The organism is Streptomyces sp. TOM-9 (genome assembly GCF_056858595.1).
This window is the reverse complement of the sequence record NZ_JBXEQB010000001.1, coordinates 5175001-5230749: the sequence shown is the minus strand read 5'-3', so window position 1 is coordinate 5230749 and position 55749 is coordinate 5175001. Positions and strand designations below refer to the sequence as shown.

Here is a 55749-nt window from a genome sequence, read left to right as displayed (position 1 = left end):
GCCCTGGCCCTGCAGGTTCTCCAGATTCTTGATGGCCTCGACGTGGATCCCCGACAGGGCACTGAGCCGCTGCATCGGCCGAAGATCTTCGGGGTCCGCGACGTTCCGAGGGATCGCCAGTCGTACGTCGGTGCGCGGCAGCAGCAGGCGCAGGTGGATCGAGGACGGCCGGATTTCACCGCGGATGATCCGTTTGACCTGCTGCACGATGGCCGCGTTGAGCGACTCAGCGGTCAGGCAGTACGCGTCGATCGTGACGTGCTCCGCCTCGAAAGCCTCCGCGATGGCGTCGTCCAGCTCGATGCTGCCGGCTTCCACCGTCGCCGTGGCGGTCCCGTTGACATGGGCAGCGACGGCGGACTTACGCCAGTCGCGCGCGAAGACCCCCTTGCCCTGGGCCGACTCCACGTAGCCCTTGCCCTCCAGCGCCTTGATCGCCTTCTGGACGGTGGCACGGGAGACGTCAAAACGGTCCACCAGCTCGGCATGGGTGGGCAGTTGGGCACCGGCAGCGATGTCGCCGCCCTCGATTTCGTGACGCAACGCATCGGCCACGCGCTCGTACTCGCGCCTGGGCCCACCGGCGGTGCGGTCGTTGCTCACGTGACCCACACTACAGCTTCACGCCAGGCAAGTGGAGTTGACTGCATGGAGTTTAGTGATCTGCAGTCAGCGGCAACATGACCGTAGAGGAATGCAGTCAACTGGTCTTGCAGCCAGTCAAGTTGGACCAGTTGACGCCACCGGGGGCCGCAGCCTCTCCGTCCCGACGACGCGCCGGGGATGACCGCGGCTGAGAGTGCAGCGCCACGACGCTTCGCACGCATCAGCAGCACCACGCTTCCGCTCAGCCACATGCCGACCCACGGGTCAAATCTGCCCCCTCCGCGCTCTACGCGCGGAGGGATCGATCCCACGCGCCTCGAAGGAGTGAATCGCTATGCCCGCTATCGCTCTGTGTGCCTTCGCGTTCGAGCAGCTCGTCCAGTGGCGGTACGGCGCGGCCGGCGCCTTCGCCGTCGGACTGTTCACGGTGGGCCACAAGGCCCGGAACACGACGTTCACGTGCGTCGGACTCGCGGTGATCGCGCTGCTCCTGGCCCAGTAGGGCCAGGACGGCAGCGGGCCCGCGCCTTGCGGTCGGCCACCTGGGAAGGGGGTGGGTCATGCTGTGGAGCCATGTGACGGCGGCACTGCTGGAGCAGTACCTGGCGTGGCAGTACGGGCCGTTGATGGGGCTGGGCGTACTGCTGGTGGGTGCCGGGTTCAAGGCCCGTTCCAGCTATGCGATGTGCGTCGGTGGGGTACTCGTCCTCCTGGTGCTGGTGTCCTACGGACACCGCTGACGACGACTGACAACGGTTAGAACGTGTCGATCGGCCACGGCCTGCGCGCGGTGCGGAACAGCGCGTCGAGGCGGGCCACGCCGCCCGGGCGGGATTCCGCGGCGCCGCCGGTGACGGTCAGGCGGGCCGCGGACTCGTCGCCGAGGTAGAGGGAGGCGAGGGCGGCGGCGGTGAGGGAGACGTCCGGGGCGGCGGAGGGGGCCGCCTCGGCGGTGGCGGTGCCGTCGGCGGCGGCTTCGAGGCGGAAGCGGCCGGCGGCGTGGCCGTCGGGGTCGGCGACGTCGAGGACGACGGAGCCCGGGGCCGCGTAGGTGCGGGCGGACAGGGCGCGGGGGACGTCGAGCAGGCGCAGCCACAGGAAGTCGCTGGTGGAGTGGACGTGGGCGGCACGCGGGTCGTCGAGCAGCAGCGGCAGGACGTCGTCCGGGCCGCGGAAGCCGGTGCGTACGGTGGCGACCCAGTCGATGGCGAGCAGGTAGCGCCACAGGGCGCGTTCGGCCTCGGGGGTGGCGGCGAGCAACTCCCGCACGGTGAGCGGGACCTTGGGGAACATCCCGTGCCAGGTGTCCTCGGCCGTGTACGCGGCCAGGCCGTCGACGCGTCCGGAGGCGTCGCGGTAGAGGACGAAGATCGGTTCCTTCCAGGGGAAGGCGGGGTTGACCACCGTCCCCGTGGTGTACTCCCAGAAGCGCTCGGTGCGGTTGATCGCGCCGGGATGGCGCAGCCGCACCCGGTCGTGGAGCTGGGGGCCGAGCTTGAGGACCTCGGACGGGTCCGCCAGGTCGATGCGGCCGCTGTCGGACGGCGCTCCCTGGGGGCGGCCCGCGCGGGCGGTGTCGACCTCCCACTCGGTGACCCCCGCGGCGGGGCCGAAGCCGAAGCGGCCGTAGATCCGGTACTCGGCGGCGACGAGGATCGCGACCGGCTCGCCGCGGCGCACGCAGGCGTCGAGTTCCGCGGCCATCATGCGGGAGGCGAGGCCGCGGCGGCGGTGCGTGGCGGTGACGGAGACGTTGGTGATCGCCGAGGCGGGCAGCACCGCGCCGCCGGGCACGGTGAGTTCACGGGGCATGCTGCGGAAGGTGGCCACGCAGCGGCCCTCGTCGAACGCGCCTTGGGTGCGGTCCAGGTCCGTCTGGGAGCGGCGGAGGGCGATCTCCTCCTCGGTCACCGTCGGCGGCCGGTGGAAGCCGGTGTTGACGGCGCGCAGCCAGCCGGGGAAGTCGGACTCGCCGATCGTACGGACCTCAAGGCTCATGCCCCGCACGGTAGGCGGACCCGCGGCCCGGCCGCATCCCGTTTTCGCCGCGTCGCCGTCAGTCGCCCGCCAGCAGGTCGTCGACCCGGGCCTCGCCCTCGCGGTAGCGGCGGGCGATCTCGGTGCTGCAGCCGTCGACCGTCCGCTGCAGGGACTGCCGGCAGCGCGAGACCTGCTGCTCGTGCCGGACCAGCCGGCCCATCGCGTCGTGGAGTTCCTGGTCGGTGCGGGCCTCGAGGTCGGAGAGCTGGACCTCGGCGAGCATCTCCTCGGCGAGCTGCCGGTAGCGCTCGCTGTGCGGGGTGCCCAGGGTGACGTGGCGGGCGGAGGTGCGGTGCCGGGACGGGGTGTCGGTGAGGATCTCGGAGAGCCGGTCGAGCACGGGCGCGTCCGGGGCGGTGCGCCGGGCGAGTTCGGCGCGGAGGATGTCGATCCGGCCCTGGAGGAGCCGCCGCAGGTAGGAGAGGTCGGCCTCCTCCAGCTGGGCCTCGCGGCGCGCGGTGCGCAGCCCTTCGAGGGTGAGGTCGGCGAAGTCGGGCTGGGGGGTGCCGGCGGTGAGGGGGGAGCGCGGGCCCGGTGCCTTGAGCATGCGATCGCCTTCCGCCGTGCCGGTCGTGATGCTGTGCTTCATCGCTGTCCGTCCCCTCGTCCCCCACGTCGGGCAGATCTCGATCGTGCCACCGAGTAACTGCGTCGCGCAGGCACCTGCACCCGAACGGCGGCTCCGGACAGTTGTGCGTGAGTCCAAGCGGGCGTACGGCCCGGGTGCCGCGCGCCCCCACCGACCCGGGACAATGGCGGCATGCGTGCGGTGGCCCAGCGGGTGAGCGAAGCGAGTGTCGTGGTGGACGGCGAGACGGTCGGCGAGATCGCCGGTCCCGGCCTGTGCGTGCTGGTGGGGGTGACGCACGACGACACCGCGGAGAAGGCGGCCCAGCTGGCGCGGAAGTTGTGGGGGCTGCGCATCCTGCCCGGTGAGGAGTCCTGCTCCGACATCGCCGCGCCGCTGCTCGTGATCTCCCAGTTCACCCTCTACGGTGACGCCCGCAAGGGGCGCCGCCCCACCTGGAACGCGGCGGCGCCCGGCCCGGTCGCCGAGCCGCTGGTGGACGAGGTGGTGGCACAACTGCGGGCGCTGGGCGCGCACGTGGAGACGGGCCGCTTCGGAGCGGAGATGAAGGTCTCGCTCACGAACGACGGCCCGTTCACGGTCGTGCTGGAGATGTGAGGCGCGCCCCTCAGGGCTCGACGACCGTCTCCTGGTTCGCCGCCGTCCCGTCCGCGAGCAGCAGCGCGTCCACCGGGGTGTTGCGCTTGATCACGGCGAGGGCGATCGGGCCGAGTTCCCAGTGCCGGGCGGAGGAGGTGACGGTGCCGACCGGGCGGCCGTCCGGTCCATCCGCGGCGAGCCGTACGGGCGCGCCGTGGCCGGGCAGCTTGACCTCGCTGCCGTCGAGGTGGAGGAAGACCAGGCGGCGCGGCGGCCGGCCGAGGTTGTGCACCCGGGCGACGGTCTCCTGGCCGCGGTAGCAGCCCTTGTCGAGGTGGACGGCGGTGTCCAGCCAGCCCAGCTCGTGCGGGATGGTGCGGTGGTCGGTCTCCAGACCGAGCCGCGGCCGGTGCCCTTCGATCCGCAGGGCCTCCAGGGCCAGCACGCCGACGGGGGTGCCGACCTCGGAGAAGAAGCGCGCGGAGCTCTCTGAAAGGGTGGTGGCGGGCGACGGGTGGGCGAGGGCCTCCAGTTCGCCGCGCGGCACGAACACGTCGCGGCCGTAGGGGACCTCGCGCACCGGCCAGTCCGCGGGGACGGCGGCGATGCTGCCCGCCGGCAGGTGCACGACGGCGTACTCGCCGGTCCGGTCCGAGACGTCGACCTGGTAGAAGAACTTCATGCTCTCCAGGTACGCGATCAGCTCGGCCTGCGTGCCGGGCTCGACGTGCATCCAGGTGGCCGTGCCGTCGTCGACGAGGTAGAGGGCGTGCTCGATGTGGCCGTGGGCGGAGAGGACCAGCGCCTCGGTGGCCCGGCCGGGCGGGAGGTCGCTGACGTGCTGGGTGAGCAGCAGGTGGAGCCACGCGAGGCGGTCCTGGCCGGTGACGGCGACGACGCCACGGTGGGAGAGGTCGACGAATCCGTTGCCGTCCGCCAGGGCGCGCTGCTCGCGGAAGAGGTCTCCGTAGTGCGCGGCGACTCCCTCGTCGGGGCCTTCCGCGGGAACGGCGCCGGGGAGCGACAGCAGGGGACTGGTCGTTGTTTGTCGCTGCATGCCCACCAGCCTACGTCCGGTTACTTGAACCCTCAGGCGTTCGGGGCTTCCCCGCGCAGTCCGCGCACCGGCCGAAGATCGCGAAGTGCTTCATGTCGGTCTCGAAGCCGTACGTCTCGCGCAGCCGCGCGGTCAGCGGCTCGGCGACGGAGACGTCGGCCTCGATGACCGACTCGCAGTCCCGGCAGACCAGGTGCATGTGGTGGTGCCGGTCGGCGAGGTGGTAGGTGGGGGCGCCGTGCCCGAGGTGGGCGTGGCTGACCAGGCCCAGTTCCTCCAGGAGCTCCAGGGTGCGGTAGACCGTGGAGATGTTGACGCCCGAGGCGGTCCTGCGCACCTCGGTCAGGATGTCGTCCGGCGTCGCGTGCTCCAGCGTGTCGACCGCCTCCAGGACAAGCTGCCGCTGCGGCGTCAGCCGGTAGCCGCGCTGCCTCAGGTCGCTCTTCCAGTCCGTGGTGACCACGAGGACAGTCTAGGCAAGGGAAAGGGGGATCACGGAGTCGTGATCCCCCTCGGGGGTCGCGCGGGGCCCGTGGGGCGGCTCAGCGGAAGAAGGCGATGCCGTCGTCCGGGAGGTCCTTGAGGTCCTTCGCCCACTCGCTGGGGTTGACGACCTTCTTCAGGTGCGCCGACATGTAGGGGCGCAGCGGCACCTCGGGGGTGGCCTTCTCGCCCACCCACATCAGGTCGCTCTTGACGTAGCCGTACAGGCGCTTGCCGCCGCTGTACGGGGGCGCGTCGCCGAGCCGGGCCACGGCGTCGGTGACCAGGTCGATCTGCGGCTTGCCCTCGGCGAGCTCGCCGTACCAGATCTCGATCACGCCGTCGTCGCGGGTCATGGTGATCTCGACCTTGCGGTCCTTGTCGATCCGCCAGAAGCCCGACTCGCTCTCGAGCGGCTTCACCGGCTTGCCCTCGGCGTCCAGCACCCAGGACTTGGAGGTGTACTCCAGGAACGGCCGTCCGTCGTGGCTGAAGATCACTTCCTGCCCGAAGTTGCACTTCTCGGCGCCGGGGAAGTCGAAGACGCCCGCGCCTTCCCAGGTGCCCAGGAGGAAGGCGAGCGGGACCAGGTCGGGATGCAGGTCGGAGGGGATCTCGATCATGTTCAGCGCTGTCCCTGGTAGAGCTTCTTCACGGCCAGAGCGGAGAACGCGATGACGCCAAGGCAGACCAGGACGAGCAGGGTGTCGAAGAAGAACTCAATGGCGCTCACGAGCGTGCTCCTCGGGCAGGCGCGGACGGTCGGCGGCCGGTGGGCCAGCTACGAGTCTAGTGGTCGGGTGCGGGCGCGGCCGCGTGAGGTCCGCCCCACGCGCCGCGCCCGCACCCGATGCCCCGGTGGTCCTCGTCAGCCGAGCAGTTGTGCCTGCAGCAGCACGGCCTGGTGGAACGGGACGGCCGGCTGGGTCCCGGCCTTGGAGAGCACGACCATGGCCACGACGTCGCCGGACTGGACGTAGCCGTACCGGACGTGCTCGGCGCCGCGCGGCTTGTCCTCGTCGTAGAGGGACAGGTGCAGATCGGAGTCGTCGAGCGACGTCGAATCCCAGTCCGTGTCGTAGTCGGCCGCCGCGGCCTTGGCGAGGGCGCCGTCGTCGATGAGCGCGTCCTTGACGTCGCTCGAGTACCCCCAGGTCGCGAACTGCAGCAGGTAGACCTCCGCGCGGGTGCCGTCGCCCATGGTCCAGGCGCGGGCGGCGATGTGCCGGAGGGTGTTCTGCTCGAGCCTCCCGGTCAGCTTCTTGCGGTCGTCCTCGCGGAAGACCTCCAGGAAGTCGCGGGTCGGCAGCCACCCGGTGGCGCCCGGGAAGGTCTTGTCGACCTTGGCCCCGGCGGGCGCCGGCAGCAGCAGGGTGCGGATGTCCGCGTAGTGCCGGCGGGGCGGGTTGTGGTCCCCGTCCAGCGGCCGGGGCGCCCCGGCCGGCAGCTTGGGCAGCTTCAGGGCGGGGTAGGTCCACCGGCCGTCGTCCGGGGTCCGCAGACCCGGGATCTCGGTCCGCTCGGGCTGCGTGACGGCGTACGCCGCGGCCCCGCCGAGGGCCGCGAACGCCACGACGGCGGCGGTCCACCGCACGGCGGCACGCAGCCCCCTGCGCTCCCGCAGCCGCTTCCGCGGGCGGGGTGCGGCAGGCTCCGCTGAGACGGCCTCGGAGACCACCTCGGCGGGCACGGGCTCCCCCACGGCTTCCGCCGCGGCCACGTCGGATGCGCTCCCGGCGGGCTCCGTCGACGCGGGCTCCACCGGGGCGTTCTCCGTCGACGCGGGCTCCGTCGCGGCTTCGGCGACGACGGGCTCGGCGGCCTCCGCAGGCACGACCTGCGCCGCGTCGTCCCCGGAGGGAGCCGACTCGGGGGCGGCCTCCGTGCGGGTCTCCTCCGCCGGGGCGGCGGCCTGCGCCGGGATCTTCACGGCGTCGCTCTGGGTCTGCTCGGTCATGCGGCCTCTCCCGGGTCCTGTACGCGGTCGAGCTGCTGCTTGAACAGATCCGCGGCGTCGTCCTTCTTCAGCGGCGAGGCGCCCGAGACGGACATGCGGATGGTCAGGTCGCCCTCGGTCGCCTCGCAGATCATGGTGTCGAGCTTCGCGCCGGGCTTCTTGGGCGGCAGGACGCAGCGCGCCTTGGCGTGGCCCTCGATCTTCGGCCCGTTCCTGAAGACTCCGAGCGCCTTGGTGAACTCGGTGAAGAACTCGGTGCCGGCGCGCGCCGCGCGCTTGTTCTTCATCTGGACGATCTGCGTCTCGAAGACGGCCTCGCCCGACACCTCGCGGTACGTCCGCAGGCCCACGCCCTGGATGTGCAGCCCCGCCACGGCCTTGTGCAGACGGTCCCGCTGCTTCTTCGGCAGCCCGGCGAGGTCGCCCTCGAAGACGGCCACGGCCTCCTTGCCGGTGAACTCCGCGTCGTTGCCGTACTCGCCGACGTCCGGGCCCGGCATGTACGCATCCGGCACGGGCAGCAGCAGCTTGCCGAGCGCGCCGTAGTGGCTGCCGCCGGACTGGCTGCCGTACGCGCCGGTCTTCTTCGGCTCGGGGGCCTTCCAGGTCCGCGGGCTCGCCTGCTTGCCGTCGTCCTTCTGGTGCTGCAGCACGGCGATGCCGATGCCACCGCCCGCGACGACGGCGACCAGCGCGGCCGCGATGCCCAGGGCGAGGCCACGGCGGCCACGGCGGGGCGTGGGGGCGGCCTCAGGCCCGGTGGTCCCGTCCGCGGGCGGAAGGCCGGCGAGCGGTGCCGGCTGGGCCTCGGGCTCGGCCGACTGGCCCTCGGGCTGGTCCGGCTGCGGCTCGGGCCGGGCCGCCGGGGCCTCGGGGCGGACCTCGGGCTGCGGCTCCGCGGGGACAGGGGTGTTCTCGTCGCTCACAGCCGCTCCCACTGCCGCTCGGCCAGGGACATGATGGTGGACTTCTTGATCGGCCGGTCCGAGTGCACCCAGATGTCCATCATGACCGTGCCCTTGCGGGCCAGGGCGCGCGCCGTGTACATGGGCAGGTAGCCCGCCTTCGTCCAGGGCTTGGAGTACACCCACGCCCTGCCGTCGAAAGCGCCGGGGATGGCCGTCCCCTTGTTGCCCGCGTACTTCTTCCCGGCCATGTAGCCCTGCTGCCCCGCGAGCATCTCGTCGGTGTAGGTGTCCGCCTCGTCGCGGAACTGGATCAGGTGGACCTCGGTGGTGACGGACGTGGCGTAGCCACCGGTCTGCCAGATGGAGACGGCCGCCCTCCGGAAGTCGTTGCTGTTCAGCTCGCTGAACATGTTGCCCGGTTCCTCGTACGTGTCGGCGTAGTCGTACAGCGAGAGCCAGTGGTCGTCGCCGAACGTGCCGTCGAGGTCCTTGGCGCCCTTGGGCTTCTTCACCAGCAGCTTGCGCAGGTCGCCGTCGTACGTGGCCAGCGTGTCCTCGGCGGCCGTGAGCGGCTTCGCCGCGGGGGCGGCGCCCTTGGGCTGCACGAGCTTCGGCTGGGCGAGCGGGGGGAGCGGCGTCTCGGGGCGGTCGTACTGGATCTGGTACCCGGCGCCGGCGCCCGCGAGGACGCCGAGGACCGCCGCGCAGGCGATCAGCAGGGTGGTCCGGCCGCGTCTGCGCGGCGGGCGGACGGGGGGCCCGTCCGGAACAGGGGCGTCCTGTTCCGGGACGGGGGTGTCCTGGGACAAAGGGTTCTCCACTGAGGTGTCCGTGGTTGGGTGCGGCCGGCGCGCGGGCCGGTCCGTACGTTCTGGTGTGCGGCTCAGCGGCCGGTCTTCAGGCGCCGGTACTGCTGGTCGAGAAGCCGGGTGAGCAGGGCCTTGCCGGGGGTCTTCGCCCCGGTGACCGAGAGGGTGACGTGCACGTCGCCCTGGTGGGACAGGACGATCACCGAGCCGGTGCTCTCGGCGGAGGAGGACGACAGCCGGTAGGCCTTGGCGGGGCTGCCCGACGAGGGGAGCGTGATCCGCGTGCCCTGGTAGTAGAAGGCGTTGTAGTAGCCGGTGGCGGAGCCGGCGCTCGCGAAGCGGACGAGCTGCGCGGAGACCTCGTACTCGCCGTCGCCGGTGAGGTAGGTCCGCTGGGCCGCCGCCTTGAAGCCGTAGGTGGCCAGGGCCTGCTTCACGTCGGCGGAGTCGGCGACCTCGGAACGGGAGAGCTCGGTGCCCTCCTCGTCGCCGTAGACCTCGGCGTCCGCCGGCGGGACGAGCAGGAAGTAGCGCAGGTCGCCGCGGTGCTTCCCGTCGTCCACGGAGCCCTTGAGGGTGCCGGCGGGCGAGGGCGTCGCCGTCGCGCCGCGGCTCGGGGACGCCGTCGGTGACGGCGTCGCGGGGTCCGCCGTCTCCGGACTCCGGCTGCTCGGCTCGGCCCCGCCCGGCGACGCGGACGCGGACGACGAGGACGAGGAGCCGAACGCCACGACGGCCCCCGCGGTCAATGTCGCGAGCACAACAAGTCCGACGATCGTGGCGATCACGACGCCGGTACGCGAATCGGTACGCGCTTCCACAAGCCCCCCCGGGCAGAAATCCGCGGCCGGCGCGCTGATCGCACCTACGCGGCCAACGCATTATGCCGAGCGCTGGTAAACGCTCCCAGTGTTTTTCCTGTGAGACGGCCACCTTAAGGTATGACCATGGCGAAGAAGCTCGTGATCAAGGTAACCGCAGGTGCGGACGCTCCCGAACGCTGCTCCCAGGCGTTCACGGTGGCGGCGGTGGCGGTCGCCAGCGGCGTCGAGGTGTCGCTCTGGCTGACCGGGGAGTCCGCGTGGTTCGCGCTGCCGGGACGGGCCGCGGAGTTCGAGCTGCCGCACGCCGCCCCGCTGCCCGAGCTGATCGAGGGGATCCTGGCGGGCGGCCGGATCACGCTGTGCACGCAGTGCGCGGCGCGCCGGGACATCACGGAGAAGGACGTGCTGGACGGAATCCGGATCGCCGGTGCGCAGGTCTTCGTGAGCGAGGCCATGGCCGACGGCACGCAGGCACTCGTCTACTGAGCCGCCGGGCCGGGTGGAGCGCGGCGGGGCGCGCGGGCACGGCTCCCCCGGGCGTCAGCGCTGGTCACGGTGGTCGTCGCGGCGGTCCAGCTCGCGCCACCACTCGTCGGACTTGGGGTCTCCGGTCTCGTCCCACCAGTGTTCGTCCGGGCCCCTGCGGTTCGCCACGACGGCGGCGATCGGCGGGATGACCATGGCCACCACGCACATCCCCACGGCCACCGGCACCGACCACAGGCGCACGAGGCTCCACGCCAGGACGAAGAGCAGCACGCAACTGCCCATCATGGCGTAATACCAGCGACGACGCCGCCTCGTGGACACCCTTCCACGGTACGACCCGAAGGGCCGCACTCCCACTCGGTGGCCCGGTGGGATTGCGGCCCTTCTTCGTACGCGCGGTCGCCGGGTCAGACGGCGATGGCGACCTCGGTGAGGTCACCCTGCTGCGCCACGACGGAACGGTCCACCGTCGCGCCCGGCACGAGGGCGCGCAGCGTCCACGAGCCCGGGGCCGCGAAGAAGCGGAACTGGCCGGTCGCCGAGGTCGGGACCTCGGCCGTGAACTCGCCGCCGCCGTCCAGCAGCCGGACGTAGCCGGTCACCGGCTCGCCGTCGCGGGTCACGGAACCCTGGATGATCGTCTCGGTCGCCACGTCGATGCCGGCCAGGTCCGGGCCGCCGGTCTTCGCTCCACACATGGTGCTGTTCCTCCGGGTCGGGGGTCTGGGGGGCTTACTTGGCGGCGCCGAGCTCGATCGGCACGCCGACGAGGGAGCCGTACTCGGTCCAGGAACCGTCGTAGTTCTTGACGTTGGGCTGGCCGAGCAGCTCGTGCAGCACGAACCAGGTGTGCGCGGAGCGCTCGCCGATGCGGCAGTAGGCGATGGTGTCCTTGGTCAGGTCCACGCCCTCGCCCTCGTACAGCTCCTTGAGCTCGTCGTCCGACTTGAAGGTGCCGTCGTCGTTGGCCGACTTCGACCACGGGATGTTGCGGGCGGTCGGAATGTGGCCGGGGCGCTGCGACTGCTCCTGCGGCAGGTGCGCCGGAGCGAGCAGCTTGCCGGAGAACTCGTCGGGCGAGCGGACGTCGACGAGGTTGAGGCTGCCGATGGCGGCGACCGCGTCGTCGCGGAAGGCGCGGATCGAGGCGTCCTGGGCCTGGGCCGTGTACTGCGTGGCCGGGCGGACGGGCACCTCGGAGCCGTCGACCAGGTCGCGGGAGTCCAGCTCCCACTTCTTGCGGCCGCCGTCGAGGAGCTTGACGTCCTGGTGGCCGTAGAGCTTGAAGTACCAGTAGGCGTAGGACGCGAACCAGTTGTTGTTGCCGCCGTAGAGCACGACGGTGTCGTCGTTGGCGATGCCCTTCTCCGACAGCAGCTTCTCGAAGCCGGCCTGGTCGACGAAGTCACGGCGCACCGGGTCCTGGAGGTCGGTCTTCCAGTCGATCCGGACGGCGTTCTTGATGTGGTTCTTGTCGTACGCCGACGTGTCCTCGTCGACCTCGACGATGACCACCTTCGGGTCGTCGATCCGGGCCTGGACCCAGTCGGCGTCCACCAGGACGTCACTGCGGCTCATTGCTGTTCTCCTCCGGGGCAGTTGCGGATGTCTCGGCGCACGGACGGGTGCGCACAGGTGCCGGGCTGCGCTGCACGGGCGCGTCGCGGCTTTTGCGCGGGGAAGGGCGGGGCCGCGTGCGGCGCCGGAAGACGGCGCGGGGGCCCCTACGGGATGCGACAGAGCATGGCGGCGACACGGCACAGGTCGACTGCCCGCCGCTTCGTGAGATCCGCCTGTCGCTTCATGGGCTCGATCGTAGGGAAGGGGACCGGCCGGTGTCACCGGCGGTCCGTATCCCGAGATAAGATTGTCCGTACTACGAGATGAACATCAGGTGCCGGGCCCTGCGCGGCCGCCCCGCCCCCGCCTGGTGCCGCCCCGACTGCGGAGCGGACACCCTCGTCTCACTGGGCGAGAACGACCTTCTTGCCCGTCGCCGCGATGCTGATGCCGTCGGCGTTCACGCTCACCGACGTGAGCTCGATGCCCTCCGGCAGGCCCGACAGCTCGCGGGTGAAGTCGATCCGCTCGCGGACCAGCTCCTCCACGACCGGGGGCAGCGAGTCCAGGTCCGGTATCTTGCCCGCGCTCAGCTTGATGCTGTCCTTGCCGGCCAGGCTGATCCCGCTCACCACGCTGCGCTTGATCGAGCCGACCGGGGTGGAGACCTCGACCCCCACCTTGATCTGGCCCTTGCCGTCCGCCGAGGTGCCCCCGTAACCGATGGTCACGCCGCTCGGGGCGGCCTTGGCGAGGTCCTCGTAGCTGACGAGGGCGGTGCCCTCGGCGGTGTCGGCGACCGCGCTGCTGAAGCCGCTGCCCAGGTCCACCCCGTGCAGGTCGGCCTGGAAGCGGGTGACGCGCAGCGACTGCCCGCCGGTGCCGGCGGCCTGCACGCCGTCCGCCGTCACCGCGACGTCGTCCAGCTTCTTGGCCAGCACCTGCGTGAGGAACGGGAAGCCCTTGATGTCGATCCCCGGCGGGGAGGTCAGCCCCAGCGTGGTCTTCGCCCGGTCCGCCGCCTCGGACTCCGCGAAGTGCACGGCGATCCGGTCCGCCGCGACGAACAGGCCGCCGAGGAGCACGACGAGGACGAGCAGGACCTTCAGAGCACGCATGAGACAACCCCCGAGTCGGTGTTCGGACCGACCCTAGTCGGTGTGTCAGCCCAGCAGGGCCCGGGCCATGACGTAGACGCCCGGCGCCGCGGCGGTCAGCGGCAGCGCCACACCCGCCGTGAAGTGGACGAACCGGGACGGGAAGTCGTAGCTGGCCACCCGCAGGCCGATCAGCGCGCACACCCCGGCGACCAGCGCGACCAGGGCCGCGTCGGAGGTCTCCAGCTGCCCGAGGGCGATGCCGCTGCCGGTGGCGGCGGCGAGCGCCACAGCCACGGAGACGACGCCCGGCAGCGGGATCGCCCGGGCGAGCGTCGCGACGGCGACCGCGATCACCGCGGTCACCACGGCGTCGGTGCCCCGCGGGTCCGCCGTGGTCGCCAGGAACCCGGTGGCCAGGATCGTGATGAGCGTCGAGGCGGTGGTCGCGGTCAGCGAGGAGAGCCGCTCCTCGGGACTGCCGCGGTGGCGCAGCTGCAGGACGAGAACGAGCAGCAGCCAGACGCCGAGGGTGCCCACGATCACGGCCGGGGCGTTGTCCGCCCCGTCGATCAGCACCGCGGCCTCGGCGGTGACGCCCGCCAGGAAGGCCAGCACGATGCCCTGCCTCGCCGGCCACATGCCGTTCAGCCGGAACCAGCCGGCCGCGGTGACCGCCTGCAGCACCACGCCCGCGGCGGCGAGCGCGGGGCGGCCCAGCAGCGCCCCGCCGGCCAGCAGCAGCGCCAGGGCGGCCGTGACGAGGGCGGGCTGCATGCCGGGGGCGATGATCGGCGAGCCGGTGCGGGACGCCTGCCGGCGCCGGGCGGCGCGGCCGCCGTCCGGGGGCGGCTGCGGGGCGCCCCCGACGGGCGGGAGGACGGCGGTGGCGTCGTGCGCGGGCATCGCGCCCGCGCCGCGGTCGTACCAGTCGTGGTTGTCGGTCACGTGCTCATCCTCCCGCGAACGGCGGGAGCACCTCGACGGTGCCGCCGTCGGCCAGCCGCACCCCGGTGTGGTCCCGGGTGCCGACGGGGTTCCCGTCGACCAGGAACGAACAGTTCGCCAGTACGCGGGCGAACTCGGGGCGCGACGCGTGGCGCTGGCGCGCCGCGTCCAGCGCCTCGGCGAGGGTGCCCTCCCGGTACGGCTCCTCCGCGGCGCCGGCGGCGGCCTTGGCCGCGGCCCAGTACCGGATGGTTCCGTGTGCCGCCATAGCGGTCCTTCCGTTCGCCCGTGCGGGTCCTGCCGCCGTCCATGATGGCGCAGCGACGGCGCCGCGAGGTGGCCGGGCCCGGTGTGCGGGCCGCGGGGTCAGCCGGGCGTGCCGGCGGGGCGGACCCGTTCGGCCGCCCACACCGCGATGCGGCGCAGGAGGTCGGGCGCCGCGGCGTTCTCGGCGTGGCCGAATCCGGGCTCGATCCACAGCTCCGCTGCGGCGCCCGCGGCGTCGGCGAGGGAGAGCGGGTGGTCGAGCGGGAAGTAGCCGTCCCGGTCGCCGTGCACGATGAGCAGCGGGGTGGGCGCGATGGACCGCACCGCCTCAACCGGGGGCACGGGCACGGGGTCCCAGTCCTTGCCGTGGATGCGCGTGTGCAGCAGCCCCCGGGAGACCAGGCGTCCCGCGGGGCGGGTGATGGCCCAGTGGACCCGGCGCATCGGCGCCGTACCCCGGTAGTACCAGCGCGCGGGCGCACTCACCGAGACCACGGCGTCGACGTGCGCCCCGTCGTGCGCCGGTTTGCGCCCCGCATGCCGCAGGACGACGGAACCGCCCATCGAGAAGCCCACCGAGGCCACCGCGGGGTGTCCCAGCCGTCGTGCCCAGCGCACCGCGGCGTCCAGGTCCCAGACCTCGCGGTCGCCGACCGTGGAGCGCCCGCCCGAGCGGCCGTGCCCCCGGAAGGAGAAGGTCACCACACCGCCGACGCCGTCCACCCGCGCGAAGATCTCCGCCGCGCGGCGCACGGCCGGCCGTTCCAGGGCGCCGGTGAAGCCGTGCGCGACCACGATCGCGAGCCCTCCGGGCGTCGCTCCGGGCAGGTACGCGGCGTCGATCGGCACCCGGTCCTCGGCCGTCAGCACCGCTCGCAACCCACCGGAAATGATCGACGGGACACACGACCGCGCAACCGCGGACTCACTTACCGACTCCATGTGGGCTATTCTCTTGGGTCAAGAGGATCCGGGCAGCGTCGCCCCCGGGTCCTTTCGTGCTTTCCGGGCGACCGGAGCGCACACGTCGGCGGACGCACACGTCCTCGCAGGGACCGAGGAGGGTCGCAATGGGCAAGCGGAACACGCATGACCGGACGATGAACGACGGGAGCGGCCGGTGAGCTCTCTCCTCCTCCTGACCAACGCACTCCAGCCGTCAACCGAGGTGCTCCCCGCGCTCGGACTGCTGCTGCACAACGTACGGGTGGCCCCGGCCGAGGGCCCCGCGCTGGTGGACACCCCCGGCGCCGACGTGATCCTCATCGACGGCCGCCGCGACCTGCCGCAGGTCCGCTCGCTGTGCCAGCTGCTGCGCTCCACCGGACCCGGCTGCCCGCTGGTCCTGGTGGTCACCGAGGGCGGCCTGGCGGCCGTCACCGCGGACTGGGGCATCGACGACGTCCTGCTGGACACCGCGGGGCCCGCCGAGGTCGAGGCGCGGCTGCGGCTGGCGATGGGCCGGCAGCAGATCAGCGTCGACGACAGCCCGATGGAGATCCGCAACGGGGACCTGTCGGTCGACGAGGCCACGTACAGCGCGAAGCTCAAGGGCCGGGTCCTGGACCTGACCTTCAAGGAGTTCGAGCTGCTCAAGTACCTCGCGCAGCACCCGGGCCGGGTCTTCACCCGCGCCCAGCTCCTGCAGGAGGTCTGGGGCTACGACTACTTCGGCGGCACGCGCACCGTGGACGTGCACGTACGGCGGCTGCGCGCCAAGCTCGGTCCCGAGCACGAGTCCCTGATCGGCACCGTCCGCAACGTCGGCTACCGCTTCGTCACCCCGGAGAAGGGCGAGCGGACGGCGGAGGAGCCGGCGCCGTCGCAGACCGAGGAGGCACCCGGGCAGGGGACGGCCGTCACCGCCTCCCGGAACGGCTGATCACGCGGTGGTCACGCCTGTGGACAGACGGTGGGACGCGCGGGTGTACCCGCGTAGACTCGGCCCGTGGCAAAGGTGACGCGTGACGATGTGGCAAGGCTTGCGGGAACCTCGACCGCAGTCGTCAGCTACGTCATCAACAACGGACCCCGGCCGGTCGCACCGGCCACCCGCGAGCGTGTCCTCGCGGCGATCAAACAACTGGGCTACCGCCCCGACCGGGTGGCCCAGGCGATGGCGAGCCGTCGCACGGACCTGATAGGCCTGATCGTGCCGGACGCCCGGCAGCCGTTCTTCGCGGAGATGGCGCACGCCGTCGAGAGGGCGGCCGCCGAGCGCGGCAAGATGGTGCTGGTCGGCAACTCGGACTACCTCGACGAGCGCGAGGTGCACTACCTGCGTGCCTTCCTCGGCATGCGGGTCTCCGGGCTGATCCTCATCAGCCAGGGCCTCAGCGAGCACGCGGCGACGGAGATCGACGCCTGGGACGCGCGGGTCGTGCTGATGCACCGGCGGCCCGAGGCGATCGACGACGTCGCGGTCGTGACGGACGACGTCGGCGGCGCCCAGCTCGCCACCCGGCACCTGCTGGAGCACGGGCACGCGTACGTGGCCTGCCTCGGCGGCACGGAGGTCACCCCGAAGCACGGCGACCCCGTCACGGACCACATCGAGGGCTGGCGCCGCGCCATGCAGGAGGCCGGGCTCCCCGTCGACGGCCATCTGTACTCGTCCCCGTACAACCGCTACGACGCCTACGAGGTCGGCCTGGAACTGCTCTCCCGGCCCGACCGGCCGACCGCCATCGTGTGCGCCACCGACGACCAGGCCATCGGCCTGCTGCGGGCGGCCCGCGAACTGCGGATCGACGTGCCCGGCGAGCTGGCCGTGGCCGGCTTCGACGACGTCAAGGAGGCGGGGCTGACCGACCCGCCGCTGACGACGGTGGCCTCGGACCGCGAGGCGATGGCCCGTGCGGCGGTGGACCTGGTGCTGGACGACGGGCTGCGGGTCTCCGGCTCGCGGCGGGAGCGGCTGCGGCAGTTCCCGTCCCGGCTGGTCGTGCGGCGCAGCTGCGGCTGCCACTGACCGTTCCGCCGGTCGCGGCGGGCCCCGCCCGCCGCGACCGGCGACCTGTCTACGGACCGTGTAAGCCTAGGCCCTGACCTGGCACTTCGTTCTTTATATCGGGCATACGGAACTCTGCCCCGGTTCTCAGGTCACGCTCAGGAAGCTCTCATGTTCGGCGAGCACAGTCATAGGCATGAACGAGAGCACCCGTCACGACGACGCCTACGACCCGCAGCAGCCGCAGCAGTCCCCCGGCGCCGGCGGGTACCCGTCCCGGCCGCCGTACGAGCCGCACGTCCCGCACGTCCCGTACGGACACCCGGCGCCCTACGCCTCGCAGCCCCAGCCCCAGCCCCAGCCGCAGCCCACGCCGATGCCGGCGCCCGCGACCGGGATCCCCAAGCAACGCAGGCGACGCCCCGTGGCCCTGGTCGCCTCCGTGGCGCTGGTGTCCGCGCTGATCGGCGGCGGGACGGCCGCCCTGGTGGGGCGGGCGACCACTTCGCCGTCCGTGGCGGGCACCACGACCAAGGTGATCGGCACCAGCAGTTCGGGCAGCACCGGCGTCGCGGCCGTGGCCGCCGCCGTCAGCCCGAGCATCGTGGAGATCAGCGCGACGTCCGGCGCCGGGGAGTCGACCGGTTCCGGCGTGGTCGTCACCGGTGACGGCGAGATCGTCACCAACAACCACGTCGTCTCCGGAGCGGACTCGGTCAAGGTCACCTTCAGCTCCGGCAAGACGGTCACCGCAGCCGTCGTCGGCACCGACGGCGGCAAGGACCTCGCGCTGGTGAAGGCCGAGGGCGTGAGCGGCCTGCCGGTCGCGTCGCTGGGCGACTCCAGCCGGGTCTCGGTCGGCGACCAGGTCGTCGCCATCGGCTCCCCCGAGGGCCTGACGGGCACGGTCACCAGCGGCATCGTCTCCGCGCTCGACCGCGACGTGACCATCTCCACCGGCCGGGGCCAGGGACAGCGACCCGGCGGCGGCACCGGCCGGTGGCCGTTCGAATTCGGCGGCGGCCAGTACAACGGCGACGTCGGCTCGTCCACGACCACGTACAAGGCGATCCAGACCGACGCCTCGCTCAACCCCGGGAACTCCGGTGGCGCGCTGATCAACATGAACGGCGAGATCATCGGCATCAACTCGGCCATGTACTCCGCCGCTTCCTCCTCCTCCGGCCAGGCCGGCAGCGTCGGCCTCGGCTTCGCCATCCCCGTGAACACCCTCAAGGCAGACCTCGACACCCTGCGCAACGGCGGCGGCGACAGCTGACCGCACCGCACCGAAGGGACGTGGGCACCATGAACGTCTTCCTGAGCACCTCCCTCCACCCCGCCGGAGTCCCGTCCGGCCCCTCCGACCGCGCGCTGATCCCCTACCGGGAGCCGGCCGCCCGCGAGCCGGAGATCGCGACCACCCGCCGGTACGCACGCCGCTACGCCCGCCGGGCGATTGCGGCCCACCGCCTCGCCGCCGTGCGAGGCTAAGAACCGGAGCACCCCACCGCACCCCCGGCGGCACCCACCGCCCCCGACCCTCATCCCGCGAGGTGGAAGACCATTGAGCCCCGGCGAGAACGGCGAGGCCCCCGCCCGCATCCTGATCGTGGACGACGAGCCCGCGGTCCGTGAAGCACTCCGGCGCAGCCTCGCCTTCGAGGGATACGAGACCGAGCTGGCGGAGGACGGCCTGGCCGCCTTGGACCAGGTCGCCTCCTACCGGCCCGACGCGATCGTCCTCGACGTCCTCATGCCGCGCATGGACGGCCTCACCACCGCCCGCAGGCTCCGGTCCGGCGGCACCACCACACCGATCCTCATGCTCACCGCCCGCGACACGGTGGGCGACCGGGTCACCGGTCTCGACGCGGGCGCCGACGACTACCTCGTCAAGCCCTTCGAGCTGGACGAACTGCTGGCCCGGCTGCGGGCGCTGCTGCGGCGCAGCGCGTACGCGACGGTGCCGGGCGGCGACCACGGCGAGGAGAGCGTGCTGTCCTTCGGGGACCTGCGGATGGACACCTCGACCCGCGAGGTCACCCGGGCCGGCGTGCCGGTCGAGCTGACCCGCACCGAGTACACCCTGCTGGAGATGTTCCTCGCGCACCCGCGCCAGGTGCTCACCCGGGAGCAGATCCTCAAGGCGGTCTGGGGCTTCGACTTCGAGCCGAGCTCCAACTCCCTGGACGTGTACGTCATGTACCTGCGGCGCAAGACCGAGTCCGGCAGCCTGCCCCGCCTGGTCCACACCGTGCGGGGCGTCGGCTACGTGCTGCGCTCCGCGGAGGGCAAGGGCTGATGCCGCGCATCCCGCGCTTCCGTTCCCTGCCGCTGCGGTCCCGGCTGGCGATCCTCACCGCGGCCGCCGTGGCGGCCGCCGTGGCCGCGTGTGCGCTGGCCTGCTGGTTCATCGTGCAGAAGCAGCTGATGGACCAGCTGGACGAATCGCTGCGCGCGCCGGGCAACGCGGCCCCCGCCGCCCGGAGCGTGCTCGTGGACTACGGATGCCTGAGCAAGCCCCAGAAGGACACGTCCGACGGGGCGCTCGCCTTCAACCCCAACCACTCGTCCGTGCTGCTCGTCACCGAGGACGGCACGGGGTGCTGGGTGCTCGGCGACGAGATGCTCCCGGTGAGCGAGGCCGACCTGGCCGTGGTCCGGGGTGACGCGTCGGAGTCCCTGCAGACCGTGACCACGAAGGACGGCACGGAGATGCGGGTGCTGACGCGGCGCGCCCAGATCGAGTACTCCCGCCATCAGACCGAGCGGGCCGCGATCTCGGTCGGCCGCCCGCTCAGCGAGGTGACCGGGCCGCTGAACACCCTGGCCGTGATCCTGCTGGCCGTCAGCGGGATAGGGGTGGTCGGCGCCAGCGTCGCCGGACTCGGGGTGGCCCGTGCGGGGCTGAAGCCGGTGGACCGGCTCACCGACACCGTGGAGCACGTCGCCCGCACCGAGGACCTGAGCGTCCGCATCCCCGTCGAGGGCCGCGACGAGATCGCCCGGCTGTCGGCCTCCTTCAACTCCATGACGGCCGCGCTGTCCTCCTCCCGCGAGCTGCAGCAGCAGCTGATCGCGGACGCCGGTCATGAACTGCGCACCCCGCTCACCTCCCTGCGCACCAACATCGAACTGCTGGAACGCAGCGAGCTGACCGGCCGGGAACTGCCCCCGGAGGACCGCCGGGAACTGATGCTGTCGGTGAAGGCCCAGATGAGCGAACTGGCCACGCTCATCGGCGATCTGCAGGAGCTGTCCCGTCCGGACGCGGCGCCCGGCGGCTCGCCCTCGCAGACCGTGGCGTTCCACGAGGTCGTGGAGGCGGCGCTGGAGCGGGCCCGGCGCCGTACCGGTCCCGACCTGAAGATCACCACCGAGCTGGCCCCCTGGTACCTGCGGGCCGAACCGTCCGCCCTGGAACGGGCGGTGATCAACCTCCTGGACAACGCCGTGAAGTTCAGCCCGCCGGCCGGCACGATCGAGGTCGACCTGCACGGCGGCGAGCTCACGGTCAGGGACCACGGCCCGGGCATCCCACCGGAGGACCTGCCGCACGTGTTCGAGCGCTTCTGGCGTTCGGCCTCCGCCCGCAGCCTGCCCGGCTCGGGCCTCGGCCTGTCGATCGTGGCCCGTACGGTGCAGCAGCTCGGCGGCACCATCGCCCTGCGCCCCGCGCAGGGCGGCGGCACCGTGGCGGTCGTACGGCTGCCCGGGGCGCAGACCCCGCCGCCAGCGGCACCGGAGACGCCCGGGACACCGGAGACGCCCGGGGCTCCCGGGACACCCGAGATGCCCGGGACACCCGAGACCGTCTGAGACCGTCGGCACGCCGGGTGGCCCGCCCGTCCGGGCCGGCTACCCGGCGTGCCAGCGCTGTGCGTCGCCGTCGCCGGCGGAGGCGAAGGAGAGGGTGGAGCCGGGGGTCGAGCCGTCCGGCTGCATCGCGGTGCCGAGGTCGATCTGCGGGTGGATCCGGCCCAGCGAGTCCACCAGGAACTGCAGGTTCCGCGCGTTCCTGCCCTCAACCGACGAGCAGGCCCAGATGCCGAGGCCGCGGTCGGTGTCACCGCGTGAGTCCAGGCAGAAAGAGGAGTCCGCGCCGTTGACCAGCAGGCCGCGGGAGTCCACCCGCCACTGCTGGGAGGCCGAGCCGGAGTCGCAGCCCGCGACGATGACGTCGTCGCCCTTGTCGAACTCCTCGTCCCGTACGTCCAGGCAGAGGCCGGACGCGTCGTTGACGATCTGGGCGTAACTGCCGCCCGGCACCCTCCGCGGCGGGCCCGCGCTCGGCGTGCGCGTCGCCGGGACCTGTCGGGTGGCCCCGGCGCCGGGCCGCGTGGGCGACCGGGTCGCGGAGGCGCTCGGGGTCCCCGCGGGGCTCGGGGTGAGGGTCTGCGTGGCGGTGGCGGTGGCGGTCGTGGTGATCGTGACCGAGCCCGTGGGCGGCTGGGGCAGTGCCCTGTCGCTGCCGGTCGGCGCGGGGTCGTCGCCCGTCGCGTACACCAGGCCGGTGACCGCCAGGCTGGCGGCGGCGACCAGCACCAGGGAGACCAGGGGCGAGGGGTGGCGGGCGCGCAGGTTCAGCAGCCGCTCCAGCGGTCCGGGCCGCCGGCGCCGGCGGGACGTCGGGGGCGGAGCCGGCGGGGCGGGTGCGGTGGCGGGCAGCGCGGGGGCGGACCGGGCCGCCAGGTAGGCGGGCCCCGCCCATCCGAGCAGGGCCGTGGCGAGCAGCGGCCGGGGGTCGCGTTCGAGGACGATCAGCGTCTGAAGCGCACCGGCACAGCCCTGGCAGTGCGCGAGGTGCTGCTCCACGTCCTCGTTCTGCCGGGCGTCGTCACGGCGGGCGGCGGCGTCGAGGAGGCGGCCGAAGCCCTTGCACCGGGGGTCCTCGCTGCGCTCCAGGTACGTCCGCAGGTAGGCCTCGCGCAGCGCGTCCCGGGCCCTGGCGGTCAGGTCGGGCAGCTCCGGGGCCCGGTCGCCGGTCCAGCGGGAGACGTCGGCGTCGCCCTCCCGCTCGACGACCGCGTGCCACAGCACGCCCTGGGTGTGCTGGGGCAGCACGGCGAAGGCGCCGCAGAGCACGGAGCGTTCGGCCAGGTGGAGCCGAGGGTTGACGGGCAGGCCCGGGAGCCCGGGGACGCGCTGCTCGGCGCCGCGGATGTCGTCGATGAAGGCGGCGTACTCGTCACCGAGCCGTTCACGGCGGCTGCCGCCCGCCCACACGGCGGCGGCCTGGTGGACGAGCATCAGCAGCCGGTGCCGCCAGGGACCGCGCGGGTCGACCCCCCGGTGCACCTCCTGCCAGGCCAGCGCGAAGGCCTGCGCCGCGAGTTGGTCGGCGGCGGACTGTCCGCGGGCGCACAGCCGTGCGTAGCAGAGCACGGCCGGGAGGTGACGGCGGCGCAGTTCCTCGGTCGCCGGGTAGGCGGTCGGTGCTCCGGCCCGTACCCGCTCGGTGAGAGCGGCGTCGGACAACTCGTCATAGACGGGCTCTTGGTGCGTTTGGGACACGGCGGACCACCCGGACACGTCGATGGGTCTGGAGGGACAGGGTTGCCCATGGTGGGCCACAAGTTACTGCCGAGGAAAGTGTTTCCGCTGGTAACTCCCCTGCCCGGCAAGGGGTAAGCGCCTTCAGCCCACGCACTGCGGCCGACGGGTCACCCTGTGCCGCCGAGGTCGCGCCCGCTCAGCGGATGACGTGCGGCAGGAAACGCGCGTACGTGTCGGTGACCAGGCCCGCCGACTCGCGGATGCCGAGCCCGGCCGGCTCGTCCGCCACGACCCATGCGCCGAGCACCACGTGGTTGCCGTCGAACACGGGCAGCGGGGCCAGTTCCTGGTAGCAGCAGGGTTCGTCGGCGCGCGGCACGGCGGCTTCGCCCGCGCGGTGCACCGTGACGCCCGCGCCCTCGCGGCCGAGCAGCGGCTTGGCGACCCAGCCGGTGGTCCGGGCGAGGTCGCGGGGACCGTCGAGGTGGGCGGCGAGGAGGTTGGGGTGGTCCGGGTGGAGCTCCCACAGGACGGCCAGCAGCGCCTTGTTGGACAGCAGCATCTTCCAGGCGGGCTCGATCCAGCAGGTGGTGCCGGTGCCGCCGCCGTTGTCGAGGGTGTCCAGGACGTGGCCGCCGAACGGGTCGCCGGCCAGCCACTCCCAGGGGTAGAGCTTGAAGCAGCTGCGGATGAAGCGCATCCGGTCGTCGACGAAGCGCCCGGAGAGCTCGTCCCAGCCGATCGCCTCGACGGACAGGGCGTGGGTGTCGAGTCCGGCCTGCTCGGCGGTCTCCCGCAGGTAGGCCACCGTCATCAGGTCCTCGCCGAGCTCGTCGGCCTCGGTGTGGGCGAAGTGCACCGGGCCGGGCGGCAGCAGCGGGGCCTGGCGCCGCCACGCGTCGACGAGGCGTTCGTGGAGGGAGTTCCACTGGTCGGCACCGGGGAAACGGTCCTCCATCCAGAACCACTGGGCGCTGGCCGCCTCCACCAGCGAGGTGGGGGTGTCGGCGTTGTACTCCAGCAGCTTCGCCGGGCCGGTCCCGTCGTAGCGCAGGTCGAAGCGGCCGTAGAGGGAGGGGAGTTCACTGCGCCGCCGCCAGGACTCGGCGATCCGCCCGGCCAGGTGCGGGTCGTGGACGCCGAGCTCGGCGAAGCGGTCCTCGGCCACGATGTGCTCCGCGGCGGCGAGGCACATCGCGTGCAGTTCCGCGACGGTCTCCTCCAGGGCCTCGACCTCCGGGAGCGAGAACGCGTAGTACCCGCTCTCGTCCCAGTACGGCCGCAGGGAGCCGTCGGGATGACGGGTCAGCGGGTAGACGACGCCCTGGTCCTCCACGATCCGCTGCCAGCCCGGGCGCGGCTCGACGGCGTACCGGCGCATCAGCCGCCGCCGGACCCGTGGCCCGAGCCGTGGCCGCCGAAGCCCCCGGTCTTCACCGACGACTTGTCGAAGCTGCCGCCCTTGGCCTTCCCGTTGCGGACGCTGCCGCCGTAGTAGTAGCGGCCGTGGCCGCCGTCGTCGTCGCACTCCTCGACCGGGAGCGTCCGGTACGTGTCCGGGTCCACGCAGCGCTTGTCGGGGTCGGAGCCGCACGCGGTCAGCGCGGCGGCCAGCACGCCCATGCCGCCGAGGATCACCGTGCCGGACCTGAACCGCCGTCGCTCCGTAGTCGTCATGTCCACAGCGTAGGCAGCGGGGGCCGCCGCCACGAGAGCGGGGTCGCGGGCGGCCCGCCGCGAAGAACGGGGGCGGAGCACGGTCGCGGGACCCGCCCGCTCGTGCCGCGTATTACTGGACGATCGTGATGCGGTTCGCCGCCGGGGCCGCCAGCGGCGCGGAGGCCGAGGAGTTGGCGGTCAGGTAGGCGTTGAGCGCGGCCAGGTCGTCCCCACCGACGAGCTCGTTGGTGCCCTTGGCCAGCTCGCCGAAGCCGTCACCGCCGCCGGACAGGAAGGAGTTCATCGCGACGCGGTAGCTGCCCGCCGGGTCGATCGGGGCGCCACCGAGACGGATCGAGTCGGTCACGACACGGGCGGCACCGGTCTTGGTGAGGTCCAGCGTGTAGGTCAGGCCGCTGGAGATCTGCAGGATCTTCGGGGCGGCCTCGTTGCTGCCGCTGACCTGCTGCTGGAGCACGGTGACCAGCTGGGCGCCGGTCAGCGTCCGCAGGTTGACCGTGTTGCTGAACGGCTGGACCGCGAAGCCCTCGGCGTAGGTGACGACGCCGTCGCCCTCGCTGCCGGTGGCCTTGTGCACCAGGTCGGTGCGGATCCCGCCGGGGTTCATCAGTGCGATCGTGGCCGAGGGGTCGAGGGTCTTGGCGTACGCGAGCTGCGCGTCGGCGATGAGGTCGCCGAGGGCGGACTCGTTGCCGGCCCGGGTGATGTCCTGCGAGATGTAGCCGACGGTGCGGCCCGCGACCGGGGCGGCCAGCGTCTGCCAGCGGCTGATCAGCGAGGTCATGTCCGCGGCCTTGGTCTGGGTGCGGTCCACGACGTGGTTGGAGCCCTCGACCGAGGCGCGCACGATGTCGTGCGTGCGCAGGTCGTACTTCATGTCGAGCTCGGTGAAGAGCCGGCCGAAGGACGCCGCGCTGGTGACCAGGCGGTCGTTGCCCTTGGGGTCGGGGATGGTGCAGACGTACGCGTTGTGGGTGTGGCCGGTGACCAGCGCGTCGACGTCCGCCGAGGTGTTCTTGGCGATGTCGACGATCGGGCCGGACAGACCGGCGCCCGCACCGCCGGCGTCGCAGTCGTAGTTGTACGCGGAGGAGGCGGGGAAGCCGCCCTCGTGCACGAGCGCGACGACGGCGTTGACGCCCTTGCGCTTGAGCTCCTTGGTGTACTTGTTGATCGTCTCGACCTCGTCGAGGAACTTCAGGCCCTTGACGCCCTCGGCGGTGACGATGTTCGGGGTGCCCTCGAGCGTGACGCCGATGAAGCCGACGCGGACGCCCTTGACGTTCTCGATGGTGTAGGGCTTGAGCAGCGGGCGTCCGGTCTTCTCGTTGACGACGTTCGCCGAGAGGATCGGGTAGTCCGCGCCCTTGAACTTGCGGCCCTTCTCGTAGCAGCCCTCGACCGGGTGGCAGCCGCCGTTCTGCAGACGGAGCAGCTCGTCCTTGCCCTCGTCGAACTCGTGGTTGCCGACGCCGGTGACGTCCAGGCCCAGCTTGTTCATGGCCTCGACAGTGGGCTCGTCGTGGAACAGGCCCGACAGCAGCGGGCTGGCGCCCACGATGTCGCCGGCGGCGACGGTGAGCGAACGCTCCTGCCCCTTGCGGGCGGTGCGCAGGCTGGAGGCCAGGTACTCGACGCCGCCGGCGTCGACGGTCTTGGTGGTGCCGTCCGCCTGGAGCTCGGTGACGCGGCCGGAGGAACCGGCCGGGGGCTCCAGGTTGCCGTGGAAGTCGTTGACGGCGAGCAGCTGGAGGTCGACGGTACGGCTGCCGTGGCCGTGACCCCCGTGGTGGGTCTCGTGGGCCTGGGCGGCCGGGCTCGCTATCGCGAGCACACCGACCGCCGCCAGGCCGGCGGTCGCGGCGGCGACGCGGCGTGCGGCACGGCGACGCGGGTGGGTCACTGACATGGGTCCCCTTGGACGTGAACGATGGATGGAGGCGGAGGACGGCCGCAGCCTATTGTCAACGCGCGTAGTTGTCAGTGGCTTTGCGGTTACGGGCAGGTTTCGACTGATCGGTACATGACGGGCAGCCGGGCATTCCGTCTCACCCACCGGAATGATCTGTCTCGCCATTCAAACAAGCGACATAGTTGGATCCACCACCGACCGAGGAGGTGCACCCATGCCCCGTCGCTGGCTGATGCTCGCCCTGGGCACCGCCGCACAGACCGCCGCCTGCGCCTTCGTCTACGGAGTCCCCTATCTGGCCGCCACGTTGCGGGACACGGCGCACCTGACGCTGCCGCAGATCGGGCTGCTCATCGCCTGCCCCACCGCCGGGCTGGTCGCCGCCCTCGTCGCGTGGGGCGCCGCAGCCGACCGGTACGGCGAACGCGTCGTCATCGCCACCGGGCTGGGCGGCGCCGCCGCGCTGCTCGCCGTCGCGGCCGGCGCGGTGGGCGCCGGAGGCGGCACGACGGCGCTGGGCGCGCTGCTCGCCCTGGCGGGAGCGGCGGGTGCCTCGGTGTACTCCGCGAGCGGACGCCTCGTCATGGGCTGGTTCTCCGCCGGGGAACGCGGGCTGGCCATGGGCATCCGGCAGACCGCCACCCCGCTGGGCATGGGCGTGGCCGCACTGACCATGCCCCCGCTCGCCGCCGCGTACGGGGTGCACGGCGCCTTCGGCTTCCTGGCCGCCGTGTGCGGGGTCGTCGCCTGCCTGGTCGCACTGTTCGCCGCCGACCCGGTACGCCCGCGGACCGGTCCCGGCGCGGCGCCGGCGGCCAACCCCTACCGGGGCTCCGCGACCTTGTGGCGGATCCACGGCGCGGGCGCGCTGCTGGTCGTACCGCAGTTCACGGCGGGGGCCTTCGCCCTGGTGCTGCTGGTGGACACCCGGGGCTGGTCCCCGGTCGGCGCCGGCCGGCTGATCGCCGTCGCACAGGTGCTGGGGGCCTGCTTCCGGATCGCCGCCGGGCGCTGGTCGGACCGGGTCGGCAGCCGGCTGCGGCCGATGCGGCAACTCGCCGTCGCCACCACCGTGGTGGTCGCCGGGGCGGCCGTGACCGCGGCCTTCCCCTCCCCGGTGACCGCCGCCGCCCTCGTCCTGTCCATAGGAATCACCGCCAGCACCAACGGCCTGTCCTTCACCGCCACGGCCGAACGCGCCGGCCCGTCCTGGTCCGGCCGTGCCCTCGGTGTCCACAACACCGGCCAGAACCTGACCGCCGCCGTCGTCCCGCCGCTGAGCGCCGCCCTCATCTCGGCCACCGGCTACTGGCCCGCCCTCGCCGCCGCGGCGGCCGTGGCCTGCGGTGCGGCGGCACTGGTGCCGATGGACACCTCCCGCACCCGCACGGCCGTAAGCTCGGTCCCATGACCGACGCAGCAGCGCAGCAGACCGCCGTGGGCCCCCGCAGGATCGAGACCCTCGACGCGCTGAGCCCCGGCCGCGCCGAGGCGGTCCTGGCCCTGATCGAGGCGGCCGCGGCGGTCGACGGCCAGGCCGCGGTCTCCGAGCAGGGCCGGCTGAACCTGCGCGGCGGTGCCCGTGAGGGCGTACGCCACCTGGTGGTCGAGAGCGACGGCGTGCTCGTCGGGTACGCCCAACTGGAGGACACCGACCCGGTCGAGGCCCCCGCCGCCGAGATGGTCATCCACCCCGCGTACCGCGCGCAGGGTCACGGCCGCGCCCTCGGCCACGCACTGCTCGCCGCCTCCGGCAAACGGCTGCGCGTGTGGGCGCACGGCGGCCACCCCGCCGCCCGCCACCTGGCCGGGCTGCTCGGCCTCGCCCTCTTCCGCGAGCTGCGGCAGCTGCGCCGCCCCCTGGAGGAGGGCGCCGGCGCGCCCCCGCTGGGCGAGCCCGTGCTCCCCGCCGACGTCACCGTGCGCGCCTTCGTCCCCGGGCAGGACGACGCCGCCTGGCTGGCGGTTAACGCCGCCGCCTTCGCGCACCACCCCGAGCAGGGCAGCCTCACCCAGCGCGACCTCGACGACCGCAAGGCCGAGCCCTGGTTCGACCCGGCCGGCTTCTTCCTCGCCTTCCGCGGCGACCGGCTGGCCGGCTTCCACTGGACGAAGGTGCACGAGCGCGAGCGCCTCGGCGAGGTCTACGTCCTGGGCATCCACCCCGAGGAGCAGGGCGGCGGTCTGGGCCGGGCACTCACCCTCATCGGGCTGCGGTACCTCGTGCACGACCGCGGCCTGCCCACCGCGATGCTCTACGTCGACGCGGACAACGCCCCCGCCCTCGCCGTCTACGAACGTCTCGGCTTCACCACGCACGAGGTCGACCTGATGTACCGGACGGAGACCTGAGGCTCCCGCGGGGGGCCGATCGGGCCCCGGCGGAGCCATCCGGGTGACCGTCCGGACACGGCCGGTACGTACGGCGATTTCCTGACCGCCACCTGCCCGTTACCGGCGATTCAAAGTCGCTTGCGAGCATCTGTGAATGCAGACGCCCGCCGCGACCCACCTCCCCCCTCTCGACCTGCCGGTATCCCGGCGCGCCGGGGACAATGGAGGCATGGTCGGTGGCCGGGTTCCGTGCGCCGCCGTCCAGGTGAACGACGTGCCGGATCCGGAGGAGGGCTCGCACCCATGGCCTCGATGAATTTCCCGACGAACGCCCGGACCGAGCGGTCCGGCTCCGGTGCTCCCACCGCGTCCGAGACCCCGGCGGAACAGCCCCCGGCGGAGCAGTCCCCGGCCTACGGCCGCCCGCACGTCGTCCCGCCCCTGCACCCCGAACTCAAGCGCCTGGACGGCCTCGCGACCGTGCCGCGGCCGGCGGAGAAGTCGGGTGAGGCCCTTGCGGCCGACGCGGCGGTGGACGAGGGCACGGACGAAGAGCTCCCGCTGAACCGTTTCCTTGACCGCGAGCAGAGCTGGCTGGCCTTCAACGAGCGCGTGCTGGAACTCGCCGAGGATCCCGGCACGCCCCTCCTCGAACGGGCCAACTTCCTCGCGATCTTCGCCAGCAACCTGGACGAGTTCTTCATGGTCCGCGTCGCCGGCCTGAAGCGCCGCATCACCACCGGCGTGGCCCAGCGCTCGGCCTCCGGCCTGTCGCCCACCAAGGTGCTGGAGAACATCCTCACCCGCGCCCGCGAGCTCATGGCCCGGCACGCCGCCTGCTTCCAGAACGACGTGGCCCCGGCGCTCGCCGAGGAGGACATCCACATCATCCGGTGGAGCGACCTCACCGAGAAGGAGCAGGCCCGGCTCTTCACGCTCTTCCGCAACAAGATCTTCCCGGTCCTCACCCCGCTGGCCGTCGACCCGGCGCACCCGTTCCCGTACATCTCCGGCCTGTCCCTGAACCTGGCCGTCACCGTGCGCAACCCGGTCTCCGGTCACGACCACTTCGCCCGTGTGAAGGTCCCGCCGATCCTGTCCCGGTTCCTCGAAGCCGGCCCGCAGCGCTTCGTCCCGCTGGAGGACGTCATCGCCGCGCACCTGGAGGAGCTGTTCCCCGGCATGGAGGTGCTGGACAGCCACATGTTCCGGGTGACCCGGAACGAGGACCTGGAGGTGGAGGAGGACGACACGGAGAACCTGCTCCAGGCCCTGGAGAAGGAGCTGCTGCGGCGCCGCTTCGGTCCCCCGGTCCGCCTGGAGGTCGAGGAGTCGATCTCCCCGCAGGCCCTGGACACCCTGGTCCAGGAGCTGAACATAGAGGACGCCGAGGTCTACCCGCTGCCCGGACCGCTCGACCTGACCGGGCTGTTCGCGATCGCCGCGCAGGACCGTCCGGAGCTGAGGTTCCCGAAGTTCGTCGGCGGCACCCACCCGGACCTGGCCGAGGTCGAGTCCGCGCACGCCACCGACGTCTTCGCCGCGCTGCGCGAGCGCGACGTGCTGCTGCACCACCCGTACAACTCCTTCTCCACCTCCGTGCAGCGCTTCCTGGAGCAGGCCGCACAGGACCCGGACGTCCTGGCCATCAAGCAGACGCTGTACCGCACCTCCGGCGACTCGCCGATCGTGGACGCCCTGATCGACGCCGCCGAGGCCGGCAAGCAGGTGCTGGTGCTGGTCGAGATCAAGGCGCGCTTCGACGAGCAGGCCAACATCAAGTGGGCCCGCAAGCTGGAGGAGGCCGGCTGCCACGTCGTCTACGGCCTGGTCGGGCTGAAGACGCACTGCAAGCTGTCGCTCGTGGTCCGCCAGGAGGGCGACACGCTGCGCCGCTACAGCCACGTCGGCACCGGCAACTACCACCCGAAGACCGCCCGGCTCTACGAGGACCTCGGGCTGCTGACCGCCGACGCGCAGGTCGGCGCCGACCTGTCCCACCTGTTCAACCGGCTCTCCGGCTACTCGCGCCGCGAGACCTACAACCGCCTGCTGGTGGCCCCGCGCAGCCTGCGCGACGGGCTGGTCTCGCGGATCCTCGCGGAGATCGCCCACCATCGCGAGGGCCGGCCCGCGTACATCCGGATCAAGGCCAACTCGATGGTCGACGAGGCGATCATCGACGCCCTCTACCGGGCCTCCATGGCCGGCGTGCCCGTCGACGTCTGGGTGCGCGGCATCTGCGCGCTGCGCCCGGGGGTGCCGGGGCTGTCGGAGAACATCCGGGTACGCAGCGTGCTCGGCCGCTTCCTGGAGCACTCCCGGGTCTTCGTCTTCGGCAACGGAGGGGACCCCGAGGTGTGGCTCGGCAGCGCCGACATGATGCACCGCAACCTCGACCGCCGGATCGAGGCGCTGGTCCGGGTCGCCGACCCGGCGCACCGCGCCTCCCTGAACCGATTCCTGGAGACCGGAACCTCGGACTCCACCTCGTCCTGGTGGCTCGGCCCGGACGGGGACTGGACCCGGCACAGCACCGACGCCGAAGGGCGTCCGCTGCCCCACATCCAGGAGATGCTCATCGATGCGCGGAGGCGCCGGCGTGGCCCAGCGACACCCTGACACGGCAGCGACGCCCGCCGGCCTGACCGCCGGCGGGCTCCCCGACCGTGAGGCCGGTGCGGTCCTCGGACAGTACCTGCGGGAGGAGGCCACGGCCTTCCTGCGCGCACTGGCACCACGTGAGGGCGAACCCGGCCGGCCTCAGGACGACACCGCCGAGAGCGGCCGCCAGATGCGCCGCTCGGCCCGCCGCATCGCCGGCACCCTGCACACCTTCGGGTCGCTCACCGACCCGGGCTGGGCCGACCCCCTGCGGGCCGAGCTCGGCTGGCTCACCGACACCCTCGGCCGCGAGCACCGCTACGCCGCCCGGCTCAGCCGGCTGATCGGCGCACTGCAGCGGCTGGCCTCCGCGGAGGACACCGGGGGCATCCCCGCCGCTCCCGCCGACGACGACCTCGGCCTGTGGCTGCCGGTGCCCACCGTGCCGGACCTGGCGGCGGCAGCGTCCGAACCGCCCCGCGAGCGCCTGGGCGGCGTCGCGGAGACCCCGCGCGGCACGACGGCCGCGCCCCAGGCGCCCGCCGAGGTCCCGGAACCGCTGACCGCGGTGGCCCACGCCGCCGGGACCCGTCGCTCCCCCGCTCTGCCGCAGGCCGCCGAACGCGGCGGCGCCGCGAGCGGCCCGCTCGCCGTGGGCGCCGCCCGGGCCGGTGCCCTGCTGGAACGTCAGCTCACCCTCGCCCGGACCCGGGCCCATTCCGCCGCCCTGCAGGCCATGGGCTCCTCGCGGTTCCACGCGGTGGTGGACGCGGTGGCGGTGCTCGCCTCCGAGGTGCCGCTGTCCCCCACGGCGCGCAAACCCGCCGCCACCGTGCTGCCGCTGCTGGCGGAGCAGGCCCACACCCGGCTCACCGAGGCCGCGGCCGCACTGCCGCTGACGCGCGCACGGCACCCGTACAACGGCGAGACGCTCCACGCCGCGCTCGCCGGCGAACTGCCCGCGGAACGCCAGGACGCCGCGTGGAACCGGGTCCGCGTCCTGCTGCGCCTGCGCCGCTACGCCCAGGAGGTGCTGGCCTGCGACGACGGGGACTCCGCCGCCCGGCTGGCCGCCGCGGCGCGGGTGCTGGAGCAGCACCGCGAGGCCTCGGAGGCCGCGACCGCCGTCACCGCCGCCGCCCGCACCCCGCGGATCGCCCCCGCCACCGCCTACGCGCTGGGCGTGCTCCACGCCGACCAGCGCCTGGAGGTGGAGGCGGCCCGGTACGCCTTCGCCCACCTGTGGTCGCGCTGACGGTCGCGCCGACCGTCCGGCCCGCCCGCGGGAGCGGCCCCTGACCCGCAGCCCGGAAAGGAGCACCGCCATCGCCTCCACCGGAACCGCCGACACCCCGATCCTCGCCGCCGGAGCGGTGCTGTGGCGCCGCTCCCCGTTCGACGAGGGCCTGGAGATCGCGCTGATCCACCGCCCCAAGTACGACGACTGGTCGCTTCCCAAGGGGAAGTTGAAGCGCGGGGAGACGGCGCTGGACGGCGCGCTCCGCGAGGTCAAGGAGGAGACCGGGCTCGACTGCGTGCCCGGGCGGGTGCTCCCCTCCTCCACGTACGTCGTGGAGGGGCGCACGAAGATCGTGCGTTACTGGGCCGCCGAGGCGCGCGAGGGTTCCTTCGCCCCGAACCACGAGGTCGACCGCATGCTCTGGCTGCCGCCGGCGGCCGCGCGCAACCGGCTCACCCATGCGCGGGACCGCGCCGTGCTCGACGCGTTCCTGCGCGGAACGCGCCTGTGACGGTGGCACGCTGAGACGTACGCCACTCGGTGTGGGCTACAGCACCGCACTGATATGCGAGGTTCACCTTGCGTTCACCCTCGGCCGTCGACCACTTCACCTGATCTGCCTAATTTCGGCCTTACCGGTGAGCGAGCAGCCGCCGGGTGGATGCAGAAATCCATACCTCTGCTTCGCCGTCCACCGGCGGGCTTCAGGAAGGAATCACCAAAGGTGAAGCTTCAGCGTAAGAGCGGGCTCCGCGCCCTGGCCGTCGGCGCGGTCGCGGTCTCCGGTGCCCTCATGCTCACTGCGTGCGGTTCGGACGACAACACGGACGCGGGCAGCGACAGCAGCAAGGCGCCCACGTCGTCCAGCAGCATCAAGTGCGCTGACAAGGGCGGCCAGCTCCTCGCTTCCGGCTCCTCGGCGCAGCAGAACGCCATGGACGCCTGGGTCAAGAACTACCAGCAGGCCTGCACCGACGCCCAGATCAACTACAAGGCGTCGTCCTCCGGTGAGGGCATCATCGACTTCAACAACGGCACGGACGGCTTCGCCGGCTCCGACTCGCCGCTGAAGCCCGAAGAGGTCGAGGCGTCCAAGAAGGTCTGCACCGACGGCACCGGCATCAGCATCCCGATGGTCGGCGGCCCCATCGCCATCGGTTACAACGTCTCCGGCGTGGACAACCTGGTCCTGGACGCCCCGACCCTGGCCAAGATCTTCGACTCGAAGATCACCACCTGGGACGACGCGGCGATCAAGAAGCTGAACCCGGACGCCAAGCTCCCCAGCTCCAAGATCCAGACCTTCCACCGCCAGGACGAGTCCGGCACCACGGACAACCTCACCAAGTACTTCAACGGTGCCGCCAAGGACGCGTGGCCGTACGAGCACGCCAAGGCGTGGGCGGGCAAGGGCGGCCAGTCCGCCGCCAAGTCCGCCGGTGTCGCGGCCCAGGTCAAGCAGGTCAACGGCTCGATCGGTTACTTCGAGCTCTCCTACGCGACCGCCAACAGCATCAAGACGGTGAAGGTCGACACCGGCGCCTCCGCCCCGGTCGAGGCCACCGCCGACAACGCCTCCGCCGGCATCGCGCAGGCGAAGGTCGTGGGCACCGGTGCCGACCTGTCCCTGGACATGTCCGCCGCCTACACCACCAAGGCCGACAACGCCTACCCGATCGTCCTGGTGACCTACGAGGTCGCCTGCGACAAGGGCAACAAGGCCGAGACCCTGCCGCTGGTGAAGTCCTTCCTGGGCTACACCGCCTCCGAGGAGGGCCAGTCGATCCTGTCCGAGGCCGGCTACGCGCCGCTCCCGGCCGAGATCGCCACGAAGGTCCGCTCCACCGTGGACGCCCTGTCCTAACCCAGTCGACCGGCCCCGCGACACACGTCGCGGGGCCGGTCGCACTTCCGGTGCACCGCCGCCGGGGGAGTGATCCCCCACCCAGACCGGAGAGAAAACCGATGGCTATAACTACACAGAACCCCACCCCGCCAACGGCCGCGAAGCACGCCGGGGCGAACGTCACACGCGCCGGCGACAAGATCTTCTCGGGCCTCTCCCGTGGCTCGGGCATCCTGCTGCTGGTGATCATGGCGTCGATCGCGATCTTCCTGACGATCCGCGCGATCAACGCGATCTCCAAGGACCACGGCAACTTCCTGACCACCTTCGAGTGGAACGCCAACGCCAACCCGCCGGTCTTCGGCATCGCGGTGCTGGCCTACGGCACGATCGTCAGCTCGATCATCGCGATGGCCATCGCGGTCCCGATCGCGGTCGGCATCGCGCTGTTCATCTCGCACTACGCGCCGCGCCGCCTCGCCTCCCCGCTGTCGTACATCGTCGACCTGCTCGCAGCCGTGCCCAGCATCATCTACGGCCTGTGGGGCGCGCTGTTCCTGGTCCCGCACCTGACCGGCCTCAACATGTGGCTGGACGAGTACCTCGGCTGGACCGTCGTCTTCGAGAAGGAAGACCCGCAGGGCGCGGCCCGCTCGATCTTCACCGTCGGCATCCTGCTGGCGATCATGATCCTCCCGATCATCACCAACGTCAGCCGCGAGGTCTTCCGGCAGGTGCCGCGGATGCACGAGGAGGCCGCCCTGGCCCTCGGCGCGACCCGCTGGGAGACCATCCGCATGTCGGTGCTCCCCTTCGCCCGGTCCGGCATCATCAGCGCCTCGATGCTCGGCCTCGGCCGCGCGCTCGGCGAGACGATGGCCGTCGCCACGGTGCTGTCCGCCGCGCCCATCCTGTCGGTGCACGTCCTGGACCCGGTCGGCGGGACCTTCTCCCAGAACATCGTCGCCAAGTTCGGCGAGGCCAACGAGTTCGGCCGTGACGCGCTGATCGCCTCCGGTCTGGTGCTCTTCGTCATCACCCTGCTCGTCAACGGCGCCGCCCGCGCGATCATCGCCAAGCGCAAGGAATACTCGGGGGCCAACGCATGAGCCACGCAGTAGCAGACAAGCGTTCCGCGCCCGCGGTGCCGCAGCGGGCCCTGGCCCAGCGCCGGCTCCCGAAGTGGGCCCCCGCGGGCATCGCGGCCGGTGCGCTCGTGCTCGCCGTCGGCATCGGCCTCGGTGCCGGCCTGGACAGCAAGCTCCAGTGGGGCCTGATCGCCGTCCTGCTGTTCGTGCTCGGCACCTACGCGATCGCCACGGCGGTCGAGGGTCGCCGCCAGGCCAAGGACCGGGTCGCCACCAGCGTCATCTGGGCGTCCTTCATCCTCGCCGCGCTCCCGCTGTACTCGCTGATCCAGACCACGGTCAGCAAGGGCGTCAAGATCCTCGACGGCGCCTTCCTGTCGCACTCCATGAACGGCGTGCTGACCATCGGCGAGGGCGGCGGTGTCTACCACGCCATCATCGGCACCCTGGAACAGGTCGGCATCGCCACCGCCATCGCGGCTCCGATCGGCATGCTGACCGCCGTCTACCTGGTCGAGTACGGAAAGGGCCGGCTCGCCCTGGCGGTGACCTTCTTCGTCGACGTCATGACGGGCATCCCGTCGATCGTCGCCGGTCTGTTCATCCTGTCGACCTGGAACCTGCTGCTGGGCTTCGGCCCCTCGGGCTTCGCCGGCGCCATGGCCCTGGCCATCCTGATGATGCCGGTGGTCGTCCGCTCCACCGAGGAGATGCTCAAGCTCGTCCCGAACGAGCTGCGCGAGGCCTCGCTGGCGCTCGGTGTCCCCAAGTGGCGCACCATCGTGAAGGTGGTCATCCCGACCGCGATCGGCGGCATCACCACGGGCGTCATGCTCGCGGTCGCCCGCATCGCCGGCGAGAGCGCCCCCATCGCGCTGTTGGTCTTCGGCAACAACCTGATCAACAACGACCCGTTCAACGGCCCCCAGGCCTCGCTGCCGTTCTACATCTTCCAGCAGTACCAGAACGGCAACGACGCGAGCTATGACCGGGCGTGGGCGGCGGCACTCGTGCTGATCGCCTTCGTCATGATCCTCAACCTGATGGCGCGCGGCATCGCGCGCTGGAAGGCCCCGAAGACCGGTCGCTGACGCGGCCAACATCAGCGACCCAAGGATTGCGAGCATCACCACCATGGCCAAGCGAATCGACGTCAGCGGACTCTCCGCGTACTACGGCGGCTTCAGGGCGATCGACGACATCTCGATGAACATCGAGCCGCGCACGGTGACGGCCTTCATCGGCCCGTCCGGCTGCGGCAAGTCCACCTTCCTGCGCACCCTCAACCGCATGCACGAGGTCACCCCCGGCGGCCGCGTCGAGGGCAAGGTGCTCCTGGACGACGAGAACCTCTACGGCCCCGGCGTGGACCCGGTCTCCGTGCGCCGCACGGTCGGCATGGTCTTCCAGCGCCCCAACCCGTTCCCGACGATGTCGGTCTACGACAACGTCGCGGCCGGCCTGAAGCTCAACGGCGTCAAGAAGAAGAGCGACCTCGACACGATCGTCGAGAAGTCGCTGCGCGGCGCCAACCTCTGGAACGAGGTCAAGGACCGCCTCAACAAGCCCGGCTCGGGCCTGTCCGGCGGTCAGCAGCAGCGTCTGTGCATCGCCCGCGCCATCGCGGTCGAGCCCCAGGTCCTGCTCATGGATGAGCCCTGCTCCGCGCTCGACCCGATCTCCACCCTCGCCATCGAGGACCTGATCGGTGAGCTCAAGGAGCGTTTCACCATCGTCATCGTGACCCACAACATGCAGCAGGCCGCGCGCGTCTCCGACCGCACCGCCTTCTTCAACCTGTCGGCGGTGGGCCAGCCCGGCAAGCTGATCGAGATCGACGAGACCGAGCGCATCTTCTCCAACCCGTCCGTCCAGGCGACCGAGGACTACATCTCCGGCCGCTTCGGCTGATCCGTCCCGCAGCCGGCCACAGCCGTCCTGCGGTGCTGCATGGCGGTGCCACCGCAAGGCGAAGGGCCCGCCCCCCGTTCGGGGGGCGGGCCCATTTGCTTCGTACCCGGGGGTGCGTACCCGGGGGCGGGTCGTCCCCGGCTCAGCCGAAGGCCACGTGCACCACGGCGTAGACCAGCGCGGCCACCAGCGCCGCGGCCGGCATGGTGATGAACCAGCCGGTCACGATGTTCTTCGCGACGCCCCAGCGGACCGCGTTGACCCGCTTCGTCGCGCCGACGCCCATGATGGCCGAGGTGATGATGTGCGTCGTGGAGATCGGCGCCTTGAAGATGTAGGCGGTCGTGTAGAGGATCGACGCCGCCGTGGTCTCGGCGGCGAAGCCCTGCGGCGGGTCCAGCTCGATGATCTTGCGGCCGAGGGTGCGCATGATGCGCCAGCCGCCGGCGTACGTACCGAGCGAGAGCATCGCCGCGCAGGCGAACTTCACCCACAGCGGGATCCCGTCGCCCTCCTCCTGGACGTCGGCGATGGTCAGCGCGAGCACGACGACACCCATCGTCTTCTGCGCGTCCTGCAGGCCGTGGCCGAGCGCCATGCCCGCGGCCGAGACGGTCTGCGCGATGCGGAAGCCGCGCTTGGCCTTGTGGGGGTTGGCCTTGCGGAAGATCCACAGGATGGCCAGCATCACCAGGTAGCCGACGACCAGCCCGACGACCGGCGACAGGAACATCGGCAGGATGACCTTGTCCACCACCCCGGACCAGATGACCCCCGTGCCGCCGGCCAGCGCCGCCCCCACCAGGCCGCCGAAGAGCGCGTGGCTGCTGGAGGAGGGCAGCCCGTAGTACCAGGTGATCAGGTTCCAGACGATCGCCCCGACCAGCCCGGAGAAGAGGATCGCCATGCCGGTCTGCCCGTGCGGCGTCTCGATCAGGCCCTCGCTGACGGTGTGGGCGATCCCGGTGCCGAGGAAGGCGCCGGCGAGGTTCATCACCGCGGCCATCGCCAGCGCGGCCCGCGGGGTCAGCGCCCGGGTGGACACGGAGGTGGCGATGGCGTTCGCGGAGTCGTGGAAGCCGTTGGTGTACGTGAAGAAGAGCGCGACGCCGATGGTCACGACCAGAGAGAACGTCTCCACCGGGGTCAGGACTCCTTGACCGCGATGGTCTCCACGGTGTTGGCCACGTGTTCGAAGGCGTCCGCCGCCTCCTCCAGCACGTCCACGATCTGCTTGAGCTTGAGCACCTCGATGGCGTCGTACTTGCCGTTGAAGAGGTGGGCCAGCAGCTTGCGGTGGATCTGGTCCGCCTGGTTCTCCAGCCGGTTGACCTCGATCCAGTACTCGGTGAGGTTGTCCATGGTCCGCAGGTGCGGCATCGCCTCGGCGGTCAGCTCGGCCGCCCTGGCCAGCACCTCGATCTGCTGCTCGACCCCACGGGGCAGTTCCTCGACCTGGTAGAGCACCACCAGGTCGACGGCCTCCTCCATGAAGTCCATGATGTCGTCGAGGGACGACGCCAGGGAGTAGATGTCCTCCCGGTCGAAGGGCGTGATGAAGGAGGAGTTCAGCTGGTGGAAGATCGCGTGCGTGGCATCGTCCCCCGCGTGCTCCGCGGCACGCATCCGTTCCGCGATCTCCGAGCGGGTGGCCGAATCGGCCCCGAGCAGTTCCATGAGGAGCTTCGACCCTGTGACGATGTTGTCCGCGGATGCGGCGAACATGTCGTAGAAGCTCGTCTCCCTGGGGGTCAGACGAAAGCGCACGTGAAGTCCTCGGAATACATCGGTTTCGGTCGCATTGATGCTAGGCGCATCATCCGGCAACAGCTAACCGGCGTCCTACAGTGTCGCTCATCACCGCGGGTGCGCCCTAGCTGGGGTTCTGCGCGCACCCTCGCACATTGGGGCGAATTCGGTACGATATACCCTGCCGGGGTATAGGGGGCAGGAGGGACATCATGACGGTCATCGAGACCGGTGGCGCCGAGGAACAGGCGCAGTCGCCGGCGGACGACGCCGGGGACGCTCCGGAGCACGGGGACGGGCACGGGCACGGGCACGGGCACCAGCACGGCTACGCCAAACAGAAGGACCAGCACCTCAAGCGGCTGCGCCGCATCGAGGGGCAGATCCGCGGTCTGCAGCGGATGGTCGAGCAGGACGTGTACTGCATCGACATCCTCACCCAGGTGTCGGCCGGTACGAAGGCTCTGCAGTCCTTCGCCCTCCAGTTGCTGGAGGAGCACTTGCGGCACTGCGTCGCGGACGCCGCGGCGAAGGGCGGACCGGAGGCCGACGACAAGGTGGCCGAGGCCACCGCCGCCATAGCCCGGCTGCTCCGGAGCTAGCGACCGGCCCCTGCCGACCACCGGGTCCCCTGCGCGGGCACGCGGGGGCTCACGTTCAGCACCTCGTCGATGCGCTCGGAACTCAGCCGTTCCTCGGTCGTCGCCGACGCCGCGATCATCAGCTCGCAGCACAGCTCGATCTCCGCGAGGGCCACGTGGACCTGGTCGTCCTGGTCCAGGAGCCACACCGCCACGTGCACCACCTCCTCCCCGCCCAGCGTAGGGACTGGTGCACGGTCCGTGCATGACACGGACGGGCCATTTCGGCAAGCCCTCAGGGGCCGGTCGCAGAAACGATCTTCCCCGTGTAGATGTCGGTCTCCCGGGGCAGCGTGATCCGCACCGGCGCCCCGAATCCGTACATCCCGGTCGTCGAGACCACCGTGACCTGCGCCGGCGCGCTCCGCACGCCCGCGCCCCCGCCGTTGCTGAAGGTGAAGCGCTGCCGCACCTTGCGCAGCCGGCCGTCCTCGTCGATCCAGGCGTCGAACGGGACCCGGGTCACGGTGAAGCCCTCCGCCGCCGCCGCGAGCTCCGCCCGCACCAGCGGGGAGGCGACGCGTGCGGCGTCCGCGATGTCCGTGACCCCCTGGTAGTGGCGCACCCGCACCCCGCCCAGGGTCCCCGTCCCGGTCTGCCGCACCTCCCGCGCCCCCCGCAGCAGCTCCACGGCCACCAGGGGGTCGGTCGCGCCCCCCGTGACGAGGTTGCCGTCCGGCAGCCTCGTGGTGTCGACCCGCACCCACTTGTCGGCGGGCACGCCCTCGCCCCGGTTCTTCATGTAGAGGGCGCCGGGCGTCAGCAGCTCCGTGACCGGCTCGTGCTCGGCGTCCCCGGCCGCGTCCGGCGGCAGGACGACCTGGAGGCTGCCGCGGCGCTCGGCGTAGTCGAAGGAGCCGGTGCCCCTGATGGCGATCTTCGTGCCGCCGCTGGCCATCTCCATCGACGTGACGATCTTCGAGCTGCCCGCGGCGGCCAGGGAGTCCACCGCCTGCCGCAGCGTCTCCCGCGCGTCGACCGGGACGCTGTCCACCTCGACGGCCTCACCGGCGGCCGAGCACCCCGCCACCGCCAGCGCGCACAACCCGAGACCCACGGCTGCCACAGTCGCCCGACCGAGCTGCCCCATCTCCGCCAACCCCCTGCACCCGCGCCTCGGACGTCGTCGGGCATAACGAGGGTCAGGGCACCGCGTCACGGCCGGTAGCTTTGTTCCGTGCCTCCCAGCGATCCGCCCCCGCCCGCGCACCGGGCGACCACCACCGAGAAGGGCGCCTTCTCCCGCGCGACCTGCGTCTGCGGCTGGCAGGGCCCGGCCCGCCGGGCGCGCGACCGCGCCCGGCGCGACGCCACCGACCACGAGCAGGGCTGACGGCGGCCCGACGGACGTCACATCCCCCACCCGCAACCGGTCACCTGTTCCCCACCGTCCTCACGGACGACCACACGGGGGAAGCGGAGCGGGAGGCCCCACTTTGAACCGACGAACCTTGATCCGCAGCGGCGCCGGCGTCGCCGCGGCGGGCTGGCTGGCCACGGCCTGCACCCCCGAGAGCGGTCGCCCCGCGCACGCGGGCAGTGCCGCGCCCGGCACCCCCGGCACCGCCACGACGGCCGGCGGCGCCGCGTCACCCAGCGCCTCGCCGACCGCCCGCCCCGACTGGAAGGCCCTCGGCCGCACCCTGGACGGCAGCCTCGTCCTGCCCGACGACGCGGACTACGCCACCGCACGCCTGCTGTACAACACCCGCTTCGACGGGCAGCGGCCCGCCGCCGTGGCGTACGTCTCCGGCACCGAGGACATCCGCGCGTGCCTGGACTTCGCCCGCCGCACCGGCGTCCCCGTCTCGGTCCGCAACGGCGGGCACTCCTACGCCGGCTACTCCGGCGGCAAGGGCCGGCTCGTCCTCGACGTCTCGTCCATGGCCTCGGTGAGCCTGTCCGGCGGCACCGCGACCATCGGGGGCGGGGCGAAGCTCATCGACGTCTACACCAAGCTCGGCGCGAGCGGGCGCACCCTGCCGGCCGGCTCGTGCCCGACGGTCGGCATATCCGGCCTCACCCTCGGCGGCGGCCATGGGGTGCTCAGCCGCGCGTACGGGCTGACCTGCGACAGCCTCACCGGGGCCGAGATCGTCACCGCGGGCGGCCGGGTGCTGCGCTGCAGCGCCAGCGAGAACCCGGAGCTGTTCTGGGCGCTGCGCGGCGCGGGCGGCGGCCAGTTCGGCGTGGTCACCCGGCTGACGTTCGACACGCAGGCCTCCCCGCAGGTCGTCACCGGCTACCTGACCTGGCCCTGGAGCAAGGCCGCCGCCGTCCTGCGCGCCTGGCAGGAGTGGGGGCCCACCCAGCCCGACGAGATCTGGTCCGCCCTGCACCTGGACAAGTCGGGCACCGGATCCCCGCAGATCAGCATCGCCACCGTGGGCATCACCTCGCGCGACGGGCTCGCGAACGCCGTCGACCGGCTCGCCGACACCATCGGCGCCCCCGCGAGCAGCGTCTCCCTGCACCCGCGCTCCTACCTCGACGCCGCCCTCGCGTACGCGGGCTGCTCGAACCTGAGCACCGCCCAGTGCCACCTGCCCGGCACCACCCCGGGTCGCAGCCCCTCCGGCCGGCTCGGCCGGGAGACCTACGCGGCCCGCTCGGACTTCTACGACCGTTCGCTCTCCGCCGCCGGCATCCAGACCCTCCTGTCCCAGGTGGAGGGGCTCCGCTCCGGCTCCGGCAGCGTCTCCCTCACCGCACTGGGCGGCGCCGTCAACCGTGTCGCGCCCACGGCCACCGCCTTCGTGCACCGTCGCTCGCGCTTCCTGGCGCAGTACATAGAGAACCCCGGCACCACGGGCTGGCTGACCGGGCTCCACACGGCCATGCGCCGCCACGCCTCCGGCGCCGCCTACCAGAACTACACCGACGCCACGCTGACCGACTGGCGCACCGCCTACTACGGCTCGGCCGCCGGCAAGCTGACCCGCCTGAAGACCCGCTACGACCCCTCGCGGCTGTTCAGCTTCCAGCAGGCCCTGTAACAAGGCCCCGTCCGCCGGCGGCGGCCGTCAGGCGGCCAGGTCCTTGTCGACCGCCGACGGCTCCGGGTAGGGCTCGCCCCGGCGAGCCTCCGGCCGGCCGGGCGCCGCCTGCACCAGCACGCCGATGCGGGACCCCGCCAGGGCCTTCGTCAGCGGTGTCAGCAGGGCCAGCGCCGCCGGGGCCAGCAGCAGCGCGACGGCCGTGCCGAGGGCGAAGCCGCCCAGAACGTCGGTGGGGTAGTGCACACCCATGTAGACGCGGCAGAAGCCCTCGGCCAGCGCGACCGCGATGGCCGCCAGGCCCCACTTGCGGCTGACCATGAACAGGCCCATCGCCACGGCCATCGTCAAGGTGGCGTGGTCGCTGACGAAGGAGAAGTCGGTCTTCCCCTTCACCACGACGTCGATGCCCTCGTGGTCCACGAAGGGCCGGGGCCGGTCCACGAAGTTCCGCAGCGGGATGTTGAGCACCAGGGCGATCGACGCCGCCAGCCCGGCCCAGATCACACCCGCCACGGCCGTCGGCGCCTCGGTGCCGCTGCGGCGCGCCACGCGCCACCAGCACCAGCCGGCGATCAGCACCATGAGCAGGATCAGGCCGTACTCGCCGACGGCCTCCATCACACGGTCGAACCAGCGCGGGGCGTCCTTCGCGAGCCCGTTGATGTCGCGGAGCAGACTGACGTCGGGGTTCGAGCCGTCCAGTGAGAGCTCTGCCACCGGTGTCCCCTCACTCTCTTCCGCCGCACCCCCGTGCACGTCCGTGTGGGAGTTGATTCTCCCCCGTCCAACGGACGGCACGGTACGTCGCGTTCCGGTCTCCACCGGATGATCACCAAGGTGTTATCGAAGGGAGACACGTTCCCGCATGCCGGGGCCGGGTGTTCACCCACGGCGACGCCGCGGCGGGCGCGCGACGGTCACACCGCCGCCGCGCCCGCCGCCGTCACGCGCGTCGCCCCGATGTAGTCCGGGGTGTCGATCTTGTCGAAGCGGATCACCGCGCCCGTGTAGGGAGCGTTGATCATGTAGCCGCCGCCGACGTAGATCCCCACGTGGTGGATGGACCGCGGGTCGGTCAGGTCGTACGCGAAGAAGACCAGGTCGCCCGGGAGCAGCTCGTCCCGCTTCGGGTGCGGTCCGGCGTTCCACTGGTCGTTGGCCACGCGCGGCAGCTCGATCCCCACCGAGTGGTACGCCGCCTTCGTCAGGCCCGAGCAGTCGAACCGGCCGCCCTGCTCCGGCGTGCCGTTGCCGCCCCACAGGTACTTCGTCCCCAGCTTCTGCTGGGCGTAGTAGATCGCGCCCGCCGACTGCCGCGACGGCCCCACCGGGCCCACCGGCGCCGCGAAGCTCTTCTGCAGGGTCGTGATGATCCGGACGTAGTTCTGCGTCTCCCGGATCCGCGGCACCCCGCCGGCCTGGATGACCCGGTACGCACCCGCGTTGTACGCGGCGAGCATGTTCTCCGTCGGGTTCCCCGGCACGTCCTTGACGTAGCCGGCCAGCTCGCAGTCGTACGAGGCGGCCGAGGGGATGGCGTCCGCCGGGTCCCACACGTCGCGGTCCCCGTCACCGTCCCCGTCCACGCCGTGCGTCGCCCACGTCCCGGGGATGAACTGCGCTATCCCCTGCGCCTGCGCCGCGCTCTGAGCCTTCGGGTTCCAGCCGCTCTCCTGGTAGAGCTGCGCCGCCAGCAGCGCCGGGTTGATGGCCCCGCAGAGGTTCCCCCACTTCTGCACCAGGCCCTGGTACGCCGCCGGCACCGCCCCCGTGGCGAGCGTCACCGCCCCTCCCCCGCCCGTCAGCTTCGCCGCCACCAGGAACGTACCGACCACGAGCAGCATGACGAACGACAAGAAGAGGCCACCCACGACCCCCGACACCAGCCAGGCCTTCCGCGCGGTCCGCGAAGCCGCCGTCACCCGCCCCACCCCTTCGTCACATCACCCTGCCCGGCGCCGAAGGTGACGGTGCGCCAGGCCCTGGGGAGCATCCCCACGCGCAGCGCCGCCAATCGTTGCCCTCCGCTCACCACCGTGATACACAGAGTAGTCAACAAAGTCCCATCGAACACCGGATCGCACGCCAGTGTGTCCAGTCTGGCGGTTGCGGCCCGGATCACACCGGGGAATCGGCTGAGAAAGTCGCCGAGTCGACATACGACGGCGGCATCCTCCGCCAAGATAGACCTTGGCTCCTTGCGCCCCGTCGAGGACGCCAACTGATCTAGCGTGGTGGTGAGTTCTCATGTTCCTGGCGGCCGACAAGGGCGACATCAACACCATCATCGGTGGTATCGCCCCGGACTGGGGGCCTTTCGGCTCCCTGGGGAACGAAGCACGCGTCATGATCGAGGTGGTCATGGCAGTGGCGATCCTGCTCTGCCTGGCCATCGCGATCTGGGGCGCGGCGAAACAGCGCATCGGAGCCACGGCGCTCCGCGACACCTTCAGTGCGGAGCAGGGCAAGGGACTGATCATCGCCGGCCTGACCGGCGTGTTCATCATCGGCTCCCTCGGCACGCTCTTCACCATCGTCTACGGGATGGCGGTCTAGCGACCACGCGTCGGACTCCGCCCCATCCCCTGCGCACTGTCCCCGAGGGGCCCGTCCCGGCCCCGCACCCCACCCGAGGCTGTCTGCTGATGCCCACTCACCCGATGACCCCCGAGGGGGCGAGCCCCCGATGAGCCTCGGCCAGGACGGCCCCCCGACCCGTACCCGCCTCCCCGAGCCCCCGCCCGGCACGGGCGGCCCCTCCCGCCGCCCGCAGCGCTCCAGCCGCAGCCTCGTCACGGTCGTCGGCGTCGTCGTGCTCCTCATCGCCGCCATCGCCTTCGCCAACCGCGGCGGCGGCTCCCCCTCCGACTCCCCCGGCGGCGGCAGCCAGAGCGGCGGCTCCTCCAACGGCGCCCGTTCCCAGCCCACATCCCCCACCGGCACGAAGCCGGTCAACGGCAAGGACGCGGGCATCCCCACGGGTTACGCCCGCACCGACCAGGGCGCGCAGTCGGCGGCCGCCAACTACGCCGTGGCGCTCGGCTCCGACGGCATGTTCGACGAGGCCCGCCGGCACACGATCGTCGCGGCGATCCACGCCCCCGAGGTCGTCGACCGCCTCCAAGGTGACCTCGACCGTGCCTACTCGCCCGGTTTCCTCGCCAACGTGGGGCTCAACGAGGACGGAAGCGTGCCGGACGGCTACACGTTCGTCTCCCGCACCGTCCCCGTGGGCACCCGTGTGACGGGCTTCTCCAAGAACGCGGCGACCGTCGAGGTGTGGAGCACGGGCCTCGTCGGCCTGGCCGGGGAGGGCTCGACGAAGCCCGTGAGCCAGACGTGGTTCACCATCACCGAGCAACTCGTATGGGTTGACGGGGACTGGAGAATCGAGACGTCCGGCCAGAAGGAGGGACCCGCGCCCGTCAACGGCGACAACCGCGCGGCCGACGCCGAGGAAATCGCCAACGCGGTCCAGGGTTACGGAGGGTTCACGTATGCCAGGTAGCCACCGGCGCCGCGCGCTGTCCCTGACCGCCCTGGTCGCGACTGCCCAGACGACCCTCGTCCTGGCCGCCTCACGCGCGGTGGCCGCCCCCAGCCCCACCCCCAGCCCGAGCGGCAGCAGCAACCCGTGCGACCTGATCGTGGGGCAGGCCCGCGACTACTGCGAGGGCGGCACGGGGTCCAAGAACACCCCCTCCGTGGCGGACCCCCTCGACCCCCTGGACTCGCTCGCGCGCGGCTGCGCCGACGCCGCCGCCTGGGTCATCGACGGCCTCTCCAAGGCGGTCAACAGGACCGCGGCCGTGGACTTCACCAACAAGGCGTTCCTCACCCAGTACGCCGTCGTCTTCGCCGCCTCCACCTTCCTCACGCTCCTCCTGTGGCTGCTGGCCGTCGCCAAGCGCGCCGTGCGCGGGGTGCCCCTCACCGAGGCGCTGACCGAGGCGGTCGGCTTCCTCTGGCTCACCGTGATCGCCTCCGCCTTCACGCCGCTGATCCTCTACACCGTCGTGTCGGCGACCGACGGCATCACGGAGGTCATCGCCTCGGGCACCTCCGCCGGCACCGACACGTTCTTCGGCTCGTTCCAGGACGCGTTGACCAAGGACTCCGACATCGGCGGCGGCCCGATCATGCTGATCGTGGTCTCCCTGGTGTCCGTGCTCGCCGCCGGCGTCCTGTGGCTCGAACTCGTCATCCGTGCCGCCCTGCTGTACGTCGGCGCGCTGCTCGGCACCGCCGTGTACTCGGGCCTGGTCGACAAGAACATGTGGCACCACGTGCGCCGTTGGGCCGGGATCATGATCGCCGTGATCCTCGTCAAACCGGTGATCGTGGTCGTGCTGGGCCTCGCGGGCGCGCTCAGCGGCTCCGACGGGCCCACCGCGTTCGGCGCCGTCGTGTCGGGCCTGGCCATCATCCTGCTGGCCATCTTCGCCAGCGCGATGATCTACCGCTTCGTCCCCGGCTTCGGCGACGACGTGGCCAGCCTCCGCAGCAACCGCAAGGCGAGCTCCGAGTCCCAGGCCGCCGCCGTCATCTCCTCCCCCGCCGCGCTGGTGAAGCAGGGCATCAAGACGCACAGCACCCGCGGCGGCCCCCAGGAGCAGGCCTCGGGCGGCGGCGCACAGCCCACGAACGCCGTGCCCAGCGGCATCGCCGCGCACAGCAGCCGCAACGGCACCGCGCCGGCACCGGCCCCCGCGCCGCGCACGAACCCTGACCGCGGCAACGGCGGCGGAACGACCAGCAAGACAGCAGGAGGCGAAAGCCGGTGACGTCCCAGCCCTACGCCGCACCGCAGCAGCGCCGTACGTACCTGATCGGCAAGGCACGTCCCAACGCCATCGTCGGAAAGAACCGCGAGACCGGCGAGATCGCCCTGATCATCGTCGGCGCGTTCCTCGGCATGATGAGCGGCCTGCTGATCCCCGTGCTGCCGCTGCGCATCCTCGGCCTGACGGGCTGGCCGCTGCTCGCCTTCGCCGCCGTCTACATGCCCTACCGGCGCCGCACCTTCTACCGCTGGTTCGAGATCAACCGCAGCTACCGCCGCACGCTGCGGTCGGCCGCGACGTACCGCTCCACCGCCGCCGAGTCCGGCACCCGGCTCGACGGCCGCGAGGTGGAGATCGGGCCGCCCCCCGGCATCGGCCGCATCACCTGGCTGTCGGCGCCCTTCGGCCCGGACGAGATCGCCGTGCTGCTGCACGTCGACCGGCGCACCGTGACCGCAGCCATCGAGATCGAGGGCCCCGGCGTCGGCCTGCGCGACAGCGAGGACCAGGAGGCCCTGGTCGAACGCTTCGGCACCCTGCTGAAGCACGTGGCCAACGGCGACGGCTTCGTCACCCGGCTGCAGATGCTCGCCCGCACCCTCCCCGCCGACCCCGACGCCCACGCCAAGGACGTCGCCCAGCGCGGCGACGACCGGGCCGAGCAGTGGCTCAAGGACTCCTACGACCAACTGCAGTCGATGGTGTCGACCTCGTCCGAGCAGCACCGCGCCTACCTCGTCGCGTGCATGCACTACAGCCGCGAGCTCGCCGCCGAGGGCAACGCCATCGCCCGCGCCGCGGGCGGCGCCCGCAAGTCCCTCGACAAGGACGCCGGCATCGCCGCCGTCATGGCCCGTGAGCTCACCGACATCTGCGCCCGCCTCACCGAGGCCGACATCCGGGTCCGGCAGCCGCTCGGCCAGGCGCGGCTGGCGTCGCTCATCCACTCCATGTACGACCCGGACCACCCGATCGACCACATCCAGGCGATGACCCGGCGCAACGCCTGGCCCGCGGAACTGGACGCCACCGAGCCGACCTTCCTCCAGGCCAAGACCCGCGAGTCGGCCACCCGCGCCCCCTGGTGCCACTCCACGGCCTGGGTCAAGGAGTGGCCGCTGACCCCCGTCGGCGTCAACTTCCTCGCCCCGCTGCTCGTCCACACCCCGGACGTGATCCGCACCGTCGCCGTCTGCATGGACCTCGAGCCGACCGACGTCGCCATCGAGCGCATGCTCACCGAGAAGACCAACGACGACGCCGAGGCCAGCCGCGCCGCCAAGATGAACCGCGTCGTCGACCCCCGCGACCTCGCCCACCACACCCGCATCGACCAGCGCGGCGAGGACCTCGCCTCCGGCGCCGCGGGCGTCAACCTGGTCGGCTACATCACGGTCTCCTCCCGCTCCCCGGAGGCCTTGGCGCGCGACAAGCGCACGATCCGCGCCTCCGCGGGCAAGTCGTACCTCAAGCTGGAGTGGTGCGACCGCGAACACCACCGGGCCTTCGTCAACACGCTTCCGTTCGCGACCGGCATCCGCCGCTGAGGGCCCGGGAGGTAGCACCATGCGCCTGTGCGCACTTGACGCTCCGTCTCCAGGGACGGCGCTAATGGGAAGGACGACAGGGACAACGATGCCACGCCGGAGCCTGCGCCCCAGGCGCGACGACCGCTGACGCCGAGGAGGCTCTCCACCCATGGCCATGCTGGACCCCCTCGCAGCGATCACCGACGCCTTCACCAGCTTCCTCTTCGGCAAGGTGGAGTCCACCCGACTCCCCGTCCGCACCTCGACGGGCCAGGCCCAGGCCGTCTACATGCCGACCGCCGCACCCGGCCTCGGCGACTCCGGCGTGATCATCGGCCGCGAGGTCTACTCCGGCAAGGGCTACATCTACGACCCGTTCCAGCTGTACGGGCAGCAACTCCCCGCCCCCCACTGGCTGGTCCTCGGCGAGTCCGGCAACGGCAAGTCCGCCCTGGAGAAGACGTACGTCCTGCGGCAGCTGCGCTTCCGCGACCGCCAGGTCGTCGTCCTGGACGCGCAGGGCGAGGACGGCGTCGGCGAGTGGAACCTCATCGCCAAGGCCCTCGGAATAACCCCCATCCGTCTGGACCCGATGGCGGCCCTCGACGGGGGCATCAAGCTCAACCCGCTCGACCCGGCGATCACCACCACGGGCCAGCTCGCCCTGCTCCGCACGATCATCGAGGTCGCCATGGGCCGCGGCCTGGACGAGCGTTCCGGCTTCGCGCTGAAGGTCGCCCACGCGTACGTCCACGAAACGGTCACCGACCGCCAGCCCATCCTCACCGACATCGTGGACCGGCTGCGGCACCCCATGGCCGACTCGGCCGAGTCGATGAACGTCGACCTGGAGGACGTCCGCGCCTGGGGCCTGGACGTGGCCCTCGTCCTGGACCGGCTCGTCGACGGCGACCTGCGGGGCATGTTCGACGGCCCGACGACCGCCGGCATCGACCTCGACGCCCCGCTCATCGTCTTCGACCTGTCCCACATCGACCGCAACTCCATCGCCATGCCGATCCTCATGGCGATCGTCGGCGTCTGGCTGGAGCACACCTGGATCCGCCCCGACCGGAAGAAACGCATCTTCCTGGTCGAGGAGGCTTGGCACATCATCAACAGCCCGTTCGTCGCGCAGCTCTTCCAGCGGCTGCTGAAGTTCGGCCGCCGTCTCGGCCTGTCCTTCGTGGCCGTCGTCCACCACCTGTCCGACGTGGTGGACGGCGCCGCCGCCAAGGAGGCCGCGGCGATCCTCAAGATGGCCTCCACGCGCACCATCTACGCCCAGAAGGCCGACGAGGCGCGCGCGACCGGCCGGGTACTGGGCCTGCCCCGGTGGGCGGTGGAGATCATCCCCACCCTCACCCCCGGCATCGCCGTCTGGGACGTCAACGGCAACGTGCAGGTCGTCAAGCACCTCATCACGGAGACCGAACGCCCGCTGGTCTACACCGACCGCGCCATGACCGAGGCCTCGGCCGACGAGGACGACCGGGCGGACGGGTTCGACGAGCCCCGGGTCTCCCTCGACAAGCAGCTGGCCGACGACGCGGTGGCCTGAACGGGGACCTGACCATGGCGAGAGCGCAGCACCACGGACAGGAGCGCGAGGGCGGCATCCCGGACGGGCTGATCCTCGGCGTCATGGGCTTCCTGCTCGGCATGACCGTCCTGGTGTGGACGGGCACGGGGATAGCCGGCCTCGTCTCCCACGGGGCGTGGCCGGCCGAGGTCCACTTCACGCGCACGCCCGTGGCCATGCGTCACCTCATCGCCGACCCCCACGACATCGCCGGGGCCTGGCGGCCCGCCCCGCCGGCGGGGCTGCCCGGCTCCGGGCTGTTCTGGGGCGTGTTCATCGGGCAGTTGATGGTGCTCTTCGTCCTCACGGTCTTCGTGATGGGCGTCGTCGCCCGCACCCGGCTGCGCCGCGCAGCCCGCCGCGCGGCACGCCGTACGGCGGCCCAGAAGGCCGCGGAGGCTGCGGAGGCTGCCGTGGAGCCCGCGACCCCGGCCCGGCCCCGGCAGGCCGCGCAGGGGCCCGTGGAGGCCCCTGAGCCGGCCGCCCCCGAGCCTGAACCCGTACCGGTGGGACCCGCCACCGGCGTCCCCGCCGCTGGCCCCGGGGCTCCGCCGGTGACCATCGACCGTGAACTCACCCGCACCTACGCCGCTTTCGCCGCCCTCCGCAGCGACAAGGGCAAGCGCCTCGTCCAGCCGTCCGTCCTCAACGCGGCGGGCCCCGTCCTCGTCACCACCGCCGACCCGGACACCTTCCACCAGACCGTCGGCAACCGCGCCAAGCTCGGCCCGGTCCACGTCTACGACCCGGCCCATCTGGTCGACACCCCGGCCCGGCTCCGCTGGGCCCCGCACTCGGGCTGCGAGGACGTCCCCACGGCCGTCACCCGCGCCCGCGCCCTGCTCTTCCCGGTACGGCCGCGCGCCGCGGTCGACGCCGCGATGTTCGACGCCGCCGAGACCCTCCTGCGCTGCTGGCTGCACGCCGCCGCCGTCGACGGCCAGCCCTTCCGGCAGGTGCACCGCTGGGCGGGCGGCAGCTCCGGCCAGGACGCCGTCCGCATCCTGCGCACGCACTCCAAGGCCGCCTCCGGCTGGAGCGGGGAGCTCGAGTCCGTCCTCCACGCCCACACCCACCGCCGCGACGCCGCCCAGGCGCTCGTCCACCGCGCCCTGGAGTCCCTCAACTCCGTCCACATCCGGGACGCCTGCAATCCGGGACGCGCCGACGGCCTCGAGCTGGAGTCATTCCTCAAGGATCTGGGCACGCTCTATGTGGTGGGCGAGCCCAACGAGGACCCGCGAACCCACCCGGGTGCGATGCCGTTGCTCACCGCACTCGTATCGAGCGTGGTCGAGCACGGCCGGCGCATGGCCGCAGGGTCATCCTCCGGTCGGCTCGACCCACCAATGACCCTCGTGCTGGACGACATCGCCGCCCTCGCGCCGATCCCGGAACTCCCCGACCTCCTGGCCACCGGCACCTCCGCGGGCCTGCCCACCCTGGCCGTGCTCCGCTCCCCCGAACAGGCCCGCGACCACTGGCGAGGGCCGCTGTGGCAGCGCGCCGACACCCGCCTCGTCCTCGGCACCCAGCCCCCCGCGCTCCTCGAAGAGGTCCCGGACGCGGTGCGGTTGCCCTAGCGCACTCCCTACGGCCGCTCCAGCTCCATCTCGTACTCGGTCCGCGACTCGTCCAGCGGGAACGCCATCGTCCTCCCCGTCCTGACGAAGCCGAGCCGCTTGTAGAAGGCCTGCGCCCGGTGGTTGTCCTCGTGCACCCACAGCCGCACGCGCCGCACCTGCTCCGGCAGCTGCCACGACCACTCGATCGCCGCACCCAGCAATTCCGCGGCCAACGCCCCGCCCCGGAACTCCGGCCGTACGTAGACGCCGACCAGATGGGTCTGGGGCACGGCGAACGCCTCGCCCGTCTCCACGAGTACGGCCACGTTCGCGACGCGTTCGCCGGCCTCGTCCTCCGCGATGAACGCCTGCGTCTGCCCCCGCTGCTGCCATACCTCGTCGGTGAACGCGGCCTCGGTGTCGTGCGTGTTGACGAAGGCCACGCTGCTGGCGGGGTCCTTGAGCGCCTCCAGCCGCAGCGCCCGCTGGGCACGCCACTCGTCGGGGCGGGACGCACGTATCGTGTAGCTCGTCATACCGCGATCGTACGCAAAAAAGCCCCGGCTCCCGAGTGATTAAACTCGGGAGCCGGGGCTCAAAATTTGTTCGGCGGCGTCCTACTCTCCCACAGGGTCCCCCCTGCAGTACCATCGGCGCTGAAAGGCTTAGCTTCCGGGTTCGGAATGTAACCGGGCGTTTCCCTAACGCTATAACCACCGAAACACTATGAAACTGTCGAACCAACGGTTCGTAGTTTCAGAACTACACAGTGGACGCGAGCAACCTATGGACAAGCCCTCGGCTTATTAGTACCGGTCAGCTCCACCCATTACTGGGCTTCCACATCCGGCCTATCAACCCAGTCGTCTACTGGGAGCCTTAACCCCTCAAGGGGGTGGGAGTCCTCATCTCGAAGCAGGCTTCCCGCTTAGATGCTTTCAGCGGTTATCCCTCCCGAACGTAGCCAACCAGCCATGCCCTTGGCAGGACAACTGGCACACCAGAGGTTCGTCCGTCCCGGTCCTCTCGTACTAGGGACAGCCCTTCTCAAGACTCCTACGCGCACAGCGGATAGGGACCGAACTGTCTCACGACGTTCTAAACCCAGCTCGCGTACCGCTTTAATGGGCGAACAGCCCAACCCTTGGGACCGACTCCAGCCCCAGGATGCGACGAGCCGACATCGAGGTGCCAAACCATCCCGTCGATATGGACTCTTGGGGAAGATCAGCCTGTTATCCCCGGGGTACCTTTTATCCGTTGAGCGACGGCGCTTCCACAAGCCACCGCCGGATCACTAGTCCCTACTTTCGTACCTGCTCGACCCGTCAGTCTCACAGTCAAGCTCCCTTGTGCACTTACACTCAACACCTGATTGCCAACCAGGCTGAGGGAACCTTTGGGCGCCTCCGTTACTCTTTAGGAGGCAACCGCCCCAGTTAAACTACCCACCAGACACTGTCCCTGATCCGGATCACGGACCGAGGTTAGACATCCAGCACGACCAGAGTGGTATTTCAACGACGACTCCACAATGGCTGGCGCCACTGCTTCAAAGTCTCCCACCTATCCTACACAAGCCGAACCGAACACCAATATCAAGCTGTAGTAAAGGTCCCGGGGTCTTTCCGTCCTGCTGCGCGAAACGAGCATCTTTACTCGTAGTGCAATTTCACCGGGCCTGTGGTTGAGACAGTCGAGAAGTCGTTACGCCATTCGTGCAGGTCGGAACTTACCCGACAAGGAATTTCGCTACCTTAGGATGGTTATAGTTACCACCGCCGTTTACTGGCGCTTAAGTTCTCAGCTTCGCCCCACCGAAATGGAGCTAACCGGTCCCCTTAACGTTCCAGCACCGGGCAGGCGTCAGTCCGTATACATCGCCTTACGGCTTCGCACGGACCTGTGTTTTTAGTAAACAGTCGCTTCTCGCTGGTCTCTGCGGCCACCACCAGCTCAGGGAGCAAGTCCCCTCACCAGCAATGGCCCCCCTTCTCCCGAAGTTACGGGGGCATTTTGCCGAGTTCCTTAACCACAGTTCACCCGAACGCCTCGGTATTCTCTACCTGACCACCTGAGTCGGTTTAGGGTACGGGCCGCCATGAAACTCGCTAGAGGCTTTTCTCGACAGCATAGGATCATCCACTTCACCACAATCGGCTCGGCATCAGGTCTCAGCCTCATGAGTGGCGGATTTGCCTACCACTCGGCCTACACCCTTACCCCGGGACAACCACCGCCCGGGCTGGACTACCTTCCTGCGTCACCCCATCGCTCACCTACTACTGGATAGGTTCAGCGGCTCCACCACTCCCCATCACTCCGAAGAGATCAAGGGCGGCTTCACGGCCTTAGCATCACCAGATTCAGCGCTGGCGCTTCAAAGCGGGTACCGGAATATCAACCGGTTGTCCATCGACTACGCCTGTCGGCCTCGCCTTAGGTCCCGACTTACCCTGGGCAGATCAGCTTGACCCAGGAACCCTTAGTCAATCGGCGCAAGAGTTTCCCACTCTTGTATCGCTACTCATGCCTGCATTCTCACTCGTGAACCGTCCACGACTCCCTTACAGGGCCGCTTCACCCGGCACACGACGCTCCCCTACCCATCACAGCCTCCGTTGGGAGTATTGCTGCAATGACACGACTTCGGCGGTACGCTTGAGCCCCGCTACATTGTCGGCGCGGAATCACTTGACCAGTGAGCTATTACGCACTCTTTCAAGGGTGGCTGCTTCTAAGCCAACCTCCTGGTTGTCTGTGCGACTCCACATCCTTTCCCACTTAGCGTACGCTTAGGGGCCTTAGTCGATGCTCTGGGCTGTTTCCCTCTCGACCACGGAGCTTATCCCCCGCAGTCTCACTGCCGCGCTCTCACTTACCGGCATTCGGAGTTTGGCTAAGGTCAGTAACCCGGTAGGGCCCATCGCCTATCCAGTGCTCTACCTCCGGCAAGAAACACACGACGCTGCACCTAAATGCATTTCGGGGAGAACCAGCTATCACGGAGTTTGATTGGCCTTTCACCCCTAACCACAGGTCATCCCCCAGGTTTTCAACCCTGGTGGGTTCGGTCCTCCACGCGGTCTTACCCACGCTTCAACCTGCCCATGGCTAGATCACTCCGCTTCGGGTCTTGGGCGTGCGACTGAGTCGCCCTATTCGGACTCGCTTTCGCTACGGCTACCCCACACGGGTTAACCTCGCCACACACCGCAAACTCGCAGGCTCATTCTTCAAAAGGCACGCAGTCACGAGACACCAGCAAGCTGATGTCCGACGCTCCCACGGCTTGTAGGCACACGGTTTCAGGTACTATTTCACTCCGCTCCCGCGGTACTTTTCACCATTCCCTCACGGTACTATCCGCTATCGGTCACCAGGGAATATTTAGGCTTAGCGGGTGGTCCCGCCAGATTCACACGGGATTTCTCGGGCCCCGTGCTACTTGGGTGTCGTACAAGCAAGCCGCTAATGTTTCAGCTACGGGGGTCTTACCCTCTACGCCGGACCTTTCGCATGTCCTTCGCCTACATCAACGGTTTCTGACTCGCCCAGCCGCCGGCAGACGACTGAAGTACGATCCCACAACCCCACATGCGCAACCCCTGCCGGGTATCACA

57 protein-coding genes and 2 rRNA genes (2 of these 59 cut by a window edge) are annotated in these 55749 nt (G+C 71.2%); 28 read left to right on the top strand and 31 right to left on the bottom strand.

Features of this window, described 5'->3' with window-relative positions; all coding sequences use genetic code 11:
- A protein-coding gene (locus tag AC1VWI_RS24355) for a GntR family transcriptional regulator (protein ID WP_499513141.1) crosses the window boundary here: on the bottom strand, positions 1–603 show its 5' portion. 258 nt of this gene lie to the left of the window's left edge; only the first 603 of its 861 coding nucleotides appear in the window; the start codon lies at positions 601–603; its stop codon lies beyond the left edge, outside the window.
- A gap of 337 nt (positions 604–940) precedes the next feature.
- Between AC1VWI_RS24355 and AC1VWI_RS24350 the strand changes: the two genes are divergently transcribed.
- Positions 941–1108, top strand: a complete 168-nt coding sequence (locus AC1VWI_RS24350) for a hypothetical protein (protein ID WP_392614338.1) — start codon at positions 941–943, stop codon at positions 1106–1108.
- Between the two features lie 58 nt (positions 1109–1166).
- Complete coding sequence (locus AC1VWI_RS24345) at positions 1167–1346, top strand: hypothetical protein (RefSeq protein ID WP_499513140.1); 180 nt, start codon at positions 1167–1169, stop codon at positions 1344–1346.
- Positions 1347–1362: 16 nt separating this feature from the next.
- Here the strand turns inward: AC1VWI_RS24345 and AC1VWI_RS24340 are convergent, their stop codons facing one another.
- Positions 1363–2604 carry a GNAT family N-acetyltransferase gene (locus AC1VWI_RS24340; protein ID WP_499513139.1) on the bottom strand — a complete coding sequence of 414 codons (1242 nt, stop codon included), beginning with the start codon at positions 2602–2604 and terminating at the stop codon, positions 1363–1365.
- A gap of 58 nt (positions 2605–2662) precedes the next feature.
- Positions 2663–3235 (bottom strand): RsiG family protein, encoded by a 573-nt coding sequence (locus tag AC1VWI_RS24335; RefSeq protein ID WP_499513138.1) that lies wholly within the window; start codon positions 3233–3235, stop codon positions 2663–2665.
- A gap of 171 nt (positions 3236–3406) precedes the next feature.
- On the opposite strand from AC1VWI_RS24335, the gene dtd reads away from it, so the two are divergent.
- Positions 3407–3832, top strand: a complete 426-nt coding sequence (dtd, locus tag AC1VWI_RS24330; RefSeq protein ID WP_499513137.1) for a D-aminoacyl-tRNA deacylase — start codon at positions 3407–3409, stop codon at positions 3830–3832.
- A gap of 10 nt (positions 3833–3842) precedes the next feature.
- On the opposite strand, the gene ygfZ is transcribed toward dtd, so the two are convergent.
- The 7 genes from ygfZ to AC1VWI_RS24295 form a co-directional block, all read right to left on the bottom strand.
- Positions 3843–4871 carry a CAF17-like 4Fe-4S cluster assembly/insertion protein YgfZ gene (gene ygfZ / locus AC1VWI_RS24325; protein ID WP_499513136.1) on the bottom strand — a complete coding sequence of 343 codons (1029 nt, stop codon included), beginning with the start codon at positions 4869–4871 and terminating at the stop codon, positions 3843–3845.
- A 10-nt stretch (positions 4872–4881) separates the two neighbouring features.
- On the bottom strand, positions 4882–5334 hold the full coding sequence (locus AC1VWI_RS24320; protein ID WP_499513135.1) for a Fur family transcriptional regulator: 453 nt from the start codon (positions 5332–5334) through the stop codon (positions 4882–4884).
- A gap of 79 nt (positions 5335–5413) precedes the next feature.
- Positions 5414–5977, bottom strand: a complete 564-nt coding sequence (locus AC1VWI_RS24315) for a heme-binding beta-barrel domain-containing protein (RefSeq protein ID WP_499513134.1) — start codon at positions 5975–5977, stop codon at positions 5414–5416.
- A gap of 245 nt (positions 5978–6222) precedes the next feature.
- Positions 6223–7311, bottom strand: a complete 1089-nt coding sequence (locus tag AC1VWI_RS24310; protein ID WP_499513133.1) for a hypothetical protein — start codon at positions 7309–7311, stop codon at positions 6223–6225.
- On the bottom strand, positions 7308–8237 hold the full coding sequence (locus AC1VWI_RS24305) for a hypothetical protein (protein ID WP_499513132.1): 930 nt from the start codon (positions 8235–8237) through the stop codon (positions 7308–7310). Before AC1VWI_RS24305 ends, AC1VWI_RS24310 begins: the two co-directional genes overlap by 4 nt.
- A complete protein-coding gene (locus tag AC1VWI_RS24300) occupies positions 8234–9028 on the bottom strand; it encodes a hypothetical protein (protein WP_499513131.1) in 795 nt (264 codons plus the stop codon). The genes AC1VWI_RS24305 and AC1VWI_RS24300 overlap by 4 nt, the downstream gene beginning before the upstream one ends.
- Positions 9029–9102: 74 nt before the next feature.
- Positions 9103–9789: a hypothetical protein gene (locus AC1VWI_RS24295; RefSeq protein WP_499513130.1), complete on the bottom strand. Its 687-nt coding sequence runs from the start codon at positions 9787–9789 to the stop codon at positions 9103–9105.
- A 186-nt stretch (positions 9790–9975) separates the two neighbouring features.
- Here AC1VWI_RS24295 and AC1VWI_RS24290 point away from each other — a divergent pair, with 186 nt between their 5' ends.
- Positions 9976–10338 carry a DsrE family protein gene (locus tag AC1VWI_RS24290; RefSeq protein WP_499513129.1) on the top strand — a complete coding sequence of 121 codons (363 nt, stop codon included), beginning with the start codon at positions 9976–9978 and terminating at the stop codon, positions 10336–10338.
- Between the two features lie 54 nt (positions 10339–10392).
- Here AC1VWI_RS24290 and AC1VWI_RS24285 read toward each other — a convergent pair whose 3' ends face one another.
- From AC1VWI_RS24285 to AC1VWI_RS24250, 8 genes are all read right to left on the bottom strand, one after another.
- Positions 10393–10626 (bottom strand): hypothetical protein, encoded by a 234-nt coding sequence (locus AC1VWI_RS24285; RefSeq protein WP_499516897.1) that lies wholly within the window; start codon positions 10624–10626, stop codon positions 10393–10395.
- Between the two features lie 122 nt (positions 10627–10748).
- Entirely contained in the window at positions 10749–11039 is a 291-nt protein-coding gene (locus AC1VWI_RS24280) for a DUF1416 domain-containing protein (protein WP_499513128.1), read from the bottom strand.
- A gap of 34 nt (positions 11040–11073) precedes the next feature.
- Positions 11074–11919, bottom strand: a complete 846-nt coding sequence (locus AC1VWI_RS24275) for a sulfurtransferase (protein WP_499513127.1) — start codon at positions 11917–11919, stop codon at positions 11074–11076.
- Between the two features lie 146 nt (positions 11920–12065).
- Positions 12066–12146: a putative leader peptide gene (locus AC1VWI_RS24270; RefSeq protein WP_360910367.1), complete on the bottom strand. Its 81-nt coding sequence runs from the start codon at positions 12144–12146 to the stop codon at positions 12066–12068.
- Between the two features lie 159 nt (positions 12147–12305).
- Complete coding sequence (locus AC1VWI_RS24265) at positions 12306–13019, bottom strand: LmeA family phospholipid-binding protein (protein ID WP_499513126.1); 714 nt, start codon at positions 13017–13019, stop codon at positions 12306–12308.
- A gap of 45 nt (positions 13020–13064) precedes the next feature.
- A complete protein-coding gene (locus AC1VWI_RS24260) occupies positions 13065–13946 on the bottom strand; it encodes a hypothetical protein (protein WP_499513125.1) in 882 nt (293 codons plus the stop codon).
- Positions 13947–13950: 4 nt separating this feature from the next.
- On the bottom strand, positions 13951–14214 hold the full coding sequence (locus AC1VWI_RS24255; RefSeq protein WP_499513124.1) for a MoaD/ThiS family protein: 264 nt from the start codon (positions 14212–14214) through the stop codon (positions 13951–13953).
- A 98-nt stretch (positions 14215–14312) separates the two neighbouring features.
- Positions 14313–15155 carry an alpha/beta hydrolase gene (locus AC1VWI_RS24250; protein ID WP_499513123.1) on the bottom strand — a complete coding sequence of 281 codons (843 nt, stop codon included), beginning with the start codon at positions 15153–15155 and terminating at the stop codon, positions 14313–14315.
- Between the two features lie 178 nt (positions 15156–15333).
- On the opposite strand from AC1VWI_RS24250, the gene AC1VWI_RS24245 reads away from it, so the two are divergent.
- The 6 genes from AC1VWI_RS24245 to AC1VWI_RS24220 all read left to right on the top strand — a co-directional run bounded on the left by AC1VWI_RS24245 (position 15334) and on the right by AC1VWI_RS24220 (position 20985).
- The gene (locus AC1VWI_RS24245) at positions 15334–16095 is read left to right on the top strand and encodes a response regulator transcription factor (RefSeq protein WP_499513122.1); all 762 of its coding nucleotides are present in this window, start codon (positions 15334–15336) and stop codon (positions 16093–16095) included.
- 66 nt (positions 16096–16161) lie between these two features.
- Positions 16162–17184: a LacI family DNA-binding transcriptional regulator gene (locus AC1VWI_RS24240; RefSeq protein WP_499513121.1), complete on the top strand. Its 1023-nt coding sequence runs from the start codon at positions 16162–16164 to the stop codon at positions 17182–17184.
- Between the two features lie 175 nt (positions 17185–17359).
- Positions 17360–18442 carry a S1C family serine protease gene (locus AC1VWI_RS24235; RefSeq protein ID WP_499513120.1) on the top strand — a complete coding sequence of 361 codons (1083 nt, stop codon included), beginning with the start codon at positions 17360–17362 and terminating at the stop codon, positions 18440–18442.
- A 29-nt stretch (positions 18443–18471) separates the two neighbouring features.
- On the top strand, positions 18472–18657 hold the full coding sequence (locus AC1VWI_RS24230; protein WP_499513119.1) for a hypothetical protein: 186 nt from the start codon (positions 18472–18474) through the stop codon (positions 18655–18657).
- 73 nt (positions 18658–18730) lie between these two features.
- On the top strand, positions 18731–19468 hold the full coding sequence (locus tag AC1VWI_RS24225; protein ID WP_499513118.1) for a response regulator transcription factor: 738 nt from the start codon (positions 18731–18733) through the stop codon (positions 19466–19468).
- Entirely contained in the window at positions 19468–20985 is a 1518-nt protein-coding gene (locus AC1VWI_RS24220; protein WP_499513117.1) for a sensor histidine kinase, read from the top strand. Before AC1VWI_RS24225 ends, AC1VWI_RS24220 begins: the two co-directional genes overlap by 1 nt.
- Positions 20986–21024: 39 nt before the next feature.
- Here the strand turns inward: AC1VWI_RS24220 and AC1VWI_RS24215 are convergent, their stop codons facing one another.
- The 4 genes from AC1VWI_RS24215 to AC1VWI_RS24200 form a co-directional block, all read right to left on the bottom strand.
- The gene (locus AC1VWI_RS24215; RefSeq protein WP_499513116.1) at positions 21025–22680 is read right to left on the bottom strand and encodes an RICIN domain-containing protein; all 1656 of its coding nucleotides are present in this window, start codon (positions 22678–22680) and stop codon (positions 21025–21027) included.
- A 178-nt stretch (positions 22681–22858) separates the two neighbouring features.
- Positions 22859–24043, bottom strand: a complete 1185-nt coding sequence (locus AC1VWI_RS24210; protein WP_499513115.1) for a glutathionylspermidine synthase family protein — start codon at positions 24041–24043, stop codon at positions 22859–22861.
- The gene (locus AC1VWI_RS24205) at positions 24043–24339 is read right to left on the bottom strand and encodes a hypothetical protein (RefSeq protein ID WP_499513114.1); all 297 of its coding nucleotides are present in this window, start codon (positions 24337–24339) and stop codon (positions 24043–24045) included. The genes AC1VWI_RS24210 and AC1VWI_RS24205 overlap by 1 nt, the downstream gene beginning before the upstream one ends.
- 112 nt (positions 24340–24451) lie before the next feature.
- Positions 24452–26251 carry a bifunctional metallophosphatase/5'-nucleotidase gene (locus tag AC1VWI_RS24200; protein ID WP_499513113.1) on the bottom strand — a complete coding sequence of 600 codons (1800 nt, stop codon included), beginning with the start codon at positions 26249–26251 and terminating at the stop codon, positions 24452–24454.
- 217 nt (positions 26252–26468) lie between these two features.
- Between AC1VWI_RS24200 and AC1VWI_RS24195 the strand changes: the two genes are divergently transcribed.
- The 9 genes from AC1VWI_RS24195 (at position 26469) to pstB (ending at position 37277) form a co-directional block, all read left to right on the top strand.
- Complete coding sequence (locus tag AC1VWI_RS24195; protein ID WP_499513112.1) at positions 26469–27665, top strand: MFS transporter; 1197 nt, start codon at positions 26469–26471, stop codon at positions 27663–27665.
- A complete protein-coding gene (mshD, locus tag AC1VWI_RS24190; RefSeq protein ID WP_499513111.1) occupies positions 27662–28606 on the top strand; it encodes a mycothiol synthase in 945 nt (314 codons plus the stop codon). The genes AC1VWI_RS24195 and mshD overlap by 4 nt, the downstream gene beginning before the upstream one ends.
- Positions 28607–28891: 285 nt before the next feature.
- Complete coding sequence (locus tag AC1VWI_RS24185) at positions 28892–31210, top strand: RNA degradosome polyphosphate kinase (protein ID WP_499513110.1); 2319 nt, start codon at positions 28892–28894, stop codon at positions 31208–31210.
- Positions 31173–32447 (top strand): CHAD domain-containing protein, encoded by a 1275-nt coding sequence (locus AC1VWI_RS24180; protein WP_499513109.1) that lies wholly within the window; start codon positions 31173–31175, stop codon positions 32445–32447. The genes AC1VWI_RS24185 and AC1VWI_RS24180 overlap by 38 nt, the downstream gene beginning before the upstream one ends.
- 118 nt (positions 32448–32565) lie before the next feature.
- Entirely contained in the window at positions 32566–32943 is a 378-nt protein-coding gene (locus AC1VWI_RS24175; protein ID WP_499513108.1) for an NUDIX hydrolase, read from the top strand.
- A 213-nt stretch (positions 32944–33156) separates the two neighbouring features.
- Entirely contained in the window at positions 33157–34296 is a 1140-nt protein-coding gene (gene pstS / locus AC1VWI_RS24170; RefSeq protein WP_499513107.1) for a phosphate ABC transporter substrate-binding protein PstS, read from the top strand.
- A gap of 101 nt (positions 34297–34397) precedes the next feature.
- A complete protein-coding gene (gene pstC / locus AC1VWI_RS24165) occupies positions 34398–35387 on the top strand; it encodes a phosphate ABC transporter permease subunit PstC (protein WP_499513106.1) in 990 nt (329 codons plus the stop codon).
- Entirely contained in the window at positions 35384–36457 is a 1074-nt protein-coding gene (pstA, locus tag AC1VWI_RS24160) for a phosphate ABC transporter permease PstA (RefSeq protein WP_499513105.1), read from the top strand. Before pstC ends, pstA begins: the two co-directional genes overlap by 4 nt.
- Before the next feature lie 43 nt (positions 36458–36500).
- Positions 36501–37277, top strand: coding sequence for a phosphate ABC transporter ATP-binding protein PstB (gene pstB / locus AC1VWI_RS24155; protein ID WP_499513104.1), 777 nt, complete (start codon positions 36501–36503; stop codon positions 37275–37277).
- A gap of 142 nt (positions 37278–37419) precedes the next feature.
- On the opposite strand, the gene AC1VWI_RS24150 is transcribed toward pstB, so the two are convergent.
- The gene (locus tag AC1VWI_RS24150; RefSeq protein WP_499513103.1) at positions 37420–38418 is read right to left on the bottom strand and encodes an inorganic phosphate transporter; all 999 of its coding nucleotides are present in this window, start codon (positions 38416–38418) and stop codon (positions 37420–37422) included.
- A 5-nt stretch (positions 38419–38423) separates the two neighbouring features.
- The gene (locus AC1VWI_RS24145) at positions 38424–39044 is read right to left on the bottom strand and encodes a DUF47 domain-containing protein (RefSeq protein ID WP_026251102.1); all 621 of its coding nucleotides are present in this window, start codon (positions 39042–39044) and stop codon (positions 38424–38426) included.
- A 194-nt stretch (positions 39045–39238) separates the two neighbouring features.
- Between AC1VWI_RS24145 and AC1VWI_RS24140 the strand changes: the two genes are divergently transcribed.
- Complete coding sequence (locus AC1VWI_RS24140; protein WP_499513102.1) at positions 39239–39628, top strand: metal-sensitive transcriptional regulator; 390 nt, start codon at positions 39239–39241, stop codon at positions 39626–39628.
- On the opposite strand, the gene AC1VWI_RS24135 is transcribed toward AC1VWI_RS24140, so the two are convergent.
- Positions 39625–39831: a hypothetical protein gene (locus tag AC1VWI_RS24135; protein WP_499513101.1), complete on the bottom strand. Its 207-nt coding sequence runs from the start codon at positions 39829–39831 to the stop codon at positions 39625–39627. The genes AC1VWI_RS24140 and AC1VWI_RS24135 overlap by 4 nt on opposite strands.
- Before the next feature lie 71 nt (positions 39832–39902).
- Positions 39903–40757 carry an SCO4651 family lipoprotein gene (locus tag AC1VWI_RS24130; RefSeq protein ID WP_499513100.1) on the bottom strand — a complete coding sequence of 285 codons (855 nt, stop codon included), beginning with the start codon at positions 40755–40757 and terminating at the stop codon, positions 39903–39905.
- Between the two features lie 87 nt (positions 40758–40844).
- Here AC1VWI_RS24130 and AC1VWI_RS24125 point away from each other — a divergent pair, with 87 nt between their 5' ends.
- Both AC1VWI_RS24125 and AC1VWI_RS24120 read left to right on the top strand, forming a co-directional pair.
- Entirely contained in the window at positions 40845–41000 is a 156-nt protein-coding gene (locus AC1VWI_RS24125) for a hypothetical protein (protein WP_499513099.1), read from the top strand.
- Positions 41001–41103: 103 nt separating this feature from the next.
- A complete protein-coding gene (locus tag AC1VWI_RS24120) occupies positions 41104–42663 on the top strand; it encodes an FAD-binding oxidoreductase (protein ID WP_499513098.1) in 1560 nt (519 codons plus the stop codon).
- A 27-nt stretch (positions 42664–42690) separates the two neighbouring features.
- On the opposite strand, the gene AC1VWI_RS24115 is transcribed toward AC1VWI_RS24120, so the two are convergent.
- Together AC1VWI_RS24115 and AC1VWI_RS24110 are read right to left on the bottom strand one after the other, a co-directional pair.
- Positions 42691–43383 carry a phosphatase PAP2 family protein gene (locus AC1VWI_RS24115; protein ID WP_499513097.1) on the bottom strand — a complete coding sequence of 231 codons (693 nt, stop codon included), beginning with the start codon at positions 43381–43383 and terminating at the stop codon, positions 42691–42693.
- 200 nt (positions 43384–43583) lie between these two features.
- Positions 43584–44510, bottom strand: a complete 927-nt coding sequence (locus AC1VWI_RS24110) for a C40 family peptidase (protein ID WP_499516896.1) — start codon at positions 44508–44510, stop codon at positions 43584–43586.
- A 403-nt stretch (positions 44511–44913) separates the two neighbouring features.
- Between AC1VWI_RS24110 and AC1VWI_RS24105 the strand changes: the two genes are divergently transcribed.
- From AC1VWI_RS24105 to AC1VWI_RS24080, 6 genes are all read left to right on the top strand, one after another.
- Positions 44914–45222 carry a DUF8827 family protein gene (locus tag AC1VWI_RS24105; RefSeq protein WP_319140882.1) on the top strand — a complete coding sequence of 103 codons (309 nt, stop codon included), beginning with the start codon at positions 44914–44916 and terminating at the stop codon, positions 45220–45222.
- A gap of 130 nt (positions 45223–45352) precedes the next feature.
- The gene (locus tag AC1VWI_RS24100; RefSeq protein ID WP_499513096.1) at positions 45353–46174 is read left to right on the top strand and encodes a DUF8175 domain-containg protein; all 822 of its coding nucleotides are present in this window, start codon (positions 45353–45355) and stop codon (positions 46172–46174) included.
- The gene (locus AC1VWI_RS24095; RefSeq protein ID WP_499513095.1) at positions 46164–47450 is read left to right on the top strand and encodes a hypothetical protein; all 1287 of its coding nucleotides are present in this window, start codon (positions 46164–46166) and stop codon (positions 47448–47450) included. Before AC1VWI_RS24100 ends, AC1VWI_RS24095 begins: the two co-directional genes overlap by 11 nt.
- Positions 47447–48997: an SCO6880 family protein gene (locus AC1VWI_RS24090; RefSeq protein WP_499513094.1), complete on the top strand. Its 1551-nt coding sequence runs from the start codon at positions 47447–47449 to the stop codon at positions 48995–48997. Before AC1VWI_RS24095 ends, AC1VWI_RS24090 begins: the two co-directional genes overlap by 4 nt.
- Positions 48998–49154: 157 nt before the next feature.
- Positions 49155–50540 carry an ATP-binding protein gene (locus tag AC1VWI_RS24085; protein WP_499516895.1) on the top strand — a complete coding sequence of 462 codons (1386 nt, stop codon included), beginning with the start codon at positions 49155–49157 and terminating at the stop codon, positions 50538–50540.
- Between the two features lie 14 nt (positions 50541–50554).
- Complete coding sequence (locus tag AC1VWI_RS24080; protein ID WP_499513093.1) at positions 50555–52144, top strand: type IV secretory system conjugative DNA transfer family protein; 1590 nt, start codon at positions 50555–50557, stop codon at positions 52142–52144.
- 8 nt (positions 52145–52152) lie between these two features.
- Here the strand turns inward: AC1VWI_RS24080 and AC1VWI_RS24075 are convergent, their stop codons facing one another.
- The 3 genes from AC1VWI_RS24075 to AC1VWI_RS24065 form a co-directional block, all read right to left on the bottom strand.
- A complete protein-coding gene (locus AC1VWI_RS24075) occupies positions 52153–52662 on the bottom strand; it encodes a GNAT family N-acetyltransferase (protein ID WP_499513092.1) in 510 nt (169 codons plus the stop codon).
- 68 nt (positions 52663–52730) lie between these two features.
- Positions 52731–52847 (bottom strand): 5S ribosomal RNA (gene rrf, locus AC1VWI_RS24070).
- Positions 52848–52912: 65 nt separating this feature from the next.
- Positions 52913–55749 (bottom strand): 23S ribosomal RNA (locus AC1VWI_RS24065) (it continues 284 nt past the right edge of the window).

Bases quoted from the DNA above. Each gene is read 5' to 3' on its own strand.
- AC1VWI_RS24350 (WP_392614338.1), top strand. From the start codon at position 941: ATGCCCGCTATCGCTCTGTGTGCCTTCGCGTTCGAGCAGCTCGTCCAG.
- AC1VWI_RS24345 (WP_499513140.1), top strand. From the start codon at position 1,167: ATGCTGTGGAGCCATGTGACGGCGGCACTGCTGGAGCAGTACCTGGCG.
- AC1VWI_RS24340 (WP_499513139.1), bottom strand. From the start codon at position 2,604: ATGAGCCTTGAGGTCCGTACGATCGGCGAGTCCGACTTCCCCGGCTGG.
- AC1VWI_RS24335 (WP_499513138.1), bottom strand. From the start codon at position 3,235: ATGAAGCACAGCATCACGACCGGCACGGCGGAAGGCGATCGCATGCTC.
- dtd (WP_499513137.1), top strand. From the start codon at position 3,407: ATGCGTGCGGTGGCCCAGCGGGTGAGCGAAGCGAGTGTCGTGGTGGAC.
- ygfZ (WP_499513136.1), bottom strand. From the start codon at position 4,871: ATGCAGCGACAAACAACGACCAGTCCCCTGCTGTCGCTCCCCGGCGCC.
- AC1VWI_RS24315 (WP_499513134.1), bottom strand. From the start codon at position 5,977: ATGATCGAGATCCCCTCCGACCTGCATCCCGACCTGGTCCCGCTCGCC.
- AC1VWI_RS24310 (WP_499513133.1), bottom strand. From the start codon at position 7,311: ATGACCGAGCAGACCCAGAGCGACGCCGTGAAGATCCCGGCGCAGGCC.
- AC1VWI_RS24290 (WP_499513129.1), top strand. From the start codon at position 9,976: ATGGCGAAGAAGCTCGTGATCAAGGTAACCGCAGGTGCGGACGCTCCC.
- AC1VWI_RS24285 (WP_499516897.1), bottom strand. From the start codon at position 10,626: ATGATGGGCAGTTGCGTGCTGCTCTTCGTCCTGGCGTGGAGCCTCGTG.
- AC1VWI_RS24280 (WP_499513128.1), bottom strand. From the start codon at position 11,039: ATGTGTGGAGCGAAGACCGGCGGCCCGGACCTGGCCGGCATCGACGTG.
- AC1VWI_RS24275 (WP_499513127.1), bottom strand. From the start codon at position 11,919: ATGAGCCGCAGTGACGTCCTGGTGGACGCCGACTGGGTCCAGGCCCGG.
- AC1VWI_RS24270 (WP_360910367.1), bottom strand. From the start codon at position 12,146: ATGAAGCGACAGGCGGATCTCACGAAGCGGCGGGCAGTCGACCTGTGC.
- AC1VWI_RS24265 (WP_499513126.1), bottom strand. From the start codon at position 13,019: ATGCGTGCTCTGAAGGTCCTGCTCGTCCTCGTCGTGCTCCTCGGCGGC.
- AC1VWI_RS24255 (WP_499513124.1), bottom strand. From the start codon at position 14,214: ATGGCGGCACACGGAACCATCCGGTACTGGGCCGCGGCCAAGGCCGCC.
- AC1VWI_RS24250 (WP_499513123.1), bottom strand. From the start codon at position 15,155: ATGGAGTCGGTAAGTGAGTCCGCGGTTGCGCGGTCGTGTGTCCCGTCG.
- AC1VWI_RS24235 (WP_499513120.1), top strand. From the start codon at position 17,360: ATGAACGAGAGCACCCGTCACGACGACGCCTACGACCCGCAGCAGCCG.
- AC1VWI_RS24230 (WP_499513119.1), top strand. From the start codon at position 18,472: ATGAACGTCTTCCTGAGCACCTCCCTCCACCCCGCCGGAGTCCCGTCC.
- AC1VWI_RS24220 (WP_499513117.1), top strand. From the start codon at position 19,468: ATGCCGCGCATCCCGCGCTTCCGTTCCCTGCCGCTGCGGTCCCGGCTG.
- AC1VWI_RS24210 (WP_499513115.1), bottom strand. From the start codon at position 24,043: ATGCGCCGGTACGCCGTCGAGCCGCGCCCGGGCTGGCAGCGGATCGTG.
- AC1VWI_RS24205 (WP_499513114.1), bottom strand. From the start codon at position 24,339: ATGACGACTACGGAGCGACGGCGGTTCAGGTCCGGCACGGTGATCCTC.
- AC1VWI_RS24200 (WP_499513113.1), bottom strand. From the start codon at position 26,251: ATGTCAGTGACCCACCCGCGTCGCCGTGCCGCACGCCGCGTCGCCGCC.
- AC1VWI_RS24195 (WP_499513112.1), top strand. From the start codon at position 26,469: ATGCCCCGTCGCTGGCTGATGCTCGCCCTGGGCACCGCCGCACAGACC.
- mshD (WP_499513111.1), top strand. From the start codon at position 27,662: ATGACCGACGCAGCAGCGCAGCAGACCGCCGTGGGCCCCCGCAGGATC.
- AC1VWI_RS24185 (WP_499513110.1), top strand. From the start codon at position 28,892: ATGGCCTCGATGAATTTCCCGACGAACGCCCGGACCGAGCGGTCCGGC.
- AC1VWI_RS24180 (WP_499513109.1), top strand. From the start codon at position 31,173: ATGCGCGGAGGCGCCGGCGTGGCCCAGCGACACCCTGACACGGCAGCG.
- pstC (WP_499513106.1), top strand. From the start codon at position 34,398: ATGGCTATAACTACACAGAACCCCACCCCGCCAACGGCCGCGAAGCAC.
- pstA (WP_499513105.1), top strand. From the start codon at position 35,384: ATGAGCCACGCAGTAGCAGACAAGCGTTCCGCGCCCGCGGTGCCGCAG.
- pstB (WP_499513104.1), top strand. From the start codon at position 36,501: ATGGCCAAGCGAATCGACGTCAGCGGACTCTCCGCGTACTACGGCGGC.
- AC1VWI_RS24140 (WP_499513102.1), top strand. From the start codon at position 39,239: ATGACGGTCATCGAGACCGGTGGCGCCGAGGAACAGGCGCAGTCGCCG.
- AC1VWI_RS24130 (WP_499513100.1), bottom strand. From the start codon at position 40,757: ATGGGGCAGCTCGGTCGGGCGACTGTGGCAGCCGTGGGTCTCGGGTTG.
- AC1VWI_RS24110 (WP_499516896.1), bottom strand. From the start codon at position 44,510: ATGCTGCTCGTGGTCGGTACGTTCCTGGTGGCGGCGAAGCTGACGGGC.
- AC1VWI_RS24105 (WP_319140882.1), top strand. From the start codon at position 44,914: ATGTTCCTGGCGGCCGACAAGGGCGACATCAACACCATCATCGGTGGT.
- AC1VWI_RS24100 (WP_499513096.1), top strand. From the start codon at position 45,353: ATGAGCCTCGGCCAGGACGGCCCCCCGACCCGTACCCGCCTCCCCGAG.
- AC1VWI_RS24095 (WP_499513095.1), top strand. From the start codon at position 46,164: ATGCCAGGTAGCCACCGGCGCCGCGCGCTGTCCCTGACCGCCCTGGTC.
- AC1VWI_RS24085 (WP_499516895.1), top strand. From the start codon at position 49,155: ATGCTGGACCCCCTCGCAGCGATCACCGACGCCTTCACCAGCTTCCTC.
- AC1VWI_RS24080 (WP_499513093.1), top strand. From the start codon at position 50,555: ATGGCGAGAGCGCAGCACCACGGACAGGAGCGCGAGGGCGGCATCCCG.
- AC1VWI_RS24075 (WP_499513092.1), bottom strand. From the start codon at position 52,662: ATGACGAGCTACACGATACGTGCGTCCCGCCCCGACGAGTGGCGTGCC.